Here is a 54,813-nt window from a genome sequence, read left to right as displayed (position 1 = left end):
GTTCGAGCGTGTGGGCGTCGGGGGACGCATCGAGCACGCGCAGCTGCTGCACGAGCGGGACTTCGCCCGGTTCGCGACGCTCGGCGTCGAGGCGAGCGTGCAGCCGGAGCACGCCATGGATGACCGGGACGTGGCCGAGCGCTACTGGGCGGACCGCACCGCGCGGTCCTTCGCCCTGCGCACCCTGCTCGACGCGGGCGCCAGACTGCGACTCGGATCCGATGCGCCCGTCGCCCCGCTCGACCCGTGGATCACCATCGCAGCGGCCGTAGGACGCGCGAGGGACGGGCGCGAGCCGTGGCATCCGGAGCAGGCGATCACTCCGGGGGAGGCGCTCACCGCCTCGACGGATTCCGGCATCGCCGCCGGTGCACCGGCAGACCTGGTCGTCGTCGACCGGGATCCGCTTCAGGCGGAGCCGGAGCGGCTGCGTTCCATGCCGGTTGCGGCGACCGTCGTGCAGGGACGCTTCACGCACACCTCGCTCTGAGGGGTGTGCGCCGGGTCACTTGGCGCTGACGTGCGCGAAGAGGAACCAGCGGTCCTTCTCCAGCCCGCGCGCGATCTCGATGGCCACGTCCTGACTCACCGGGTCGAGCGGCTCGAGACCGTCGACCGCGCTGCGCACCGAACGGAGGGTGGCGTCGATGGCTGCGATCACCTCTGCGATGACGTCGCCGGACTGCCGGAATCCCGGTGTCATCTGCGGCGTGCCGGCCTTCTGCGCCACCGTCTGGATGCGGGCGTCGATGGGCAGGCCGAGGGCCACAACCCGTTCCGCGGCGGTGTCGGCGTACTCGCGGGCGTGGTCCACCACGACGTCCAGCAGCTCGTGGACGGCCTGGAAGTTGCTCCCGCGGACATGCCAATGAGCCTGCTTGCCGTCGACCGAGAGCGCGGTCAAGTCGGTGACGACCTGGCCCAGGAACTGCGCGACACCCGCGGTGACGTCGGGGTCGATCGCGCTCTGTGGAACCGACTCGATGCTCGTCATTTCGTCTCTCCCTGCTCGGCTGGCTTGCGTTCAACGCTACGCCGCTGAGCATGATCCGCAAGCAAGCTGAGCCTCACCTCACCACCGGCACGAAATGGCCCTCGGACCTGGGAACCTTCCGATTCGATGCGAACGTATGCCGCCAGAAGTTAAAGTGGCCACACCGGGCGGCGACTCAGCCGCTGCAGACCCGAATGCAATGGCGAACTTGGGAACACGACTGGACCGTGCGGCGCGACGCGCCAGCCCGACGCGGAGCCGGAGAAGCGCTCCGCCGGCCGGGGCGCGAGCACCTGCCCATGCGGGTGCGCGACGTGCGTGGAGGCTCACGATCGCCGCGTGGGCGATCGGCGCGGTGGTCACGGCGCTCCTGCTCTGGAGCCCGTATGTCCTCTTCGGCCGCCGTGACCCATCGCTCCATCTGGTCCTCGACTCTGTCGACGCGTGCGTGGCGCTGCTGGTGGCGTACCTGGTGCACGGCCACTTTCTTCGTCGTCGGCTGCTGCAAGACCTGCTCCTGGCTCAGGGGCTCGTGTTGCTCGCGGTCGCGGGGCTCGGTTCGACGTACACGGTCGCGGTCCTGGGTGGCGGCTCGGCGGGCACGGTGGAGGTGTGGGCGCCGCTTGCGATCCGCCTCGCGGGTGCGGTGCTGATCCTGGGCGCGGCGATCGTCTCCGGACGGGTGGCGCGGCGATACACGACCATCTGGCTCACGCTCGCCGCACCGGCGGTCGGGGCTGCTCTGATCGTCGCAATCCTCTGGTTCATGCGGTCCGGCTTGCCGGTGGCTCTGGACCCCGGTTATGTGCCCGGTTCCGCCGAGCACGCGATCCTCACGGGACACCCGCTGCTGCTCGCCGGGCAGGCGCTCGGCGCGGTGTGCTTCGTGGTCGCCTCCGTGTCGTTCACGATCAAGGCGACCCGACGCCACGATGAGCTGCTGCGATGGCTGGGGCCGGCGTGCGCTCTCGCCGCCTTCGCGCGGCTCAACTATGTGATGTTCCCCTCCGTCTACAGCGACTGGCTGTACACCGGTGACCTGTTGCGCACCGGGTTCTATCTGGTCCTCATGGTGGGTGCGGTCCGCGAGATCGGACGGTACTGGGCCGAGCAGTCGAAGGTCGCCGTGCTGGAGGACCGCCGCCGGCTGGCGCGCGAGCTGCACGACGGCGTGATGCAGGAACTGGCGTTCATCCGCGCCGAGGCTCGCGGGCTCGGGCGCGGTGCCGCTCCGGATCGCATCGTCGCCGCATCGGATCGCGCGCTGGACGAGGCGCGGGCAGCTGTGGAAGCGCTCGGGAGGTCCGGGGACGACCCCCTCGGTCTGGTGCTGCACCGGACAGCCGGGGAGCTCGCGGAGCGGCACGGTGTGATGTTGGAGGTCGATGTCGACCACTCCGTCGACGCGGGCACTGAGCAGAAGCACGCGCTGATGCGGATCACGCGCGAAGCGGTGTCGAACGCGATCCGGCATGGCGGCGCGAGCCGCGTCCTGGTGCGACTTGGCCGTGTGGAGGATGCCCGGCGTCTCGTCGTCGAAGATGACGGCTGCGGGTTCGATGTCAGCTCGGCGAGGAGCGGGGAATCGGGGTACGGTCTGACCAGCATGGACGACCGCGCACGCGGTCTGCCGGGCTCGTTCGAGATCGACGCCACCCCCGGGAGAGGAAGCAAGGTGACGGTCACATGGTGAACGACGACCGCATCCGGGTCGTGCTCGCTGACGACCACACGCCGATCCGGGAGCGCGTGCGTTCAGCACTCGAGGCGGGCGGCTGCGACGTCTGCGGCGAAGGGGCGAGTGCCGAGGAGGCGGTGCGGCTTGCGATCGCGCACCGCCCCGATGTGGCCCTGCTCGACATCCACATGCCGGGCAGCGGCATCTCGGCTGCACAGCGCATCAGCCGCGAGCTGCCGTCCACGGCGATCGTCATGCTCACGCAGTCACGCGACGACGACGACCTGTTCGATTCGCTTCGGGCGGGCGCTTCCGGCTATCTCCTGAAGGACACCGATCCGGACACCCTTCCGTCGGCGCTGCGCGCCGTGCTTGCCGGAGAGGCTGCCATGCCCGCGAGCCTGATGATGCGGGTGCTGGACGAGTTCCGGGGACCCGGCCGGCGCAGGTTCACCCGGAAATCGTCCGCCGCCTCGAAGCTCAGCTCCCGAGAGTGGGAGGTGATGGAGATGCTCAGTTCCGGCCGGTCGACCGAGGAGGTCGCGTCACGGCTGTTCGTGTCGTCCACCACGGTGCGGGTCCACGTGTCCGCTGTGCTGCGGAAGCTGCAGGTCAAAGATCGTGAGAGCGCCTTCCGGCTGCTTCGCGGTGAGTGACCGCATCCCTTCGGCGGCGAGCGCCGCGAGCGACGTCGCCAGGGCGCCGGCCGCGTGGAGGGTGTACTCGCTGGATCCGATGAAGAGGTAGGGACCGTCTTCTACCCGGCTCGCCGGGTCGACCGACATGCGGAGGCGTGCAGACACGCCCTCCGTCAGGACGAGCGGTTCGCTCTCGTGGATCCAGTCCTCCTCTCCGGCGAATGCGCCGTGCGGCGCGGCGCACCAGCGCGGGCATGCCGGAGCGACGCGTGAGGTCGGGACTGCGTCGGTGTCGTTCACGTGAATCCCTTCCGGTGGCTGAGAGTGTTCGGGAGCGGGAAAGGCCCCGGACCGAAGGGTCCGAGGCCTTTCTCTGCGTCAGCCGTCGGTCACTTCAGTTTGAAGCTCGCGACCAGCGAGGTGCCGTCCTGAAGCGTCATGTTGACGAGGTAGCACACGCCTGCCGACTTCGGGGTCTGCCAGTTCTGGATGAACTGGCCGGCAACCGCGTCGTACCGCAGCTCCGTCTTGCCGGTCGAGACGACCTCGATCTCGTCCACCACAGCGCCCGACGAGCAGGTGAACTGCTTCTGGGTGAAGCTCTTCACCACGGCGGTGCTGGTGAACTCCGTGGCGCCGAACACCTCGAACTTCAGCGGAACGGTGCTGCCGCCCTTGACGGTGTTGACCACGCCGCCCATGTCGACGGGGGAGTAGAACCCGGTGGCCTTCCAGGGCGTCACGGTGTAGCTGACCGTCTTGGTGCTCGTGAGCCCCGCGACATCCGTCGCCGTCGCGACCGCCGTGTGGCTGCCGACGGTGGTGGCGCCGAAGCCGGTCACCACGCAGCTCGCAATGCCGGAGCCCGCGTCGGTCGCCGTGCAGGACGCGACGCCGGAGCCGCTGCCGAACATGTAGCTCGACACCCCCGAGACCACGATGCCGCCCGGTGCCGTCTTGTCGATGTGGATGTTGCTCACGGTGCCGGTCGTGGTGTTGCCCGCCACATCCGTAGCGGTACCGCTCACCGACTGACCCGCACCCTCGCCGAGGGTCTCGTCACCGGTGCAGGTGGCGATGCCGGATCCGGTGTCGGCGCAGGCGAATGAGACCTTCACGTCGCTGGTGTACCAGCCGTTCGCGCCGTCGGCCGCTGCCGGGTCCAGCTTGCCCACGATGGTCGGCTTGACGCTGTCGACGTTGATGCCGCTGACGGTGTCGGTCGCGGTGTTGCCGGCCAGGTCGGTCGCGGTGCCGGTGACCGATTGGTTCGCGCCGTCGCCGAGGGTCGTGTCGCCGGTGCAGCTGTCGATGCCGGATCCGGTGTCGGCGCAGGTGAACTTCACGTCGACGCTGGAGTTGTACCAGCCGTTCGCGCCGGTGGGTGCGCCCGGGTCGGTCGCGCCGTCGATGGTCGGCTTGAGGCTGTCGACGTTGATCCCGCTCACGGTGTCGGTCGAGGTGTTGCCCGCGAAGTCCTTCGCCGTGCCGGTCACGGACTGGTTCGCGCCGTTGCCGAGGGTCGTGTCGCCGGTGCAGCTGTCGATGCCGGATCCGGTGTCGGCGCAGGTGAACTTCACGTCGACGCTGGAGTTGTACCAGCCGTTCAAGCCGGTGGGTGCGCCCGGGTCGGTCTTGCCCTCGATGGTCGGCTTGCCGGTGTCGACGATCGTGTAGGTCACGGAGGCGGTGTCTGCCTTCAGGCCTCCCTGGTCCGTGTAGTCACACGTCGCGGTCTGCTGGCCGAGACCGTGCACGAGGCTGCCGCTCAGCACCGCCGGCGCCGTGTCGTTGCTGTCCTCCGCGTCGGTGATCTCGCAGATCGCCGGGGGGACCTCGCCGATCTCGTACTTGCTGCCGGCCGTGACGCCGGTCACCCCGACGCTCGGCTTGGTGTTGGCCGCGACGACGGTGTAGGTCACCGTCTTCCTGTCCGCCGCGAGGCCACCCTTGTCGGTGTAGTCGCAGGTGACCGTGTGCGAGCCGAGCCCGTTCGCCGGCGGGTTGCTGACCTGCATGGTCGCCGGACCGGTGCCGTCCTCGGTGTCGGTGAACGTACAGCCGGGGGTCGGCACCGCATTGCTCTTGTACTCGGTGCCTGCGGTGACGCCGGTGATCGATACGGTCGGCTTCGTGTTGGGCTTGACGATGGTGATCGGGATGCTCACCTCGTTGAGGAACTCGCCCGCCGGCTTCTGGACGACGAGTGCCGTCACGTTCCCGCTCTCAGCGGTCGCGGACGCCGTGAACTTCACCGGGTACTGGGTGTCGCACGCGGTGATGGTGAGTCGTGCGGGATCTGCGGTGACGCCCGCCGGGGGCTTGATGTCGAGGATCAGGGCGTCGACTTTGCCCGCGAGGTTGCACTGATTCACCGAGTCGCCGTCGTCCTTGGTGTTCTGATTCAGCACCTTGATCGCAGCAGTCCCGGCGGTCGTCGAGCCTGCCACGAGGGAGAGGCCGATTCCGTTGTCGGCGATGGTGTCTTGGATGTAGTCGGCATGGGCGACCCCGCCGAGCGCGAGGACGGACGCGGTGGTCAAGGCGAGGATGGAGGAGCCAATCCCCATCCGCCGGGTGGTTCGGGTCATTTCGTCGGCTTTCACGCTAGGTCTTCGGCCTCAGGGCGGGCCGCTCGGGATCGACCGTATGTGACCCCCGAATGGGGGACCAGGCCTCCTGCGTTCAATTGCCTAAACGTTCGCCACGCCGGCGTTTGAATCCCTAAACGTTTCTCTGCGACAGCACCCTGTGCTCACCATTGAGGGGCGCTGAGTTCTCTTGCAGAACTCGACGCTGTCGGGATAGGAAAAGGCCTGACGCGCGACGACGCGGGAAAGAGGTGCGGTGTGGAGTCCTGGCCGAGCGGCATCAGCGCGATCACCCTGTTCGTCGAGGACCTGGAAGCCGCCAAACGGTTCTACGGCGAGGTATTCGGCCTGACGGTCGCCTTCGAGGATGACGACTCCGCCGTCTTCGATTTCGGCAACTCGATCGTGAACTTGTTGCGCACGGAGGCTGCCGGCCAGCTGATCGCGCCGGCGCCGGTCGCCAGCGCCGCGCACGGATCCCGCGTGCAGCTCACCGTCGAGGTGGAGGACGTCGACGCCCTCTGTGCCGAGCTGGTCGGCCGGGGTGTCGAACTGCTGAACGGCCCGATGGACCGTCCGTGGGGCATCCGGACGGCGAGCTTCCGCGACCCCGCCGGGCACATCTGGGAGATCGCGAAGTAGCGGACCGCGCGTGCGTGATCGCTCGGGTGCGGGAGACTGGCCCAATGGCAATTTCCTCCGACCCACGGGTCGCCGTCTACATCGACTTCGACAACATCGTCATCTCGAGATATGACCAGGTTCATGGCCGGAACGCCTGGCGGAGCGACAACGCACGCCTCGAACGGCCGACCGACGCGGGTGCGGTCGCGGCGAAGCTGCGCGAGGCCATCGTGGATGTCGGTGCCGTGCTCGACTATGCGTCGTCGTTCGGCACAGTGGCGGTCACCCGCGCGTACGCGGACTGGTCCGTGCCGGCGAACGCGAGCTACCGGACGCAGCTGGTGGACCGCGCCGTGGATCTCACCCAGTTGTTCCCCACCACGAAGGCGTTGAAGAACGGTGCCGACATCCGGCTCTCCGTCGATGTGCTGGAGGACCTCTTCCGGCTCCCGGACCTCACCCACGTCGTGATCGTCGCCGGAGACTCTGACTACATCGCGCTGGCCCAGCGCTGCAAACGACTGGGCCGGTTCGTGGTCGGAATCGGGGTGGCCGGTGGAACCAGCCCCGCGCTGATCGCCGCCTGCGACGAGTTCGAGCTGTACGACGCCATCCCGAAGAGCGCCGAAGACGAGCCGGAGACCGCAGCGGCAGCGGATGTGTCCGCCGACCTCACGGAAGAGACCGCCGCAGGCGCGCGGTCGGAGCTGAGCGATCTGGCTGCCACCCGGCTGCTCGTCCGCGCGCTCGAGCTCGGACAGACGAAGGGCGACGACGAGTGGGTGAACGCCTCCGCCGTGAAGTCGCAGATGCGGCGGATCAACCCCTCGTTCAACGAGAAGCTGCTCGGCTTCTCGTCGTTCTCGGACTTCGTCCGCTCCCGCAACGATGTAGCGGAGGTGCAGATCGATGGGCTGCTGCGCCATATCCGGCTGCGGCCGGCGGAGCAGCCGCCGAAGGACGAGACACCCACCACCCGCCGAGGCTCCGGCAGGCGTGCCGCGCGTTCGGCATCGGGCCCCAGCGCCTGATCAGGAGGCCGGATCGCTCAGGGCACCCTCGTGCCGGTCGCGGGCGGCTCGGGGCCCGGCTCTTCCGTCCGCCCAGGAAGAACCCGACCCAGGGATAACCGGCCCAACCGGGGAACGTACCTCGGCGCGGTCGCGGCGTAGCTCGAATACTCAACCGGGAACCGGCTGCTCAGCACTCGTTCCTCGGCGAGCACCTCGCGATGCACGCGCCCGCTCGCCGCAAGCAGCGTCACCAGCACCCAGCCCGAACCAGCGGCGACGCCGAAGCCGGCGTGCAGGAGCGCCCATCCGACATACATCGGATTCCGGCTGCGCGCGTAGACGCCGGTGACCACCAGCCGGTCGGCGTCGGCGAGCTCGACGTCCTTGGCCGATGCAACGGCGGCGGCGGCCACGCCGGTTCCGATGCAGATGAGTGCCGCTCCGGCGACGCGGCGCGCGGCCGGCACTCCTGGCACCCGCAGTGGGAGGAGCCGCTGGAGCATGGCGCCGAGCGCGATGGCGAGCAGGTTCGCCTCCGGAAGGGGGATGTTCCGGACCAGAGTGCGGGTGCCTGTGCTCATTTCGAGCTCCCCGGGTGAGCGGTTCGGGAAGGAACGATGCGAAGGAGAGGGGATGACGGGAATCGAACCCGCACCATCAGTTTGGAAGACTGAGGCTCTACCATTGAGCTACATCCCCGAGCGTGCGCTCCCCGTTACTGTACCGGAGTTTCGCAGGCGCCCGGGAGCAGCGGAACCGCTCTGAGCGACTCTCACGCTGTCGGCGGGTGCGGGTAGCGTCGATCGCATGGACATCGTTCTCATTCCCGGATTCTGGCTTGACGCGTCGTCGTGGGATCCGGTCGTCCCGGTGCTCGAGGCGCGCGGCCATCGCGTCCGCGCGCTGACCCTTCCGGGCAAGGAGACGAAGGAAGCCGACCGGGCCGGCATCGGCCTGCGCGACCACATCGACGCGGTCGTCGCGGTGCTCGACGACCTGCCGGAGCGAGCGGTGCTGGTCGGGCACAGCGGGGGAGGGGCGATCGCACACGGTGCGCTCGACGCGCGTCCGGACAAGGTACGGCGCGTCGTCTACGTCGATGCTGGACCGCTCGGCGACGGCGGTGTGATCAACGACGAGCTGCCGCTCGTCGGTGACGAGATTCCGCTGCCCGACTGGGAGGTGTTCGAGGAGGAGGACCTGCGGGACCTCACCGACGAGCTGCGCGAACGGTTCCGTGCCATCGCCATCCCGGAGCCCAAGGGCGTTGCCTACGATGAGCAGCGCCTGAGCGACCCGCGACGTTACGAGGTGCCCATCACGGTCATCTGCTGCGAGTTCCCGTCGGAGATGCTGCGGGAGTTCATGGCCGCCGACCACCCGTTCACCGCGGAGTTGAAGGCCGTGAAGGAGAAGGAGTTCGTCGATCTGCCGACCGGCCACTGGCCGCAGCTCACCCGGCCGGCGGAGCTCGCGGAAGTGCTCGCGGAGGTCGTCGAGCACTGAGTGCCCGGCGCCGTGCCGAGCCGGCGCCAAGTGCGCGTGATCGCGATTCTCTCGATTGCGTGCGCAAGTGCGCGATCATCGGACGAGAGCGCGATCATCGACGTATCGACGGCCGTCGGACCTGCACAGAGTCGCCTTCGAGGAGTCGGCTAGACTTGCCGAGGCCAATTTTCGGCAGGACCCCCCGGTTCGCCGTCGATCTGGACGAAACATGACCGGGGCGTAGCTCAGCTTGGCTAGAGCGCCCGCTTTGGGAGCGGGAGGCCGCAGGTTCGAATCCTGTCGCCCCGACGGCATTCCGGAACATCGATACAGGAGATACATCAACGTGAAGACCACGGTTGAGAAGCTGAACCCGACGCGCGTCAAGCTCACCATCGCGGTGACCCCCGAGGAGCTGAAGCCCAGCATCGATCACGCGTACAAGCACATCGCCGAACAGGTCAACATCCCCGGCTTCCGCAAGGGCAAGGTGCCGCCGCCCATCATCGACCAGCGCGTCGGCCGCGCCGAGGTGCTCACGCACGCGGTGAGTGAGAGCCTCGACCGCCTGTTCCGGCAGGCCGTGGAAGAGGAGAAGGTGCGCCCGCTCGGCCGTCCGGAGGCCGACATCACCGAGTGGCCGAACGCGAAGGACTTCTCCGGCGACCTCATCGTCGCCGTCGAGGTCGACGTGCGTCCGGAGTTCCAGGTGCCCGACTACGAGGGCGTGGAGGTGCAGGTTGATGCCGCCGAGGTCTCCGACGCCGACATCGAGGAGGAGCTGAACAACCTCCGCACCCGCTTCGGCACGCTCGTCACCGTCGACCGCCCCGCGAAGACCGGTGACTTCACCCAGCTCGACCTGGTCGCGACCATCAACGGCGAAGAGGTCGACACCGCCTCCAGCATCAGCTACGAGCTCGGCTCCGGCCAGCTCATCGAGGGGATCGACGAGGCCATCGAGTCGCTCACGGCCGGCGAGTCGACCACCTTCGAGTCGAAGCTGCTCGGCGGCGACCACGAGGGCGAGACGGCGCAGATCGCGGTGACCGTCACCGCCGTCAAGGAGCGCGAGCTGCCCGAGGCGGACGACGACTTCGCGCAGATCGCCAGCCAGTTCGACACCATCGACGAGCTGAAGGCCGACCTTCGCGAGCAGCTCGCCAAGTCCAAGACCTTCGGTCAGGGATCCGAGGCGCGCGACAAGCTCGTCGACACGCTGCTCGAGAAGGTCGACATCCCGGTCCCGGCCAAGCTCGTCGAGGCCGAGGTGCACCGCCACCTCGAGAACGAGAACCGGCTCGAGGACGACACGCACCGTGCCGAGGTGACCGAGTCCAGCGAGCAGGCGTTCCGCCGGCAGCTGCTGCTGGACGCGATCGTCGAGAAGGAGCAGGTCAAGGTCGGCCAGGACGAGCTCACCCAGTACCTCGTGCAGGGCGCCTCGCAGTACGGCATGGAGCCGGGCGAGTTCATCAAGGTGCTCGACCAGAATGGGCAGATCCCCGGCATGATCGGCGAGGTCGCGCGCTCCAAGGCGCTCGCGGTCGCGCTCGGCAAGGTCAAGGTCGTCGACAGCAATGGCAACCCGGTGGACCTCAGCGAGTTCACCGCTGCGGCTGCGGCGCCGGTCGAGAACCCGGTCGAGCTCCCCGAGGAGGACCCCACGGGCGCGGCCTACGACGACCACGACCACGAGGGCCACACCCACTAGTCCGGCACAGGCGCTGATCAGGCGCCGTTCGCCTAGCCTGAACGGGTGCGACGCTCCGCGAACCCGGCCGTGCTCTTCACCGCGGCGACGGTGAGCTACGCGGCGAACTGCCTGCTCGGCGTGAGTGTCGCCACTCGCCTGATCGACACGTCACGGGTGCGCTGGGTGCACCACGGCATGTACATCGCCACCAGCGCGCTCGCGGCCGCCGCGGGAAGCTCGCTGGTGTGGAGCCGGAGCAAGGCCGGATGGGTCCTGCTCCCGGCCGCGGTGCCGCTCGCCGTGATCCCGTATGCGGGCACCCGCGGCCGACGGCATCCGGCGGTGGCGCTCTCAGCGGCGCCGTTCTTTCTGGCGAGTCTGATCACGGCCTGGAGGCGGTAGATGGAGTTCCTGGATGTGGTGCGTCGCCGCAAGACGACGAACGGCCCGTTCCTGCCCGACCCGGTGTCTGAGGAGCATCAGCGGCTGCTGATGGAGGTCGCGGGCCGGGCGCCGTCGCAGCTCAACAGCCAGCCGTGGCGCTTCACGATCGTCGAGGAGCGCGAGACGATCGAGGAGATCGCCGGCATCAGCGGAGCGAGCATGACGAAGGCGATGTCGAACGGCACCTTCTTCGAGCGCTACAAGAACTACTTCCGCTTCAGCGAGGAGGAGATGGAGCGCCTCCGCAGCGGCATGCTCTTCGACAAGCTCCCGCCGGCACTGCGGCCGTTCACGAAGCGGGTGTTCACCAAGAGCGGGCAGACCCTGATGAACGCGCTGCGTGTTCCGCAGACCCTCGGTGAGGAGAACCGGAAGCTGGTCGCCGGGTCGCCGATGCTGTTGGCCGTGGCCCTCGACCGCGGTGAATACCGGCCGGGGGAGCTGTCGTCGTTCTACTCCCTGTTCAGCATGGGCGCCGCGATGGAGAATGTCTGGCTCACCACCGTCGAGGTCGGGATGGGAATCCAATTCGTGTCGTTCCCGATGGAGGTGCCGGGGCAGTGGGAGAAGATCGTGCGGCTGCTCAAGGTGCCCGACGAGCTGGAGCTGATGGCGGTCTACCGGCTCGGCTACCTGCCGCACGACCAGCGACGTCCCGCGATCGACTGGTCGAGCCACCAGCGGAAGCTTCCGTCGCAGTACGTGTTCCGCGGCACCTTCGAGACGCCGCAGCAGGGCTGGGACGCGGCGGCCGCACGCGGCGCCGGGACTCAGCCGGACCGTTAGTCTTCGCCCGGCGGGACCGATTCGTCGTCCCCGACCGGGTGCGGCGTCGGGAAGGTGAGCTGCCGGATCCGTGACCGCATGTAGTCCTCCGCTTCGGAGTTCTCGGGCTCGGGAAGCAGGCTGTTGGTCTTGACGACGACGATCTGGGACGCAGGGCCGAGGAGGAACGCGGTCTCGACCTCGCCCTCGTCGTTGAGCGCCCGGAAGTGCAGCGGCTCAGAGGTGTTGTTCCGGGCCAGGGAGGCGGCGTACTCCAGGATCAGCATCCCGAACTCCTCGCCGACGATGACCGATTCGTCGACGTACGTCACTCGCCTCATGCCGATATTGTGCGCGGCTGCCCGTCGCCGTCGTCTACGGAGGCCGGTGATCTCTCAGCCTTGTGCGAGTGAGCCGGGGTGGGAGCGAGCGCCCCCGACATGATGCGGATCCCGCCGTTGCTGGCGGCGGCGACGGAGAGCTCCTCGAGCAGCTCCCGGTCCAGGTGGGCCTCAAGCGAGCCGCTGAAGCGGTAGTGCAGATCCGTGCTCGGGTTGATCCACACGGTGCTCCGCCCGTCGCCCGGCGTGGCGTCGTCGTGCCAGCTGAGCGTCAGCCCCTCACCTCTGCGGAGCTTGCTGGTGATGACGAGCTCCAGGTGCCGCAGCAGCACATCCTCGATCCGGATGGCGATCGGCTGAGCGCCGTAGAACAGTGTGCCCATCTCCGAACCTCCGTCTCCGGACTCTGGCGTCAGAGTACCCAATGCCGGGGCCACCCGGCAGGGCTGCGTGCAGAATCGCGGAACACCGCGACCGGTCGCGGTCCCGCGCCGCACCGCCTCTCTGCCGAGGGCGAACAGCGCGGTTCGTTCTCGGCGGCTCGGATAGATTCGAAAGCACCACAAGCGAAGAGGAGCTAGGCAATGGCAGAACCGGCACTGGTAGCCAGTGTGTTCGACCGACTTCTGAAGGACCGGATCATCTGGCTCGGTTCCGAGGTTCGCGACGACAACGCCAACGAGATCTCGGCGAAGCTCCTGCTCCTCGCGGCAGAGGATTCGAACAAGGACATCTACCTCTACATCAACTCGCCCGGCGGCTCGATCACCGCAGGCATGGCGATCTACGACACCATGCAGTTCGTGCCGAACGACATCGTCACCGTCGGTATCGGCATGGCAGCCTCCATGGGGCAGCTGCTGCTCACCGCCGGCACGAAGGGCAAGCGCTACATCACCCCGAACGCCCGGGTGCTGCTGCACCAGCCGCACGGCGGATTCGGCGGCACCAGCTCCGACATCCAGACGCAGGCGCAGTTGATCCTCGACATGAAGAAGCGGCTCGCCGAGATCACCGCGGCGCAGACCGGGAAGAGCGTCGAGCAGATCAACAAGGACGGCGACCGCGACCGCTGGTTCAACGCGCAGGAGGCGCTGGAGTACGGCTTCGTGGACCACATCCGCGAATCGGCGACCGACGTCGCCGGCGGCGGCGGAACGAACGACAAGTAGCCATCGGAACGACGACAAGGAATCGATTCATGAACATCCCAACTTTCGGTGGCACCGCGTCGAACATGCCGTCCGGCACCGCCGGCGACATGCCCAGCAGCCGGTACATCCTGCCCTCCTTCGAGGAGCGCACCGCCTACGGCTACAAGCGCCAGGACCCCTACGCGAAGCTCTTCGAGGACCGCATCATCTTCCTCGGCGTTCAGGTCGACGACGCATCCGCGGATGACGTCATGGCGCAGCTGCTGGTGCTGGAGAGCCAGGACCCCGACCGCGACATCGTGATGTACATCAACTCGCCCGGTGGCTCGTTCACCGCGATGACTGCGATCTACGACACGATGCAGTACATCCGTCCGCAGATCCAGACCGTCTGCCTCGGGCAGGCGGCGTCCGCCGCGGCGGTTCTGCTCGCGGGCGGCACGCCCGGCAAACGCCTGGCGCTGCCGAACGCGCGGATCCTGATCCACCAGCCCGCGACCGGTGATGCTGGGCGCGGCCAGGCGTCGGACATCGAGATCCAGGCCCGCGAGGTGCTGCGCATGCGCACCTGGCTCGAGGAGACCCTGGCGGGGCACTCGAACCGCACGCAGGAGCAGGTGAACGAGGACATCGAGCGCGACAAGATCCTGAGCGCGGATGAGGCGCTGGCCTACGGCCTCATCGACCAGGTGCTGACGAGCCGGAAGAACCTCCCGGCGCTCGTCAAGTAGCGCGTCGGCAACCGGTGAGGGGCACCGCGCGGACCGCGCGGTGCCCCGCAGAACGAGGAGGGGCACCGCGCGGACCGCGCGGTGCCCCTCCTCGTTCTGCGGGCCGGTCAGCGCTTGGGTGCTGATCGCCGTCGCGTGAACAGCAGCAGCGTGCCGAACAGCACGACGGCGACGGCCACCACCGTCCCGAGCACCCAGAGCAGGTCCGTGCCGCTCACCGCGCCGGCATCGCTCGGCGGATCGGTGGGCTCGGTCGGAGCGGCCGCCCCGCCCGTCGCCCCGGCCTCGCCGCAGCTGGGCGGCGCGTCCGCAGCAGGTGCGGGAACGAAGTCCGGCGCCGGTTCCCAGGCGAACGCGAACTCGCCACTGACCGTGTGCCCGTCGCCCGAGACGACTTGCCAGCCGATGGTGTACTCGCCCGCTTCGCCGAGCTGGGCGGGGGTGGAGAGCGTCGCTCCCTCGACGGTGAGGCACCCGTCCCCGTAATATCCGCCGTTCGCGTCGCGGACCTGCAGCGCGAACCCGGCCGCCTCGCCACTCACGTCGAGGAGCGGCTCGTTCGTCGTCACCGTGAACTCCTCCGGAACCTCCGTGAGAGTGGACGCCTCGTCGGGGGTGGAGTCGACGAGGTAATTGTGAGCGAAAGCCGGGGCCGGCGCCGCGAGGGTGAGCGCGAGCCCGATCGCGACCCCACTCAGAGCGGTACGCACTCCGGCAGGAGAACGACGCACGATCAGTCCGACGCCGGCCGGCGACGCGCGGTGATGCCGAACGCGATGCCGATCGCACCGGCCACGAGACCCGCGATCCCGAGCACGCGCGCCAGCACGTCGGGGGAGGAGGCGGGCGCGGTGTCGCTCGCTGCCGCAGGCGTCTCGGTGCCCGCGGTGTCGGCGTCGGTTCCGTCCGTCGCGTCCCCATGGTGGCCCGCTGGCGCCTCGGCGTTCACGTACAGCACCGGGGCCGGGTGCTCGGCGTCCTCACCCGTCTCGCTCCAGCTGACGACCGACCCGTCGCTGTAGTGCTGATCTGCCTTGAGCACGAGCGAGTCGATGTCCGGAACCGGTCCGAGCGAGACGGTGAACTCCTGGAACTCGCCGTCCCCGATCTCGAAACCGGGCTCCGCGGTCCACGAGATCGACGTGACCGCCTCCGCGATCTCGGTTCCGCCGGCTTCCACCGCCGGGTCGAACTGCTCCCGCTCGGTCTCCGTGGTCCAGCCCGGCATCGGCACGTACCGGACGCTGCCGATCGGAGTGTCGGACGGCAGCCTCAGGTCGAGCCGCACGGTTGATTCCGTCTCGGATTCGTTCGGTACGCGGACGGTGAGGGTGGTGTAGCCGCCCGGCTCGGCGCTGTCCGGCGTGATGGTGACGTGGGCCGCCGCAGCGAGCGGCGTGGCGACGGCGAGCAGCAGGCCGGCGCCGAGTGAGGCGAAGAGCGTGGTGGGTGTTCTCATGACAGTCCTTCGAAGATTCGGCCGCGGTGGCGGCGGGATGTGCGTGCGCTCGTGCGCCGCCCCGCCGGAGGCGGTCAGGCGGCGCGAAGGAGCGCCGGGGGTCCGCGGTAGCGGAGGGTTCCGAGGACGGCGGTGGAACGCAGCTCTTCGACGGAGAAGCGGATGCTGACGCGGCGGGGCCCGGGAAGCGGAAGGAGGACCGGTTCGCGGGGAAGCAGGCGCAGGGTCGACACGGCCAGTCGGGTCAGTGCCTGCAGCGCGCGTTCACTGTGGGAGAGCAGGCAGGCGCTGAGGATGCCCGCGAGAGCGTGGGCGAGCAGCATGCCGTACCCGGTGTGCCCCGAATCGGAGTGCGCGACGCCCTGTGCGACGATCGCGTGCCCGGCGTGGCCGGCGTGCCCGGCGTGCCCATCAGCGGTCAGCACGACGCTCGCGGTGTCCCCGAACACGGTGAACACGGTGTGGAAGGTCAGCTGCCCGGCGGACACCGTTGCGGCGAGCCTTGGAACGGACGGGGTGCGTCCGACGAGTGCTGTGCTCACAAGGCCCGAGAGCAGCACGGCCAGCAGCACGACCGCCGGCGCCGGGAAGCCGCCGCCCGCCGACGCATGGAGCGCGGCGCTCAGCACCCCCGCGAGGAGCGCGACGCCCCACCCGCGGGCAGTGCGTGCCCACCGTGCTGTCATGTCGGCTCCACTTCTCGGTCACAGGGCATTCGTCACGGGTGCCCTGAACCGTTTGCCACTTTACTTCGGCGATATGACGGCACGCCGCGCGCGTATTACCGCCATGACCTTGGACTCGGCCGGGAAGAGGTTAGGCTCGATACACGCGGCACTCGATGAGAGGGAGGCACCGGGGATGGCTCGAATTGGGGAGAGCGCCGACCTGCTCAAGTGTTCATTCTGCGGAAAGAGCCAGAAGCAGGTTCAGCAGCTGATTGCGGGCCCGGGGGTCTACATCTGCGACGAGTGCGTGGAGCTCTGCAACGAGATCATCGAGGAGCGGCTCGCAGAGTCGAACGAGGAGACCTCGAGCGAGTTCGACCTGCCGAAGCCCAAGGAGATCTATTCCTTCCTCGAGGAGTACGTCATCGGGCAGGAGCAGGCGAAGCGCGCGCTCTCGGTGGCGGTCTACAACCACTACAAGCGGGTGCGGGCGAGATCGACGCTCACCGCGGCGGACGCTGTCATCGACGACATCGAGATCGCCAAGAGCAACATCCTCCTCATCGGCCCCACCGGCTGCGGCAAGACCTACCTCGCACAGACCCTCGCGAAGCGGCTGAACGTGCCCTTCGCCGTCGCCGACGCCACCGCCCTGACCGAGGCGGGCTACGTCGGTGAGGATGTCGAGAACATCCTCCTCAAGCTCATCCAGGCCGCCGACTACGACGTCAAGCGGGCCGAGACCGGCATCATCTACATCGACGAGGTCGACAAGATCGCCCGCAAGGCGGAGAACCCCTCGATCACCCGCGACGTCTCGGGTGAGGGCGTGCAGCAGGCGTTGCTGAAGATCCTGGAAGGCACCGTCGCCTCCGTTCCGCCGCAGGGCGGCAGGAAGCACCCGCACCAGGAGTTCATCCAGATCGACACGACGAACGTGCTGTTCATCGTGGCGGGGGCCTTCGCCGGGCTGGAGGACATCATCTCCCAGCGCGCGGGCAAGCGCGGGATCGGTTTCGGCGCACCGCTGCACAGCAAGGGCGACGACCTGAACCTCTTCAGCGAGGTGCTGCCGGAAGATCTGCACAAGTTCGGGCTCATCCCGGAGTTCATCGGCCGTCTGCCCGTCGTCACGACCGTGACGCCGCTCGACCAGTCGGCGCTCATGGAGATCCTGACCGTGCCGCGGAACGCACTCGTGCGGCAGTACCAGCGCATGTTCGAGATCGACGGCGTCGAGCTCGAGTTCGAGCGCGGCGCGCTGGAGGCGATCGCCGACCTGGCGGTGCTGCGGCAGACCGGAGCGCGCGGCCTCCGCGCGATCCTCGAAGAGGTGCTCGGTCCGATCATGTTCGAGGTGCCCTCCAGCGACGAGGTGGCCCGGGTCATCGTCACTCGCGAGGCGGTGCTCGAGAACGCCGCGCCGACCATCGTGCCCCACAAGGCCGTCCCGCGCGAGAAGTCGGCGTAGCCGGGCTCGGTCCCTGAGTCCGCCGAAGGGGCGAGACGCCGGCTAGAACCCGCCGAAGTCGCCTCCGCCGAAGTCCCCGCCGCCGAAGCCGCCCCAGTCGCTTCCGCCGTCGCCACCGGCGACGTCGGCCGACCCTGCGTCAGTACCGGCCCCTGGGTCGCCACCCTCGGCGCCGGAGTCCGCGCCGGCGTCGGCGGACCCCTCATCCCCGTAACCGCCGAACATGGCGCCCACCAGCGCGGACGCGACCACGTAGCCGGCGACCGTGCCCAGCAGTGATGCGCCGAGCATGCTCCCGAAGCCGGGACCTCCGCGACCGCCCATGCTCCCGAATGAGTTCTCGAGCGTGCCGGGGCGACGGAGCTCCGACCGGGTCGCCGCCTGGGCGAGGGAACGGGGGTCGTCGCCGCGGGGCTGCTCGCCGGCCGGCGCGTTCGCGCTCAGCTGCTGGAAGACCATGCGGCGCTGCTCCGGTGTCAGCTTGCCGAAGGCCTCCTCGTGCACCTGCTCGATGGTCTCCGGGGGCGCGGTGCGCAGCAGGTACCGGTACCGCTCCACGGCGATCTCGTCCTCACTGCGCCGCGCCGACGGTGCGTCGCCGTATCCCTGTGCCGCGTTGTATCCCTGGCCGGGTGGGGGTGCCGGGATGCTGCGGTTCCGCGGCTGCTCCTCCTCACGCCCGAACAGTCGGTCGAAGAGTCCCATGGCGATGCACCTCTCAGCAGGTCGGATGTCAGTGGTGAGCATAGACTCCGCCGCCATGGCACTCCTCTGGGAAGACTGAGTGGCGGCTCGTGACGGCGGCACCGAAGAGAAGGCCAGCGGCGACGGATTGGCCCGCCCCGCCCACGGTCCGGCACGGGAGCCGGCCCCTAGGCTGGGCCCGGTCGAAGGGGGAGAGATGCTGCAGCTGATCGCGGCGGGGGTCGTTGCCGCCGTGACCGGGTTCGCCAGCTCGTTCGCGCTGGTCGTCGCCGGACTCGGCGCGGTCGGGGCCTCACCGGTGCAGGCCGCATCGGGGCTGCTCGCGCTGTGCGTGCTTCAGGGTGTCCTCGCGATGGTGCTGAGCCTGCGGTACCGCATCCCACTGTCGTTCGCGTGGTCCACTCCCGGCGCCGCCCTGCTCCTCGCGTCCGGAGCGACCGGCGACTTCTCCGCCGCTGTGGGGGCGTTCCTGGTCAGTGGCGTGCTGATCGTCCTCACCGGCCTGTGGCCGGCGCTCGGTCGTGCCATCACCGGCATCCCGAGGCCGCTGGCAAGCGCCATGCTCGCCGGCATCCTCTTCCCGATCTGCGTGGCACCGGTGACCGCATCGATCGAGGTGCCCTGGCTGGCGCTGCCGGTGATCGCCGTGTGGGTCCTGCTCCATCGCTTCGCCCCGCGCTGGGCTACCCCTGGCGCGATGGCGGCGACCGCGATCGCCATCGCCGCCAGTGCCGGCACCGCGTGGCTCACGGACCCGGTTCTTACGCCCACCCTGACGCTCACACCGCCGGCCTTCGACCCGGTGGTGCTCGTCAGCCTTGGCGTGCCGCTGTACATCGTCACGATGGCGGGGCAGAACGTGCCAGGGTTCGCGGTGCTCACGACGTTCGGCTACTCGGCTCCGCCGCGCCCGGTGCTCGTCGGAACGGGAGTCGCTTCCGCAATCGGCAGCTTCGCCGGCGCGTTCGTCGTCAACCTCGCGGCGATCACCGCCGCCATCATGGCGGGCCCGGATTCGCATCCGGACCCACGGCGGCGCTGGCTGGCTTCGTTCACGGGTGGCGCGACGTACGTCGTGCTCGGCCTCGGTGCCGGGCTGATGACGGCACTGGTCGCGGCGTCACCGCCGATCCTCATCACCGCGGCGGCCGGGCTGGCGCTGCTCGGTGCCCTCGTCACCGCGATCGTGTCTGCGCTCGAGGACGAGCGGCAGCGCATCGTCGCGATCGCGACGTTCCTCGTGGTGGCATCGAACGTGCAGCTGCTGGGCATCGGCTCGGCGTTCTGGGGGCTCGTCGTCGGTGGGATCCTTCTCCTCATGTTCCGCCGCCCGAGGGAGCCGGAGCCGACGGCAGCGGCGACCTGACCCGTCTCAGCCGGTCCAGCCGAGCCGGCGCCGCACCGCGTCGACACCGCGTCGCGGGAAGCCGGGCCAGCCGGGCTCCAGCAGTTCCGTCGTGAGATCGAGCAGGCCCCGCGCGCACTCCTCGACATCGAGCACCAGCAGCCGCTCGATCCGGCTCGCGAGCCCGGGGAACGCCTGCTCCACACGGCGCGTCGGGTCCAGATCGTCGAGTGCGGCGCGACGATCGAGCGGCAGGCGCCCCGCGGCGGCGCGCAGCAGGTGCCCGACGGCCTGCCCGCGGATCACGTCGCTCGCGTTCAGCCGCTCACCACGCCGCGCGCGCCCCACGCCGATGAGCACCTGGGTCAGGACGAGGGCGACGTCACGCTCCGCCGTCTCGCCGGCGGGACGCACGGCGATCGCCGCCATCGCGGCATGGACTTCGGGTGGACCGGTGAGCACGTCATAGGCGTTCGCCTTCCAGCCCGCCAGTCCCGCGACGTCCGTGATGCCGAACTCGAGCACATGCCCGTCGTCGTAGACGACCTTGACCCCGCCATGGTCCTCGACGACGGAGAGCGCGATCCGATCGGAGGCGGGGAGCCAGGAAAGATCGTGCCGGAAGACGTCCTCGAACCCCGGGCGCGTGACGAGCGCGAAGTCGTGGTCCGACCACTCGTCCACCCGCTCGCGCGCCGCCGTCGAACCCATCCCGACGACGGCGACGACCCGGTCGTCGGCGCGGGCCACGCCGACGAGCCGCTCCAGAAAACGCGAGAACCGCCGCTCGAGTCCGCTCACTCCATCTCCGTCCGAAAATTCTCTGTTGACGCCGAATTGATTCTAGGGTTTATTTAGTCCTGAACAAAGGGGTTGGCGATGGTCGGACGACCGATGGATCGAGCGGATGTGAACCGCACCGCGGTGCTCGCTCATCTAGGCGCTCACGGGCCGGCATCGCGCGCCGACCTCGCGCGCGCCCTCCGCGTGTCTCCCGCACTGATGACCCAGCTCATCAAGGACCTCCTGGCAGACGGGCTGCTCGTCGAGCTCTCGCACTCACCGTCGCAGGGCGGACGCCCTGGACGGATGCTCGGCCTCGTCTCCACCGCCGGACGCGCAGTCGGCGTCAAGGTCGCGGACGACCACCTCGCGTTCGTCGAGGTGGGGATCGACGGCAAGGTCGCCCGGGCCGGCAGCGCACCGTTCGATCCATCGGCGCCGACGATCCTCGCCGACCTCAGCTCGTCGCTGCGCGAGTTCATCGAGAACGGATCCGACGCACGTCTCCTCGGCGTCGGCGTCGGCGTGCCCGGGTCGGTCGACCGCCAGGGGAACGGGGTCGTGGACTCCACTCTCCTCGGCTGGCACCAGGTGCCGTTGGGTGAGGCGCTCCGCAGGGAACTCGGGCTCCCGGTGCTGGTCGAGAACAACGTGAACGCGCTGGCGCTCGCCGAGCGCCTGTACGGCCTGGGCAGCCGGCACGACAGCTTCCTCGTCGTCACGATCGGCACTGGTGTGGGAGCCGGGATCGTGGTCGACGGGGTCGTACTCCGGGGAGCAGGCGGCGGAGCGGGCGAGATCGGCCACCTGCCCATGGCGGAGACCGGACCCGACTGCACCTGCGGGAAGTCGGCGTGTCTCGAAGCGTTCGTGGGTGAGGCAGCCCTGCTGCGCACCGCCGTCGACCGCGGCGCAATCCGGCGCGGGGAGGGCGTTGCGCAGCTCTCCGCATCCGCAGAAGCCGGGAACGACGCGGCGACCGAGGTCTTCGCCGAGGCCGGGCGGCTGCTCGGCCGTGCGCTTGCCGGCGTCGTGCAGACGGTCGACCCCGAGATCGTGATCGTCCTCGGTGAGGGAACCGTCGCCTGGGCGCACTGGGCGGCCGGATTCGAGCCGGCGTTCCGCAGGAACCTCATCCCCGGACGGCGCGGCATCGGCGTCGCGGTCGAGGGCTGGCAGGACGAGGGGTGGGCGCAGGGCGCCGCGGCGCTGGTGCTTGCCACCCCGTTCGACTCGGATGGCGTGGCCGGCGACCAGGGCAGGCTGGTCCGCCAGCGCCTCGTGGAGCAGTCGGCGAGGAGGGCGGTCTCATGACGGTGACCGTCCCGCCCCCGCCGACGCTGCTCGAGCCCCCGGCCGAAGCCCCGGTGCGCCGTCCCGTCCGCCGGCACCGCGCGCGCTACGCGCTCACCGTGCTTGCGTTCCTGCTGCCGAGCGCCGTTCCGCTGGCGCTGTTCGTGCTCGGCCCGATGGTGGCGGCCGCGTGGATCAGCCTGCACGACTGGAATCTCATCTCCGCGATGGAGTGGGTCGGCCTCGACAACTTCGCCCGCCTCGCCGCGGATCCGGCGACGGGGGAGGTCTTCCTCCACACCGTCTACTACATCGTCGGATACCTTCCGCTGGTCTACGTCGGCGGGCTGGCACTGGCACTCGCGCTGAACACCCGCCTGAAGGGGAGGTCGTTCCTGCGGGGTGTGTACTTCCTCCCCGTCGTGACGAGCTGGATCGTCGTGGCACTCGTCTGGCGCTGGCTCCTCAACCCGAGCACCGGCGTGGTCAACGTCGCACTCTCCTGGTTCGGGATCGACGGCCCCGGCTGGTGGACCGACCCGGTCTGGGCGATGCCGTCGATCATCCTCGCCTCGGCATGGAAGGATCTCGGCTTCGTCATGGTGATCCTGCTGGCGGGCCTGCAGTCGATCAATCCGGAGCTCCACGACGCCGCGAAGGTGGATGGCGCCGGTGCCTGGCGGCGACTGGTGAGCGTCACGCTGCCCCTGCTCAGCCCCAGCACCTTCTTCGTGCTGGTCATCTCGCTCATCAACGGCTTCCAGGTGTTCGACCAGGTGTTCGCCATGACCGGCGGCGGTCCGGGCCGGTCCACGCAAGTCGTGGTGCAGCAGGTCTACGACCTGACCTTCCGGTACGGGGCGGCGGGCGAGGCGTCCGCGCTCAGCTGGATGCTCTTCGCCGTCATCCTCGCGGTCACGGCGATCCAGATCCTCGGACAGCGCCGGTGGGTGAACTATGGCTGAGCTGCGCACCCGCACCGCCCGCATCACCCTCCAGGTGGTGATGGTCGCCGGCGCCGCCCTGATGTTCTTCCCGTTCCTCTGGACGATCATCACGTCGATCACCCCCGGCGCGGGGCTGAGCGTCACCCCGGCTCTGATCCCGTCCGACCCGTCGCTCGACGCGTACGCGCGGCTCTTCGCCGAGCGGCCGTTCCTCCAGGTGGTGGGCAACAGCCTGCTGCTGGCGGCGGCCACCACCGTGGCGCAGCTCTTCACCAGCGCGACGGCCGCATACGCCTTCAGCCGGCTTCCCTTCCGCGGCTCCGGGATCGTCTTCGCCGTCTATCTGGCCACGATGATGATCCCGCTGCAGGTGCTCATCGTGCCGCTGTTCGTCGAGGTGAAGACGCTGGGCCTGCTCAACACCCACCTCGGCGCACTGCTTCCGTCCTTCGCGAGCGCGTTCGGGATCTTCCTGCTGCGGCAGGCGGTCAACCAGGTGCCGCGGGAGCTGGATGAGGCGGCCACCCTCGACGGTGCGGGTCACGTCCGCATCTTCTGGACGATCGTGCTGCCGAATATCCGGCCGGCACTCGCGACGCTCACGGTGTTCGCCTTCATGGGCAGCTGGAACAGCTTCCTCTGGCCCCTGATCGTCCTCCGCGACCCGGAGCTGCAGACCCTGCCCATCGCACTCGCCGGCCTGCAGGGGCAGTACTCCACACAGTGGGACATCGTCATGGCCGGCTCAGTCGTCAGCGTCATCCCGATGCTCGCGCTCTACCTCTTCGCTCAGAAGTACGTCATCCAGGGCGTCGCGAGCAGCGGGATCAAGTGATCCACCCCAGACCCACACCACCACTCATGTATCCAACGAAGGAGAGCAACACATGAACAGCAGAATCGCGAAGGCGGGAGCCTCCGCCGCGATCGCAGCGCTCGCCCTGACCGCCTGCGCCGCCTCCGGCGGTGGCGGTGGCGGCGGTGGTGAGCCCGGAGACGAGAACGTCACCATCACCTACACCAACTTCATCTCGAACGGCGGGAACGAGGAGAACCTCGAGACCATCGTCGCCGCGTTCGAGGAGGAGAACCCCGGCATCACGGTGGACGTCACGACGCTCCCGTACGCCGACTACGGCACCGCGCTGCAGACCGACCTCGCCGCAGGCACGGTGAGCGACGTCTTCGACCTCGAGTACGCGAACTTCGCGCAGCTCGCGGCCGACGGCGTGCTGGCCGAGCTCGAGGTGAGCGCCCCGGACGCATACCGGCCGTCGCTGCTCGAGGCGTACCAGAGCGACGGAACGCAGTACGCGCTGCCCAGCTCGTTCTCGAACGTGGTGCTCTACTACAACGCCGAGCTGTTCGACGCGGCCGGGCTCGACTACCCCACTGCTGACTGGACGTGGGAGGACGAGCGTGCCGCCGCCGAGGCGCTCACCGACGAAGGTGCCGGCGTGTGGGGCGATCACCAGCCGGTGAGCTTCTACGAGTTCTACAAGGCGCTCGCGCAGAACGGCGGAGAGTTCCTCGCCGAGGACGGCACATCGGTTGCGTTCAACTCACCGGAAGGCATCGAGGCCGCGGAATGGCTCGTCGAGAAGAGCGGCACCGTGATGCCGACGATCGAACAGGGGCAGGGCACTCCCGACTTCGACACCAACCTGTTCAAGGAGGGCAAGCTCGGAATGCTGCACACCGGCATCTGGGTGTTCGGCGCCCTCGCCGATGTGCCGTTCACCTGGGACATCGCGGTGGAGCCCGGCAACACGCAGCAGGCCAGCGCGACCTTCTCGAACGCCGTGGGCGTGTCAGCGAACGCGGAGAACGTCGAAGCGGCCACCAAGTGGGCCGAGTTCCTCACCTCCTCCGACACGATGGTCGACGTGCGGCTCGAGAGCGGGTGGGAGCTCCCGCCGATCAGCGACGAGTCGAAACTCGCCGCCTACCTCGAGCAGGAGACCCCGGCGAACCGCCAGGCGGTGTTCGACTCGCTCGAGAACATCGCGCTGCCCCCTGTGGTCGCAGAGGGTCAGACGGAGATGCAGGACATCGTGACCGAGGAGCTCGTCGAGGCGCAGGCCGGACGCAAGTCGGTCGAGGAAGCGCTCGCCAGCGCCGAGGAGCGCATCAATGCCGTGATCGGCGGCTGATCGCTCCCGCGGGTCCCGGGGAGCACTCGGCCCCGGGACCCTGCCCTGTCCGCATCCCTCCGCAGGAGTTGAAGTTCATGACCCAATCCGACCTCGCGACCGATCGCGAAGCGCTGCAGGCGATCGTCCAGCAGGGCCGAGCGCTCATCCTCGAACAGCAGCACCCGGGCGGTGCGTATCCGGCGAGCCCCACCTTCTCGGCCTACCGCGGGTTCTCCTGGTTCCGCGACGGCGCGTTCATCGCCGACGCCATGTCCGCGCTCGGTGAACGCGACTCGGCAGAGCGCTTCTTCGACTGGTGCGCCGCGACGCTGGAGCGTCAGGCCGGCCGGATCTCGGCGGTCATCGCTGAGGCCGCCGCGGGCATCGAGACACCGGCGGACCGGATGCTGCCCACCAGGTACACGCTCGACGGCGCTCCGGGCGACGTCGACTGGTGGGACTTCCAGCTGGACGGCTACGGAACCTGGCTCTGGGCGCTGGAGGAGCATGTCGCGCGGCACGGCGGTGATCCGACCCGCTGGCGGCGCGCCGTCGAGCTCACCGCCGACTATCTGCTCGTCTCCTGGCGCCGGCCGTGCTTCGACTGGTGGGAGGAGCACGACGCCGAGGTGCACGTGTCGACCCTCGGGTGCGTCGCTGCCGGACTCCGGTCCGCTTCCCGGCTCGGGGTGCTCGACGCCGGGCTCGCCAGACGGTGCGGGGACACGGCGGATGCCGCCACCGACCTCATCCTGGAGGACGGCGTCGCCGACGGCCGCCTGCGCAAGTGGCTGGGCTCGAACGCGGTCGACGGCAGCCTGCTGGCGCTGCTTGCACCGCTCGATGTGCTCGACGTCACCAGCGCGGCCGCCACGGGAACGCTCACCGCGGTCGAGACGGAGCTCACGGTGGACGGTGGCGTCCACCGTTATGCGGCCGACGTCTACTACGGCGGCGGGCAGTGGCCACTGCTCAGCTGCTTCCTCGGACTGGCCCACCTGGCGCGGGGGGATGAGGCCCGGGCGACCGAGCTGCTGCGCTGGGCCGCCGGCACGGCCACCCGATCCGGCACCATGCCGGAGCAGGTGGCGGACCATCTTCTGCATCCCGACCGCCTGCCCGAGTGGGAGACGCGCTGGGGGCGCTCGGCGGACCCGCTTCTCTGGTCATACGCCATGTACATCCGGCTCGCCGTGGAACTGAGGCTCACGGCCGGGGGGGAGACCCGATGATCCTGCATCGTCCGTTCGGCTCCGGCCACCCGTACTCGGTCGACACCGAGCAGCGCTGGCCCGTCGACCCCGAGGCGGGGCAGCCGCTCACCTTGGGCGTGCGGGCATCCCGGGAGGTCGACGCCGTCGAGGTGGAACTGGAGCGGAACGGGCAGGCGGCCGGCACGCAGCCGCTGCAGCGCTCGACCCGCACATCGCGCGGCCAGGTGCTCGACGGCGGCCACCTCGCGTCCGCGCAGGCGCGGCTGGCGCGCGCGGCCGGCGGATGGCGGTGCGAGCTCGACGGCCTCGTCGCCGGTGACCGCTGGCGCTACCGATTCACCGGTTCCGGGCAGCGCACACGCTGGTTCGACTTCACCGTCTCGGCCTGGAACCCGGCGCCGGACGCCGTTCACCAGTCGGGGACACCTCGGGCGCTTCGCGACACCGCCGAGGCGCTCACCGACGGCTCGTCGACGTCCCGAGTCCGGTTCGCCCTGCCGCTGGCACCTGGCGAGCGGGTCGTCGGATTCGGTGAGCGGTTCGACGCGCTCGACCAGCGCGGGCAGACCCTCGACTCCGTCGTGTTCGAGCAGTACAAGAGCCAGGGCCGCGAACGGAAGACCTACCTGCCGATGCCGTTCGCCCACGTGGTGGGCGGCGCGGGCTGGGGCTTCCACGTCAGGACATCGCGCAGGGTCTGGTTCGACGTCGGCAGCCGCGACCCTGACCGGCTGTGGATCGAGGCGGAGACGGGCGAGGACGGCCGACTGGAGATCGCGTTCTACGACGGCAGCCCGGGGGAGGTGCTCGACGCGTTCCTCGCCGAGACGGGCCGCCCGGAGGAGCTTCCCGGCTGGGTGTTCCGCCTCTGGGCGAGCGGGAACGAGTGGAACACTCAAGTCGAGGTGCTGCGCCAGGCGGACCTGCATCGCGCCCACGACATCCCGGTCGGGGCCGTCGTCATCGAGGCGTGGAGCGACGAGCAGACCTTCACGGTGTGGCGAGACGCGCAGTACCAGCCGCGCGGTGACGGAGGGCCGCTGCGGCTGTCCGACTTCACCTTTCCAGCGGACGGCGCATGGCCCGACCCCAAGGGCATGATCGACGAGCTCCACGCCCGGGACGTCCGGCTGCTGCTGTGGCAGATCCCGCTGATCAAGATGCGACCGCACCCGGTCGGGCAGGTGCGCCATGACGCGGAGGCGGCGATCCGCGAGAACCTGCTGATCCGCGAGCCCTCGCCCACCGGCGGCTCACGTCCGTACCGGAACCGGGGATGGTGGTTCCCGCTCGGCCTCATGCCGGACCTCACCGACGACCGGGCAGCCCGATGGTGGACCGAGAAGCGGCGCTACCTCGTCGAGGACCTCGGGGTCGACGGCTTCAAGACCGACGGGGGTGAGCATGCCTGGGGCCGGGAGCTCCAGTACCTCGATGGGAGGCGGGGGAGTGAGGCGAACAACACCTTCCCGGTCGCGTACGCCAAGGCCTACGGGGACCTGCTGCGGTCGGCGGGCAGAGCGCCGGTCACCTTCAGCCGGGCCGGCTACACCGGCAGCCAGGCCCATGGAACGTTCTGGGCCGGCGACGAGAACTCCACCTGGGAGGCGTTCCGCTGGTCGATGTTCGCCGGGCTGACGGCCTCAGCAAGCGGGCTGCTCTACTGGGGATGGGACCTGGGCGGCTTCTCCGGCGACGTTCCCGATGCTGAGCTGTACCTGCGATCCGCCGCGGCCGCGGCGTTCGTGCCGATCATGCAGTACCACTCGGAGTTCAACCACCACCGCACACCCTCCCGCGACCGCACACCGTGGAACATCGCCGAGCGGACCGGGGATCTCCGGGTCGTCGACGTGTTCCGCCGGTTCGTGAAGCTCCGCGAGCGGCTCGTCCCGTACCTCGCGGATCAGGCTGGCCAGTCCATCGCGCAGGGGCTGCCGCTCATGCGTCCGCTGTTCTTCGTCACCGACGACGAGCGGGTCTGGCAGCATCCGCTGCAGTGGATGCTCGGCGATCACCTGCTGATCTCGCCGGTGGTGGAACCCGGCGTGAAGCAGTGGTCGGTGTTCCTGCCCGACGGCGAGTGGGTCGACGCATGGACCGGTGAGCCGGCGAACGGCGGCGTGGTGGTCGAGCGGAAGGTGCCGATCGACGAGCTCCCGGTATACGTCCGCGCCGAGGCGTGGGCGCGGCTGTCGACGGTCTTCGCAGAAGGTTAAGCCGCCGGGACGGGGGCTCGAGGTCGGTCGCGGGCGGTGAGGATCACGCCGCCGAGCACGAGCAGACCGCCGAGCACCTGCATCCCGCCGATCGGCGTGCCGAGCAGAAGGCCCGCGGCGACGATGAACACGGTCATGAGATTGAGGAACACGCCTCCGGTCGACGCCTGCACCGTGCGGAGCGCGAGGTTCCACAGGAGGTAGGCACCCACGGAGGGGAAGATCCCGATGAAGAGCAGGGCCCAGACCGACGGCGCCTCCGTCGGGAGGCTGATGCCGTTCACGGCGGCGACCGGTGTCAGCCCTGCCACCGTCATCCCCGCCTGAATCGCGGTCGCCGTGATCGGCGGAACGCCGTGCAGCCGGCGGCCGAGGATCGTGTACGCGGTCCACACGGCGATGGACACCAGCATCAGCAGATCGCCCAGGTTGACCTCCACCGCGGTGAGCGTCGAACCGGAGCCCGCCAGGATCACGATCACGACACCGACGAGGCTGAGCGCGATGCCGCTCCACCCGCGCCAGCCGAGGAGCTCCCGCAGCACCAGCACCGCCACCAGCGTGATCAGTGCCGGGTTCACTGCGCTGATCAGGGATGCGTTCACCGCGGTCGTGTGCCGAAGCGCCTCATACAGCGCCAACGGGAATGCCGCCATGCCGAGCAGCGCCAGCACGAGCAGAAGCGGCCATCGGCGCAGCGCCGCCCGCCAGTCGGGGTGCTCGATGAAGTGCGCGAGCAGAACGAGGGGCACGACCGCGATCGCCCAGCGCAGCAGCGTGAGGCTCAGCGGGTCGATGACGTCGACGACGGCCTCGCCGATCACGTAATTGCCGGCCCAGAACGCGGTCGCACCGACGAGGCAGAGCACCGCGGCGCCGCGCGAGACCGGCTTCACGATTGGGGCCGCGACGGAACGTGCACACTCCATCCTCGCGGATCGGCCGACGCGGAATCTGGAACGACGACGGAATGGCCGGCCGGCGGATGCGGTTGGCTTGAGGGATGACCGCGCCGCTCTCCGTGCTCGACCTCGCATCCGTCCGCTCCGGCTCCAGCCACGCCGAGGCGCTGACCGAGACGCTGACGACGGCTCGCGAGGCGGACCGGCTGGGCTACCGCCGGTTCTGGGTGGCGGAGCACCACAGCATGCCCGCGGTGGCGAGCTCGGCGCCCGCGGTGCTCATCGCCGCGATCGCGGCGGCGACGGAGCGCATCCGTGTCGGCTCCGGGGGTGTGATGCTGCCGAACCACTCCTCGCTCGTCATCGCCGAGCAGTTCGGAACCCTGGTGGCGCTGCACGGGGATCGCGTCGATCTCGGCCTCGGCCGCGCCCCGGGCAGTGACCCGGTCACCTCCGCCGCCATCCGCCGCAACGTCGGCGCGGAGACGGTGGACGACTTCCCGCAGCAGGTGGTCGAGCTGCTGGCCTACTTCGGCACCATCCCGGCTCTCGAGAGCGGCGAGGGATCGCAGGTGATCGCGGTGCCCGGCCTCGGCGATGCGCCAGAGCTGTGGCTGCTGGGATCGAGCGACTTCAGTGCACGGCTGGCGGGGGCCATGGGCCTGCCGTTCGCGTTCGCGCACCATTTCGCCGGCGGGCGGAACACCCCCGTGGTCTTCGATCTCTATCGCAAGGCCTTCTCGCCCTCCGTGGTGCTGCGGGAACCGCATTCCATGGTGGCTGTGGCGACGGCGGTCGGCGAGAGCCGCGAGGACGCCCGCCGCCAGCTGCTCCCCAGCACGCTGCAGCAGCTGCGGATGCGCCGCGGCATCCGGCCCGGGCGCGTCCCCACCATGGAGGATGCGCTCGCGCACGACTGGACGGAGTCCGACCGCGCCTTCCTGGACGAGCGCATCGCGCAGCAGGCGGTCGGGGACCGGGCGACCGTGCTCGACCGCCTCGCCACCCTGACCCGGATCACCGGCGCGGACGAGCTGATCCTGGTGCCGCAGGCCCCGACCCTCGAACACCGCCTCGCCACCCTCCGCGCCCTCGCCCCCTGAACCCTTCGCGGAAGGGGGTGGGTCAGTTGAGGCCGCGGCGGTCGAGCAGGGGCTGGATGTCGGCTTCGCGGCCGCGGAAGTCGCGGTACGCCTCCAGCGGGTTCTTCTTTCCTCCGACGCCGAGCAGGCGCTCGCGGAACCGGTCCCCGTTCTCGCGGGTGAGCCCGCCATTGTCCTTGAACCATTCGACGGTGTCGGCGTCGAGCACCTCGCTCCAGATATAGGAGTAGTACCCGGCCGAGTAGCCGCCGGAGAAGATGTGCGCGAAGTAGGTGCTCGAGTACCGGGTCGGCACCGCGGGGTTGTCGAGCCCCACCGAGCGGAGCGCCCCGTCCTCGAATGCCTCCACATCGTGCACCTCGGCGTCCGCGTCGATCGCGTGCCACGCCTGGTCCAGGAGCGCGGCCGCGAGGTACTCGCTGGTTGCGAAGCCCTCGCCGTACTGCTTCGCGGCGTCGAGCCGCTCGACCATGTCCTTGGGCAGGGGCTCACCGGTCTCGTGGTGGACGGCGTAGTTCTCCAGGATCTCCGGCCACAGCATCCACATCTCGTTCACCTGGCTCGGGAACTCCACGAAGTCGCGGAACACGTTGGTGCCGGAGAACTTCGGATACACCACCTGGGCGAAGAGGCCGTGCAGCGCGTGGCCGAACTCGTGGAACAGGGTGTTCACCTCGTCGTAGGTGAGCAGCGTCGGCTCGCCCGGAGCCGGCTTCGGCACGTTGAGATTGTTCACCACAACCGTCGGATGCCCGAGCAGCTCGTTCTGCGAGATGAGCGGGTTCATCCAGGCGCCGCCGCGCTTCGAGTCGCGGGTGTACAGGTCGTAGACGTACAGCCCGAGCGGCGATCCGTCCTCGTTCCGCACCTCGAAGACGCGGGCGTCCGGGTGGTAGGCCACCAGGTCGTCGCGCTCGGTGAAGGTGATGCCATACAGCTTCGTCGCGGCGTGGAACACCCCATCCTGCAGCACCCGCTCCGCCTCGAAATACGGCCGCATCGCCGCGGTGTCCACGTCATAGGTGGCCGCGCGAACCTTCTCGCGATAGAACGCCCAGTCGTGCGCCTCAAGCTCGAACCCGTCGCCGATCAGCCGCTGCAGACCCTCCTGCTCGACGAGGGCGTTCCGGGCCGCCGGTGGCGCCAAACGACCGAGCATGTCGGCGACGGCCTCCGGCGTGCGGGCGGTCTCGTCCGCGGTGACGAACGCGGCGTGCGACTCGAAGCCGAGCAGCCGTGCCCGCTTCGCCCGGAGCCTGGTGATCTCGAGCACCAGCTGCCGGTTGTCGTGTTCATTGCCGCGCCTGCCGCGCTGGCGCGAGGCCTCCATGATGCGGCGCCGCGACTCGCGATTCGTCAGCGAGGCGAGGAATGGATGCCCGGTCGGAAGCACCAGGGTGACCAGGTACTTCCCCTCGAGGCCCCGCTCCTTCGCCGCCTGCTCCGCCGCCGACAGCTCGCCGAGGGTGAGCCCGTCGAGTTCCGACGCGTCGTCGAAGACGACAGCCAGGTCGTTCGTGTCGGCGAGCAGGTTCTTCTCGAACCGGGTGGTCAGGGTCGACAGGCTGGCGTTGTACTCGCGCAGCACCTCCTTGTCGGCATCGCTGAGGCTGGCCCCGGCGAGCGTCATCTCGGTGTGCCAGCGCTCGATCAGGTACTGCTGCTCAGCGCCGAGGTCGAGCGAGTCGGCCGCCTCGTGCAGGGTGCGGACGCGGGCGTACAGGTCCGCGTTCAGCTTGATGGCGTCCTCGTGCGCGGCGAGCTTCGGCGCCATTCGCTCCTCGAGGTCGTTGGTGAAGTCGTCGGAGTCCGACGAGCTCTCGTTGAAGAAGACATGGGCGACACGGGCGAGCGTCTGACCGCTCCGCTCGAGCGGCACGAGCGTGTTCTCGAATGTCGGCTCGTCCTGGTTCCCCGTGATCTGCTCCAGCTCCTCGAGCTGCTCCTCCATGCCCCGCTCGAACGCCGGCTCGTAGTGCTCGTCGCGGATCTCGGCGAAGGGCGGCAGGCCGTAGGGCAGGGAGCTGGGCTCGAGAAAGGGGTTCGTCATAATGCGATGCTAGTTCGCGCCATCTGCCTAGAGTTCTCGGCATGACTCGCGAAAGCTACACGCACGGTCACCACCCCAGCGTGGTCCGGTCCCACTCCTGGCGCACGGTCGAGAACTCCGCCTCGTACCTCGCCGACGCCCTCGTGCCGGGAGCCAGCGTGCTCGACGTCGGCTGCGGACCGGGGACCATCACCGTGGACATCGCGGAGCGGGTGGCGCCCGGTCGGGTGGTCGGCATGGACTCGTCGATCGAGATCGTGGAGCAGGCGGCGGGCCTCGCAAAGGAGCGGGGGCTCACCAACGTCGAGTTTCTCGTCGGGAACGCCTACGCGCTGGACTTCCCCAACGAGACGTTCGATGTCGTGCACGCCCACCAGGTGCTGCAGCATGTCGCACGACCAGTGGATGTCCTCCGCGAGATGCGGCGCGTCCGAACCGCCGGGGGAGTGGTCGGGGCGAGGGATGTCGTCTACGGCGGCACCATCTGGTATCCCGAGAACCGTGGCCTCGACGACTGGCTGCGCATCCTGCTCCAGGTGCACTACGGCAACGGCGGCGACCCGAACGCTGGGCGGTCCCTCAAGGCCTGGGCCCTCGAGGCCGGCTACACCGACGTCGCCGCCGACGCATCGATCTGGTGCTTCGCTTCGGACGAGGACCGCGAATGGTGGGGCGGCAACTGGTCGCAGCGGGCGCTGTACTCACAGTTCGCTAAGGACGCGGTGGCGGGCGGCTTCGCCACCGCGCGGGAGCTCCAGCACATCAGCGAGGCGTGGCTGGAGTATGTGACGCAGCCGAACGCCTGGTACGCGATGCCTCACGGGGAGATCCTCGCGCGCGGCTGACTCCGCCTGCCGCATCGACGACACAAAGAAAACGTTGCAAAGAAAAACTTGCAAAGCGGTGTTTGCAAGAGTATCTTTGCACTCATGACACCCAGCCCGCGGCCCGCCGACCGGCGGATCGACATGGAGTCGCTGAAGGCGCTCGCGCACCCACTGCGTGTGCAGATCCTCGACGTCCTCAGCACCTATGGCGCGCACACCGCGAGCGGACTGGCGGATCGGCTGGGGGAGTCCAGCGGCGCCACCAGCTACCACCTCCGCCAGCTGGAGCGGCACGCCTTCGTCCGCGAGGTGGAGGGCCGGGGGACGGCTCGTGAGCGCTGGTGGGAGCGGGTGCCGGGCGGGATCAACCTCGACCACTCGAGCCTCCCGCCGACCGCGGCCGCCCGCGCCGCGCACGACCTTGTGCTGCGTCAATGGCAGCGCACCAGGGAGACGCTCCTCGAGGACTTCCTCGCCAACGGCGACGACGTGCTGCCGAAGCGCTGGCTCGAGGCGAGCATGGTCAGCACTGCGAACGCCCGCCTGACCTCGGATCAGCTGAAGGCGCTCACGGAGGAGTTGCAGGGAGTCGTGGATCGCCACGTCGACATGTACCAGCACCAGAAGAACTCGCCGGTTCCGGGCGCCCGGCCGGTTCAGATCCAGCTGAACGGCTTCCCGGTGCTCGACGCCGAAGAGACGCCCGAACTTCCGTCCAACGACACGAAGAACCTCGAGGGGAGGGAATCATGACCACCGCAACCGTCTCCACCGCGCCGAACGGCACCCGCGGCATCGACCGCCTGGCCTTGCGCATCGGAACGGCATTGGTGCTGTGGGCAGGCCGCCGCGCAGAGCGCAACGCGCTGACCCCGGAGCGGCGCAGCCACCGCATCGCACTGGAGCAGCTTCAGCTCGACCGCGCGACCTCGGCCCAGGGCGCCATGCTCGGCCGCTGACGCAGCGGCCTCCCCTCCGCGAATCGCGGACTTCTCACGCGACTCGACGGCGTGTCGCATCAGATCTCCGCGACTCGGGGAAGGAGTCAGTCCTCGTCGCGGGTGACCGTCACCGTTCCGTCGGAACCGAGCCGGATCGTCGTGCCGTCATTCAGCTCGACCACAGGGCGGTTCTCGAGCCACGTCAGGGTCCAGCGCCAGCGGTCCGTATCGAGGTGCGCGACGTCGGCCTCCGTGCGGGCGATGGCGTCCTTGACGGAGTCGGGGAGCCGTGCGGGCGGCTCGGCGCCGACCTTCCACCGCGTGCCGATCTGCATCAGACGTCCGCCAGATGGATGCGGGTGACCTCGACCGCGTCGCCGTGGGCGAACTCGAGCGTCTCGATGCGTCCGACACCCCGCAGGTCGTCCGCCGCCGCCTCGAGCAGTGCAGGTCCGGTGATGGTGGCGGAGGTCACCGGCGTCTTCTGCGACGCCTTCGCGTCGGTCTTCGCACGCCGGATGCCGATCAGCGCCTCCGAGACGAGCGAGAAGAGCCCCGTCGGTGCATCGTCGAGGGGAGCCGTCGGCCATGGGGCGGTGTGCACGGAGCTCTCATGGGTCCAGCTCCACACCTCCTCGGTGGCGAACGGGAGGAACGGGGCGAACAGACGCAGCAGCACGTCGATCGCGGTGCGCAGCGCCACGACGGCACTTGCCTGAGCCGCCGGGTCGGAGTCGCTGTATGCCCGTTCCTTCACGAGCTCGAGGTAGTCGTCGCAGAACGTCCAGAAGAACTGCTCCGCCGTCTCCAGGGCGCGCGCGTGGTCGTACTCGTCGAAGGCGCGCGTCGCCGTGTCGACCACGCGGCTGAGTTCCGCCAGCATGTCGCGATCGAGCGGGAGCGTCACGGCGGCGAGCTCGGTCCCTGAGCCCGTCGAAGGGTCGGCCAGCGAAGGGGCGGACGGGAACGAGTACACGAACTTCGCCGCGTTCAGCACCTTGATGGCGAGCCGGCGTCCGATCTTGATCTGCTTCGGGTTCTGCGGGTCGAAGGCCGCATCCGTGCCCAGCCGGCTGGACGCGGCCCAGTAGCGCACCGCATCGGAACCGTGCTCCTCGAGCATCGACGCGGGCGTCACCACATTGCCCTTCGACTTCGACATCTTCTTGCGGTCCGGGTCCACGATGAAGCCGGAGATGCCGGCGTTCTGCCACGGCACGGTGCCGTGCTCGAGGTGCGAGCGCAGCACGGTGGAGAACAGCCATGTCCGGATGATGTCCTGACCCTGGCTGCGCAGCGAGTACGGGAACACCAGTCCGAACAGCTCCGGGTCGGTCTCCCAGCCGCCCGCGATCTGCGGAGTCAGCGAGGAGGTGGCCCAGGTGTCCATGATGTCCAGCTCGCCGACGAAGCCGCCGGGCAGGCCGCGCTGCGACTCCTCGTAGCCGGGCGCCGGCATCGACGACGGATCGACCGGCAGCTGCGCCTCGTCCGGAACGATCGGGGAGTCCTGCACCGGATTGCCGTCCGTGTCCAGCGGATACCAGACGGGGATGGGCACACCGAAGAACCGCTGACGGGAGATCAGCCAGTCTCCGTTGAGCCCGCCGACCCAGTTCTCGTACCGCACCCGCATGAACTCGGGCACGAATCCGATCTCCCGGCCGCGTTCGAGCAGCGCGTCGCGAAGGTCCTCGTCGCGGGCGCCGTTCCGGATGTACCACTGGCGGGTCGAGACGATCTCGAGCGGCCGGTCACCCTTCTCGTAGAACTTCACCGGGTGGGTGATCTTGCGGGGCTCGCCCACCATGTCACCCGACTCCTGCAGCATCTCGACCATCCGCTGCTTCGCGCTGAACACCGTCTTGCCTGCCAGCTCTGCGTACGCATTCCGGGCAGGCCCGGTCTCGATCGCGGCGGGCGGCTCGGAGACGATGCGACCGTCGAACCCGAGAATCGCCCGGTTCGGGAGGTCCAGCTCGCGCCACCAGATCACGTCGGTGACGTCACCGAAGGTGCAGATCATGGCGATGCCGGTGCCCTTGTCCTGCTGCGCCAGATGGTGGGCGACCACGGGCACCTCGACGCCGAACAGCGGCGTGCGCACCGTGCTGCCGAACAGCGGCTTATACCGCTCGTCGTCCGGATGCGCGACGAGCGCCACGCACGCGGGGATCAGCTCCGGCCGGCTGGTCTCGATCTCGATCGAGGTGCCCAGCCCGTCGGCGCCGTCGCGGGCGAACAGGATGCGGTGCAGCGCACCGGGCTGCTCCTTGTCCTCGAGCTCCGCCTGCGCCACCGCGGTGCGGAACGTCACATCCCAGAGCGTCGGGGCATCCGACTGGTACGCCTCGCCGCGGGCGAGGTTCCGCAGGAACGCTCGCTGCGCTGCGCGCTGCGACTCCTCGCCGATGGTGCGGTAGGTCTGTGTCCAGTCGACGGAGAGGCCGAGCTTGCGCCACAGCTCCTCGAACTGCTTCTCGTCCTCGACGGTGAGGCGCTCGCAGAGCTCGATGAAGTTGCGCCGGCTCACGGGCTGCTGGTCCGCGGCCTTTGAGCTCTTGTTGTCGCCCCCTTCGAAGGGCGGCGTGAAGTCCGGTTCGTACGGCAGGCTCGGATCACAGCGGACCCCGTAGTAGTTCTGCACCCGCCGCTCCGTGGGCAGACCGTTGTCGTCCCAGCCCATCGGGTAGAAGATGCTCCGGCCCCGCATCCGGTGGTACCGCGCCGCCAGGTCCATGTGGGTGTAGCTGAAGACGTGGCCGATGTGCAGGCTGCCCGACGCGGTCGGCGGCGGCGTGTCGATCGAGTAGATGGTCTCGCGGGTCGCGGAGTCGCGGTCGAACCGGTAGACGCCCTGGGCCTCCCAGGCCTCACCCCATTTGGCTTCGAGTCCCTCGAGCGCGGGCTTTTCGGGGATGGCAGCGGTCATGGCGGGACTCCGGTTCGATATGTGCGGCACCGTGTCAGTGAGGAGGTGCCTGAGTGTGGGGATGAGCTCCCGATTCTACCAATGCGCTGGATTGGGGACTGCTGCCGCTCTCCGGGAGCGGCAGCAGTCCGCGAGTGAGCGTGGCGTCAGCTGGTCGCGACCGGAAGGCGGACCGGGTCGGGGGCGGGCGCCTCATCGCGGTCGACGCGGATCCGGATGGCGTAGAGCGCCGAGACCAATGTGATGAGGGACATGGCGGCCAGCACGACGCCTGGGTGCCACCACGCCTGGCCGGTGGCCACACCGAACGCCGCGGTGAGCGACGGGACGAAACCGGCGATCACGGCGGCCAACGCGTAGGCGAACCCGAGTGCCGTGTAGCGGTAGCGCTCATCGAACAGCTCGTTGTAGATGCCGCCGAGCGCAGCCCAGCTCATCGTCGGCAGGATCCCGCCGACGATCATCATTCCCACGAGGAACGGGAAGCTGGCCGACTGCAGGAAGAAGTAGAGCGGGAACGCGACCAGCAGCGTGCCGAGCGCACCCCAGGCGACGACCTTGCCGGACCCCACGCGGGTGGCCCAGAGGCCGAAGAGCGGGATGGTGACCAGCTGGAGCAGGCCGCCGATCGTCGTGGCGGTCAGCAGCTGGGTGTAGTCGTAGCCGAGGATCGCGGCACCGTAGTTGAGGGTGTAGGTGTTCATCAGCGAGTAGGAGCCGATGCCGAGGATGGCGACGCCGATGGCGACGAGGATCGTGACCGGCTGTGCGCGGAACACCGCGGCCAGCGGCACCTTCGGACGCTGGTGCTGCTCGGCGACGGCCTTGAAGACCGGCGTCTCGGTCACCGCGACGCGCAGGTAGAGGGAGATCGCGAGCAGCGGGATCGCGGTGAGGAACGGCAGGCGCCAGGCCCACGAGGCGATCTCCTCGACCGGGAGTGCGAGCGTCAGCCAGATGAATGCCACCGCCGAGAGGATGGAGCCGATCGGTGAGCCGAGCTGCGGCATCGCGGCCGCGAACGCACGCCGAGCGCGGCTCTCGTGCTCCGTCGCGATCAGGACCGCGCCGCCCCACTCGCCGCCGAGGGAGATTCCCTGCACGACCCGCAGCATCACCAGCAGGATGGCGCCGACCCAGCCGGCCTGCTCGAACGTCGGCAGCACGCCGATCAGGGCCGTGGCGAGCCCCATCAGGGTCACGGTCACGATGAGCGTGGTGCGGCGGCCGAGCCGGTCACCGAGGTGACCGAACAGGATCGCACCGATCGGCCGGATCACGAACGCCACGCCGATGGTGGCGAGCGCGGCGAGGTTCGCGCCGACGGTACCCAGCGGCTCGAAGAAGAGCGGGCCGGCGAAGAACGCGGAGAAGTACGCGAACAGGTAGAAGTCGTACGACTCGAGCGACGTGCCCACCATGGATGCCCACCGGGCGCGGCGCGCGATCGCGGGATCCGAGGGTGCTGCGGTGGGGGGTGCAGTGGCGGTCGAGCTCACGGTCTGCCTTCCAGTCTGGAATGATGGTGGGATTATTGGACTCAGTCCAAGAAGGAACACTAGTGGAGGCCGGATGATTCCCGCACGCGGAGGCGCAACAGGGCGTCCTCGGGTCTCATCCAGGCGCACGATCGAGGAGGCGGCCGCCGAGCTGTTCCTCGAGCGGGGGTACGACGGCACGACCGTCGATGACATCGCGCGCCGCGCGGGCGTGGGCCGGGCGACCTTCTTCAACTACTTCCCGTCGAAGCCCGACCTGCTCTGGGTGGATGTCGACGAGGCGCTGAGCCGGCTGCAGGAGGCGCTCGAAGCCGTCGGCTCGGACGGCGGCCTCGACGCCGTGATCGGCGCTCTCGAGGCGGTCGGCGGAGAGCTCGGACCCGACCGGATCCCACTCGCCGTGCTGCAGTCCGATGTGATGGGCGGAGCTGCGGAGACCGCGGCAGCCGGCTTCGCGCGCGCCGCGCGGCTGACCGGGATGCTCCAGCGTGCCGTCACGGCGGCGGTGCCGGGGGCGGACCCGGTCGGGCGCGCCTCGGCGGCGTCCGCGCTCGCCGGTGCGGCGGTCTCGGCCTGGTACGGCTGGGCGGCGGCCGGGGTCCGCCGTGGGCCGATCGCGCCGTACCTCTCCCGCGCACTCGCCGTCGTGCGCGGTGGTGTGGACGCTGCCTTCGGGAGACTGCCGGGCGGCTGATGCGCGACGGCCGCGCCGGCCGCCCGGCCCCGAGGGGCTGAGCGGACGACGCGGCCGTCATCGATTCTGAGGGTCAGCGCGGGAGGTGCACCTCCGGCACCGGCACCGACGACCAGTCGATGTCCGAGCCGAGGTAGAAGCCCGTGTACGACGGCTGGTTGTACGCCGTCTGCTGGCGCGCGACCTCCGCCCGGTACTGCGGGTCGTGCATCAGTGTGTACAGCTTCCGGTCCGTCACCTCGGTGCTGAAGAAGATCCGGATCGCGGAGCTGTCCGCCGTCCGTACCAGCAGCTCCTCCCGCCAGTCGCCGAACACATCCGCCACGAGCGACGGGTTGCCCTTCGTGCCGTTGTTCGAGCGGGTGTCGGTCGCCGTCAGCAGCCGGCCGCGCGTGAAGTCGTCGATGGTGACGGTGCTGTTGCCGCTGCCGTTGACGATCTGCGTCGTCATGTCGGTCGCCCAGCGGATGCTCTGGTTCGTGCCGGGGAGCCGACCAGCGATGGGGTCGCCGTCGGCGGTCCGGATGCGCGTCGCCCAGGTCTCGAGACCCGGTTCCCCGGTCACGATGTCGCCGACCATTCCGCGACCGGTGTCGCGACCCGTGTACTCGCCGTAGATCACCTCACCGGTGGCGGCGTCGCGCAGGGCGTAGCCGTAGGGGGCGAACCTGCCGCCCTCATGAACGGTGAAGATCTCCTTGCCTGCCCGCTGCGGGTCGATGTCGGTGACGTGCATGGCGTCGCCGTGGCCAAGACGTGCCTCGGCACCGGGGTCGGCGCTGCCCGCAGGCAGCACGTCGGCCGAGCTGTAGAGCAGCGAGCCGTCGTCATCGATCGTCGCGGAGCCGTAGACGATCTCGTGCCGGCCGTCGCCATCCACATCGCTCGCGCTGAGCGAGTGGAAGCCCTGCGTGGTGATCGAGCCGTATTCCGGATCGGTGCCGTTGCGGCCGTGCGGCGAGTCGTTGAACGGGTTCGTCATCGGCGTCCAGCCGCTGTCGACGTACCAGCGCTCGCTGAGCCGCTTGCCATCCCAGTCGTACGCCACGAGCGTCGACCGCGTGTAGTAGCCGCGCGCGAACACGGCCGACGGGGTGGTGCCGTTCAGATAGGCCACGCCTGCCAGGAAGCGGTCGACCCGGTTGCCCGGCTCGATCCGCGCCATCGCGTAGTCGCCCCACATGAGCCCGTCGTCGCCGCGTCCGGGCTTGTAGTGCACCGTCTCGAGCTCTTTGCCCTTGCCGAGGTCGAAGACGGACAGATACTCGGGTCCGGTGAGGATGAAGCCCTCGAACTTCGTCAGGTCGTTGCGGGCGCTGCGGCTCGGAGCGTAGACCTTGATGAAGTGATCGGCGAGCGCCACGGCGTCCTCCCGGGACAGCGGGTAGTCGTACTGCGGCTCGATGCCGAAGGCCTCCTCGAGCGTCGCCGGCCAGTTGCCAGCCTCGACCTCCGGGTGCTCGTGCCAGCCCTGGAAGATCCCGATCAGGTGCTCGCGGTAGTCCTCGGCGCTCATCCGGTAGTCGTCCTCGTTCGTGACGCCGGCCTTGCGGTCCTCCTTGGGCAGTGTGATGTCCTTCGACGAGGTCTGCGTGCCCTCCGGGTCGAAGCGGGTGATGTTCGTGCCGGGCGCTGTCTTCAGCATGAGCTCCGAGCGGCCGTCGCCGTCGAAGTCGTACACGAGGAACTGCGTGTAGTGCGCGCCCGCCCGGATGTTGACACCGAGGTCGATCCGGTTGAGCAGCGTTCCGTCGGCCTCGTAGGTGTCCACGTAGACGTTGCCGGTGTAGCCGACCTGCGAGACGTCCTTGGAGTTGGACGGGTCCCACTTCACCACGTACTCGTAGTCGCCGTCGCCGTCCACATCGCCGACGCTCATGTCGTTGGCGGAATAGGTGTACGCCTCACCTGCCGGGGTGACGCCATCCGCAGGCTTCGTCAGCTTCAGGTCGACGTAGGCCTGTGCCTGCGGCGCGACGGCGTCGCGCTTGTGCTCGCCTGTCGCCTTCTCGCCGGCGATCGCGACGCGGTAGCGAGACTCCGCCGTGCCTTCCTCATCGAGGTGGTTGGTGCTGTCGCTCACCGTCTCGATCAGCTCACCGTCGCGGTAGACCTCGAAGTCGGCGCTCGTGAGTCCGCTGTCGGTGTGTCCGGTGACCTCGTGCGCGAGCAGCCGCCAGCTGAGGAACACACCGTCGCCGGTGACCGCGGCGATCAGTCCGCGGTCGAGGTCCTCCAGTTGCACCCCGCCCCCTCCGGGCGGGGCGGCGCCCGCCGCAGAAGCGCCGGTCAGAGCCAGTGCCGCGCTGAGAATCGCCGCGGCCGCCGCGCGAGGCGCGGCATTCTTTCCTGAATTCATCCTCGAATCCCCCTCCATCGGATAACGCTTTCCCGCGTCGGCTCCACCGTAAGTCGCCCCCGGGAGGGGGGCAAGTGTGAGTCTGCTGGGAGTGCGGATTCGGCTGGTCCGCGGGGGGATTCGCGCGAAGGGAAAAAAGACGCCTTCTTCTATTGTTATAGCTCTATGCAAACAATAGGATGGCAGCGTGCTCCTCCGTATCGACCCCGCCTCGCCGGTTCCGCTCTTCGAGCAGCTGGCGGCAGCGGTGCGCTCCGACATCGGGCGGGGAGAGCTCACCGCGGGAGACCGGCTGCCGTCTGCCCGTGAGCTCGCCGATTCGCTCGACATCAACCTGCACACCGTGCTGCGGGCATACCAGCAGCTTCGTGACGAGGGCCTCGTCGACCTGCGGCGGGGACGCGGTGCCGTCGTCACCGGCCGCGCCGCCGACTACGCCGGGATCTCCCTCGCGATCCCGCAGCTGGTCCTCGAGGCGAAGCGCCTCGGCCTCTCCGCCTCCGCCCTCACCGCCCTCATCCGAGAGGAATACAACTCATGAGCGCTCGCCGCCTGCCATTGCTCACCGGCCGAATGCTGCTTGTGGCCGCCGTGGTTCCCGTCCTCGTCACCCTCTCAGGCGTCGCGATCATGCTCGCCTGGCTTCCCGACGTGCCGGCGTCCGTCGCGGTGCACTGGGGCTCGGATGCGACCCCCGACGGGTTCGTGCCGGCGTGGGCAGCGCCGGTGCTGCTCGCCGTCGTAGGAATCGCGGTGCCGCTGACCCTCGCCGGCGCTCTGACCCTGAGCCCGGCCGCGGGCAGGGTCACCGCACGGCACAAGTTCGTGGCGGTCACCTCGCTCTGGGCCGCCGTCTTCCTGACGATCGTGCTGACCTGGATTTTCGGCGCGCAGCGGGGAATGGCGGACGCAGCGCAGGCTCCCGGCCCCCTCTGGCCGCTGCTCGCGGGCTTCGCCATCGCCTTCGTCATTGCTGCGGCAGCCTGGTCCATCCTGCCGCCCGCCGCTGAGGCGCCGAGTGAGGCCGCCCGCACACCGAACGCCCTGCCGCTTGCGGCCGGGGAGCGCGCCATCTGGACCCGCCGGGGAACTGCGAGCGGCTATCTGGTCCTCAGCGCGGCTGTGGTGCTGCTGCTGGTCGGCATGGCCATCACGGTCGGTGCCGTGACCGACGGCCGCCTGTGGGGGCTGGCGCTGCTTCCGCTCGTGCTGTTCGCACTGTTCGCAACCACGGCAGCCTGGCACGTGCGCATCGACTCGCGGGGCGTCGTGGCTCGGGGCATCCTGGGGTTGCCTCGTTTCCACATCCCGCTGAGCGACATCCGGACCGCGACCGTCGTCTCGGTCGAACCCCTCGCCGACTTCGGCGGCTGGGGATTCCGGTGGGGCTCCGGCCGGCGCTTCGGCATCGTGCTCCGAGCGGGCGAGGCGCTTGAGCTGGAGCGGCTGGACGGCCGGAGCTTCGTGATCACCACGGACGATGCGGAGCGCGCCGCTGCGCTCGTGAACGGCATGCGCGCCCGCGCTACACTTGGCTCCTAACGACTGCGATCCGGCCATCACCGGGGAGTCCTCGGAAGAACGGTTCCGTCCTTCGGCACGCTCAAAGCCGGAACCCAGTAGAACCGAGCGGGGAAGGCCCGTCACAGCCGAGCACAAGAGCGGTCAGTTCATTCCCCGAACCGGGGGATGAGCAGGCAAGCGAGGTGGTACCGCGGCGTTCGCCGTCCTCGTCGGAACCTGAACGACGAGGAGTCCCATGGTCTACCCCCGCACTTCCCGCCCGGACGCCGGTGTGCCGTCGTCCCCGGACTTCCCGGAGATCGAACGGGGAATCCTGGCCTTCTGGAAGCAGGACGGCACGTTCCGTGCGTCCGTCGAGCAGCGCGAAAACTGCCCGGAGTGGGTGTTCTATGACGGCCCGCCGTTCGCGAACGGCCTGCCGCACTACGGGCACCTGCTGACCGGCTACGCCAAGGACGTGTTCCCGCGCTTCCAGACCATGCGAGGCAAGCAGGTGCATCGGCGCTTCGGCTGGGACACCCACGGGCTCCCCGCCGAGCTGGAGGCGATGCGCCAGCTCGGCATCACCGAGAAGAGGCAGATCGAAGACATGGGGATCGCCGCCTTCAACCAGAAGGCACGCGAGTCGGTGCTGCGCTACACGGACGAGTGGCAGGAGTACGTCACCCGCCAGGCGCGATGGGTGGACTTCGAGAACGACTACAAGACCCTCGACATCTCGTTCATGGAGAGCGTGCTGTGGGCGTTCCAGCAGCTGCACGACAAGGGTCTCGCCTACGAGGGCTACCGGGTGCTGCCGTACTGCTGGAACGACGAGACGCCGCTGTCGAACCATGAGCTGCGGATGGACGACGACGTCTACAAGTCACGGCAGGACCCCTCTGTCACGGTCACCTTCCCACTGGTCGGAGCAAAGGCCGAGGCGCTCGGGCTGACCGCGGTCCGCGCGCTGGCGTGGACGACGACGCCGTGGACTCTGCCGACCAACCTTGCCCTCGCCGTGGGGCCCGACATCCAGTACGCCGTGATTTCGAGCGGACCGCTCAGCGCCGGCGACGGATCCGAGGAGGGTCTCGCCGCCTATCTCCTCGCCGCCGACACGGTCGGCGCCTATGCGAAGGACCTCGGCTACGCATCCGCCGAGGACGCCATCGCCGCCGTCACCCGCACGCTGCCAGGCCGGGAGCTGGATGGCGTGCTCTACGACCGGCTCTGGGACTTCTACGCCGACGCGGACGAATGGGGCACCGGCAACGCGTGGCAGATCCTGGTCGCGGACTACGTGGCGACCGGCGAGGGCACCGGCATCGTGCACCAGGCGCCCGCCTACGGCGAGGAGGACCAGATCATCTCGGCCAAAGCCGGCATCCCGGTGATCCTGTCGCTCGACGAGGGCGGCCGCTTCCTGCCCGCCGTGCCGCAGGTCGCCGGCATGCGCTGGTTCGACGCGAACAAGACCCTCATCCAGCTGCTGCGGGCGGAGAACCGGCTGCTGCGGATGGCAAGCTACGAGCACCCGTATCCGCACTGCTGGCGATGCCGGAATCCGCTCATCTACAAGGCCGTGTCGAGCTGGTTCGTGCGGGTGCCCGAGTTCCGGGACCGGATGGGCGAGCTGAACGAAGAGATCCACTGGGTGCCGGAGAACGTGAAGCACGGCCAGTTCGGCAAGTGGGTCAGCAATGCCCGCGACTGGTCGATCTCCCGCAACAGGTTCTGGGGGAGTCCGATCCCGGTCTGGAAGAGCGACGACCCGTCGCACCCGCGTGTCGACGTCTACGGCTCCCTCGAGGAGCTGGAGCGCGACTTCGGCCGCCTGCCCCGAAACGAGAGCGGCGAGCCGGACCTGCACCGGCCGTACATCGACGAGCTCACCCGTCCGAACCCCGACGACCCGACGGGCAGGTCCACGATGCGACGCATCCCGGATGTGCTCGACGTGTGGTTCGACTCCGGATCCATGCCGTTCGCGCAGGTGCACTACCCGTTCGAGAACGCCGAGTGGTTCAAGACGCATAACCCCGCCGACTTCATCGTCGAGTACATCGGCCAGACCCGCGGCTGGTTCTACACGATGCATGTTCTCTCCAGCGCCCTGTTCGACCGCCCGGCGTTCAAGAACGTCATCAGCCACGGCATCGTGCTGGGCAGCGACGGGCAGAAGATGTCGAAGAGCCTGCGCAACTACCCGGATGTGAGCGAGGTGTTCGACCGGGACGGCGCGGATGCGATGCGCTGGTTCCTGATGTCGAGTTCGGTTCTCCGGGGCGGCAATCTCATCGTCACCGAGGAGGGCATCCGCGAGGGCGTCCGGCAGCTGCTGCTGCCGCTGTGGAGCACCTACTACTTCTTCACCCTGTACGCCAACGCAGCGACCCGCACCGCGGAGTGGCGCACCGACTCGACCGACGTGCTGGACCGGTACCTGCTCGCGAAGACCGGGGACATGCTCGACGAGGTCACCGCACACCTCGAGCAGCTCGACAGCCCCCTCGCCGCCCAGGCGCTGCGCGACTTCGGCGATGTGCTCACCAACTGGTACGTGCGCCGCAGCCGCGACCGGTTCTGGGCGGGCGACGACACCGCCGCGTTCGACACCCTGTTCACGGTGCTCGAGACCCTCACCCGTGCTGCGGCCCCGCTGCTGCCCCTCGTCACGGAGGAGATCTGGCGGGGCCTCACCGGCGGGCGGAGTGTGCACCTGACCGACTGGCCGGACGCCTCGCGGTTCCCGCGCGACCCGGAGCTCGTCTCGGCGATGGACCGGGTGCGGGAGATCGCCTCAGCCGGCCTCGCGCTGCGGAAGTCCAAGAACCTGCGGGTGCGCCTGCCCCTCGCGGAGCTGACCGTCGTGAGCGACGACGCGGATGCCGTGTCGCCGTTCGCGGACATCCTGCGCGACGAGCTCAACGTGAAGGCGGTCACCACGCAGCGCCTCGGCCAGCATGCTCTGGAGCAGCACGGCATCACGCGGCGGCTGACGGTCAACGCCCGCGCACTCGGGCCGCGCCTCGGCAAAGACGTCCAGGCCGTGATCAAGGCGTCCAAATCCGGCGACTGGTCTCTCGACGGCGAGCTGGTGACCGCCGGCGGCTTCGCGCTGAAGCCGGGGGAGTACGAGCTGCAGCTCGACATCGCCGACCCGTCCAGCGCTGTCGCCTTCCTCCCCGGCGGCGGCTTCGTGCTGCTCGCCACCGACGTGACCCCGGAGCTCGAGTCGGAGGGGGCAGCCCGCGACGTCATCCGGGTGATCCAGCAGGCGCGCAAGGATGCCGGCCTCGACGTCAGCGACCGCATCGTGCTCCGCCTTTCAGCCGACAGTGGCACCCTGGAGGACGTGGACTCGTTCGAAAGCCTCATCGCCCGCGAGACGCTCGCCGTGCGCGTCGAACGGAAGCCGCTCGGCGAGGGGGACGGCTCCCGCAACGCCAAGCCGGTCGGGGCGAACGGCTCCGTTCTGGTCGCGGTGGAGCGGGCATGAGCGCAGCCCAGGACTCGGACGAGCAGTTCAAGGAGGCGGCGGACGCGGTGTACGCCGACCTGCTGGCGCGGGTCGGCGAGGCGAGCCCGCAGCCGCGGCTCTCCGCCACACGGCGCGCCGTTGAACTGCTCGGCGACCCGCACCGCTCTTATCCGTCCGTGCACGTGACCGGCACCAATGGCAAGACCAGCACCAGCCGGATCATCGAGAGCCTGCTGCGCGCGCACGACCTGCGCACCGGGCTGCTCACCAGCCCGCACCTCGCGAGGATCAACGAGCGGATCATGATCGACGGCCAGCCGATCTCCGACGAGAAGCTGGTGGAGAACTGGGCCGACGTGCAGCCGTACCTGCTGATGGTCGACGCCGAGCTGACCGCAGCCGGGGAGCAGCCGCTCAGCTACTTCGAGGCGCTGACCGTGCTCGCCCTGGCGAGCTTCGCCGATGCGCCGGTCGACGTCGCGGTGATCGAGGTCGGGATGGGCGGCGAGTGGGATTCGACCAACGTCGTGGACGGGCAAGTGGCCGTATTCACGCCGGTCGCGCTGGATCACGTCGCCCGGCTGGGCTCCACCGTGGAGGAGATCGCGCGCACCAAGTCGGGCATCATCAAGCCGTCCGCGCGTATCGTGAGCGCGCGGCAGTCGGACGAGGTCGCGGCGGTCCTGCGCGAAGCGGCGGAGCTCAGTGAGTCCGAGCTGGCAGTCGAAGGAAGCGAGTTCGGGGTGCTCGAGAGCTCGGTCGCGGTGGGCGGGCAGCTGCTGTCGATCCGGGGGATCGCCGGTCGTTACGACAGCGCGTTCCTGCCGCTCTTCGGCGACCATCAGGCGCAGAACACCGCGGTCGCGATCGCGGCCGTCGAGTCGTTCCTCGGTGACGGACGCCACGCCATCCCTGGCGATGTGCTGGCCGAAGGCCTTGCCACCGTCACGTCGCCGGGACGGCTCCAGCTCGTCGGCATCGAGCCGTCGGTGATCGTCGACGCGGCCCACAACCCGCACGGCGCCGAAGCGCTGTCCTCCGCGATCACCGAGTACTTCGACTTCAACGAGGTCACCGTCGTGCTGGGAGTGCTGACCGACAAGGACGCGCCCGGCATCATCCGCGCGCTCTCGCCCATCGCCACCCGGTTCGCCGTCACCCAGTCCAGCTCCGATCGGGCCATCGGGTTCGACGAGCTCGCCGACGAGGTGGAGAGCGTCGCCCCGCACGCGGAGCTCGGACGCTTCGAATCCGTGGACGACGCGCTCGCTGATGCGCGCGCCTGGGCGTCGCAGGCGCCGAAGCGAGCGGTGCTCGTCACCGGCTCGATCACGGTCGTCGCCGACGCCATGGTGCTGGCCGAACGCGAGCGCTGGAAGCCGTGACCGCCGCAACGCCGGGCCGCGCGCGCCGGGAGCGCACCGCCTCCGAGTCGCTCCTGTCGATCGTGCTCGTGCTCGAGGCGATCGTGGTGTTCTTCGTCGCCCTCACCGTCTACGGCCTCGAGCAGCTCCCCGCCGGCGTCGCCCTCGGCGGCGGAGCGGCACTCATCCTCGTCCTCGCGATCGACGCGAGGCTCGTCCGGTCGCCGGTCGGAGTGTGGCTGGGCTGGCTGCTGCAGGTCGTGCTGATCCTGCTCGGCCTCGTCACGCCCGTGATGTGGTTCGTCGGCGCCGGCTTCGCCGGGCTGTGGGTGTTCTGCTTCGGAAAGGGCCGGCAGCTGGACCGCGCGAAGGCCGCCTATCTGGCAGCGCATCCGGTTGAAGAGCGCGCCTCCGACACGGCCCCCGCCGATGCGCCCGCCCCCGGCACGTCCTCAGCATCCGACCCAGCCATCCCACCGCAGAAGTCCAAGGAGACCGAATGACCAGCGTTCAGGAGACCCTCGTCCTGGTGAAGCCCGACGGCGTCGCCCGAAACCTCACCGGCGAGATCCTGCGCCGGATCGAGGCGAAGGGCTACCAGCTCGTCGACATCCGGCTGGTCGAGGCCGACCGCGACCTGCTCGGGAATCACTACGAAGAGCACGTCGGCAAGCCGTTCTACGAGCCGCTCGTCGAATTCATGGAGAGCGGTCCGGTGGTCGCCATGCGGGTCGCCGGCAACCGGGTCATCGAGGGCTTCCGCACGCTTGCCGGGACCACGGATCCCACGACGGCGGCGCCGGGCACGATCCGCGGGGATCTCGGCCGCGACTGGGGACTCGCGGTGCAGCAGAACCTCGTGCACGGCTCCGACTCGCCGGAATCCGCCGAGCGCGAGCTCGCCCTCTGGTTCCCCGCCTCCTAGTCGCTGCGGCTACAGAAGCGACTGGAGGACGTTCAGGCGCAGCTGGGCGAGGATGGCGACGACCAGGTACGAGGCGACCGTGATCGCGGGGACCCATCCGTACAGCGCCGATGCGATGCGGCGTCCCCGATCGCCGATCGGGATCACCCCGCTCTTGAGGGTGTAGAGGGTCACGGCCCAGAACATCGGGATGGTGATCGACCAGACGGCCATGCACCACGGGCACAGTGTTCCGAGCTTGAAGATGCTCTGCGCGATCAGCCAGATCACAAAGGCGAGCGCTCCGGCGACGCCCACGTTGAACGCGATCCAGAACCACCGCGAGAAGCGTGCTCCCGCCAGCACGCCGACACCCACCGCGATGGGTGCGACGAATCCGCCGAGACCCCACAGCGGGTTCGGCACGTCGAAGAACACCGCACCCTCAGGCGAATTCAGGTTCGCACCGCACTGCACGAGCGGGCTGATGTTGCAGTTGAGCACCGCGTTCGGGTCTTCCAGCAGAGCGAACTTGTCGAGCGTCAAGGCGAACGCGGAGATCCAGCCCACGACCCCGAAGATGATCAGGAAGACGGCGAGGGTGCTGGACGGACGGAAGGACGCTTGCGACACCCTCGGATTATTCCATGGGGGTGATTCGGGGTTCGCTGACGCCGCGTGCGATAATGAATCAAGTCGTCCGGGCCGCGCTCGGACGACCACACGAAAAGCTTTTCCGGGCACAAGGGAACCCTTGGGTCGAGGAGGCGCGCAGCGCCCTCTCGAAACCGGGCGACGCGAGCAGTGGATGCTCCGTCACGGATAGTCAGTTCCGTTGGTGCGGTGACAGTGCACCGCCGACCAGAGCCGCCAGAGCCGGTCGGGACCACGTGAGGATTTCGCGACCGGGAGGTTGCGCAGAGAGTACCCGGACCGCCGCGCGGCCGAGGATCCGGGCCAAGGAGTGCACCAGCGATGGTGGAGAACAACGACACGAACGAGACCACGGAACCCGGCAGCGGCCCTGAGGCGCAGAGCGACCCGGTGACGGGGGCCGGCCAGACGCCTGAGGCCGACTCCGCCGCAGGCGAGGTCGCGGCTCCGTTCGAGAATACGGAGTCCGCCGCGACGCTCGGCGACGCGCAGGCAGCGGACGAGTCCCAGGAGGCGCAGCCCGAGTCGGCCGGCGTCATCGAGGCGGATCCGGCATCCGAGGCGCCCGCCCGCGCGGTCCGGCCCACGACCTCCCTCATCTTCCAGGCGCCGGACCTGCCGACGCCCTCCCCTCAGCACTTCGCTCCCGTCGACGAAGAAGACGACGACCAGACGGAGCGCAGCTCGGTCCGCCGCCGCACCCGCCGCCGCGCCGGCGAGGAGGGCCGCGAGACGCGCGAGCCGCAGGCTCAGGAGGAGACCCCACGCCACGTCGTGAAGGTGCGCCAGCCGCGCAAGCAGCCGGAGCCGATCACGGAACCGCAGCGCGTCAAGGGCTCGACACGACTCGAGGCGAAGAAGCAGCGCCGCCGGGACGGGCGTGACGCCGGCCGGCGCCGTCCGGTCATCACCGAGGCGGAGTTCCTCGCCCGGCGCGAGAGCGTCGACCGCGTCATGGTCGTCCGCTCGAAGGCCGGTCGCATCCAGATCGGCGTGCTGGAGGACGGGGTGCTCGTCGAGCACTACGTCGCCCGGAACCAGGAAGCGTCGATGATCGGCAACGTCTACCTGGGACGGGTGCAGAACGTGCTCCCCAGCATGGAGGCCGCGTTCGTCGACATCGGACGAGGCCGGAACGCCGTGCTCTACTCCGGCGAGGTCGACTGGGACGCCGCCAGCGAGGGCGAGAACAAGAACCAGCCCCGCCGGATCGAGCTGGCGCTGAAGCCCGGCGACAAGGTGCTGGTGCAGGTCACCAAGGACCCGGTCGGCCACAAGGGCGCCCGCCTCACCAGCCAGGTCAGCCTTCCCGGCCGGTACCTCGTGTACGTGCCGAACGGCTCCATGAACGGCATCAGCAGGAAGCTCCCCGACACCGAGCGGGCGCGCCTGAAGAAGATCCTCAAAGAGGTGCTTCCGGACAACGTCGGCGTGATCGTGCGCACCGCGGCAGAGGGCGCCACGGAGGAGCAGCTCACCCGCGATGTCACCCGCCTCACCAACCAGTGGGCGGAGATCAGCCGCCAGGTGGAGACCGTCTCCGCGCCCGCCATGCTGCACAGCGAGCCGGATCTGCTGGTGAAGATCATCCGCGACGTGTTCAACGAGGACTTCCAGAAGCTCGTCATCGCCGGCGACGACGCCCGCGAGACGATCGAGGGCTACCTCCGCGCCGTGGCGCCTGACCTCCTCGACCGGGTCGAGCGGTACGAGGGGGAACGCGACGCGTTCGACGAGCACCGCATCTCCGAGCAGATCGAGAAGGCGCTCGACCGCAAGGTGTGGCTGCCCTCCGGAGGCTCACTCGTCATCGACCGCACCGAGGCGATGACCGTCGTCGACGTCAACACGGGCAAGTTCGTGGGCTCCGGCGGCAACCTCGAAGAGACCGTCACCAAGAACAACCTGGAGGCGGCCGAGGAGATCGTGCGGCAGCTCCGGCTGCGCGACATCGGCGGCATCATCGTCGTCGACTTCATCGACATGGTGCTGGAGTCGAACCGCGACCTGGTGCTCCGCCGCCTCGTCGAGTGCCTCAGCCGCGACCGGACCAAGCACCAGGTCGCCGAGGTGACCTCGCTCGGCCTGGTGCAGATGACCCGCAAGAAGCTCGGACTCGGGCTGCTGGAGTCGTTCAGCGCACCGTGCGAGGTCTGCGCCGGCCGCGGCATCATCGTGCAGCACGAGCCGACGAGCAAGCACCGCGGAAGCGCCCAGGAGCCCACCCGCGGCAACGGCGGACGGCGCGGCAAGGGCCAGCAGTCGGCCCCCGTGAAGTCCGGCAACGGAGGCGGCAGCGGCACGCACGCGATCACCGACGATGTGCGGAACGCCCTGGCGAAGATCGCGAAGAGCACCGTCACCCACGCGCAGGAGACGCCCGCCGAAGTCCAGCCGGCGACGGCTGCCGCTGAGAGCACCCAGACGTCCGGGAACGACCCGGCACCCGCTCCAGCAGCGGAAGTGCCTGCTGAAGCGATCGCGTCCGCCGTCGAAGCGACGCCGGCGGAGAGGACGACGGCCGAGGAGCCCGCCACACCTGTCGCGATCCTCGACATCCCGGTCGGCCGTGCACCTCGGTCCAGCCGCAAGCTCAGCACCGAGGATGCCGAGTCCATCCTCGGCTCGGTGCTCGAGGCGCTCCCAGAGCCGAAGAAGCCCGGTCAGGGTCGCGGTCGCGGCTCACGTCGGGCGTCATCGGCCGGCGGCAGCCCGGCGAAGGTGTCGACGAAGCCCGAGTGAGGCAACCCGGTCGCTCAGCGACCGAAGCGCCTTTGGCGCTGCGATACCCGCAGCCCGCTCGCCTGCAGCCGGCGCACCAGCTCCTTGCCGGAGACCGGCGTGGCGCCGCGCGCGATGAGCTCGGCGCGCCGCTCCTGCGGCACGTCGTAATGGTCGGAGTCGAAGCTGCGGGGTGGCACGCCGGCATCGCGCGCGAACGCGTGGAGCTCTTCCAGTGTCGAGTCACTCACCAGGTGCGCCCAGAGTGTCCCGTGCGCGGGCCAGATGGCCTCGTCGATCAGGATCACGTGAACGGCTCCGTCCGGTGGAGCGCCGCGCTCCGCCTCATTCCGAGGCTACCGCCGGGCCCACTGCTACGTTCTGACCGTGGACGTCGTCAATCCGATTCTTCCCTTCCCGCACCTGTTCTTCACGGTGCTGGCCCCGCTCCTGTATCTCGGTGTCGTCGCGCTGCTGTTCCTCGGCCTGTACCTCGTTGTCCGGGCTGCGGTCCGTCGAGCGCTCCAGGAGCACCAGCTGTGGCTGGACACGCGGGGCAACGGCGGCGTGCCCCCGCAGCAGCCGCAGTGAGCGCGCGGCGGCTCCGCGGCCATCCGGCTCGGGCCGCCGCGGTCGCCGGTGCAGTGGCCCTCTTCCTGATGCTCAAGCTGATCGGCGGCCCGTGGCCGGCCGCCGACTTCTTCTTTATGGGCTTCGCCGACGGAGCGGTCGTGATCACGACGCCGTCGTGGACGGTGCTGAGCAGCCCGATAGCACAGGCGCTCGCGGCGTTCGCGGGTGCATTCCTCTCGCTCTGGCTGGTGCTGCCAGTGACGGCAGAGCTTCGGGTCGGCGCGGTTCTGCTGCGGAGCCTCGTCGCCGGCGCGATGGCCATGACCGGCGTCCTCATCCTCGGTGCGCTGGCCTGGGGATTCGGCCCATTCGGGTGGCTCGCCGAGTTCGCGCTCGAGATCGTCGCCACGCGGGAGCAGTTCGAGGGCTCCCCGCTGAACCCCTGGAACCGACTGCGGGAGGCGGTCGACAGGCTTCTCGATCTGCTGCCGACAGCGCTGCTGGGCGGCGTTCTGCTCTGGCTGTGGGAGCGCAACAGCTCCCGCACCGCCGTGGTTTGACCGGGCACTGGGCGTCGAGTATTCTTGACCGTTGGCGTGCGTGCGCTGAAGACTGACGGATCAGCTGCTGATTCCAGTCGGCTGCGTCGGGGAAGCTAAGCTTTCCTGGTCGAGTTCGCGCGGAGCGCCAAGACTTTCCTCTCAAAGCAAAGGGTTCATCGTGGTTTACGCAGTTGTGCGCGCAGGCGGCCGTCAAGAAAAGGTCGAGGTCGGAACGGTGGTCGTCCTCGACCGCATCGCGGCCGACGAGAACGGCAACATCGAGCTCGCGCCCGTGCTGCTCGTCGACGGAGACACGATCACCTCCGACGCCCAGTCGCTCGCAAAGGTCAAGGTGACGGCCGAGGTCGTTCGCGACCTGCGCGGCCCGAAGATCGTCATCCAGAAGTTCAAGAACAAGACCGGGTACAAGAAGCGCCAGGGCCACCGCTCGGAGCTCACCCGCGTCAAGATCACCAGCATCAAGTAATCAAGGGGCTGACACACTCATGGCACACAAAAAGGGCGCATCCTCCACCCGCAACGGCCGCGACTCCAACGCTCAGCGCCTCGGCGTGAAGCGCTACGGCGGGCAGGTCGTCAAGGCCGGCGAGATCCTCGTCCGCCAGCGCGGAACCCACTTCCACCCCGGTGCCGGCGTCGGCCGCGGCGGGGACGACACGCTCTTCGCCCTCGAGGCCGGAGCGGTCGAGTTCGGCACGAAGGGCGGCCGCAAGGTCGTCAACATCGTCGCCGGCTAGGCGAGATTTTCTTCACGAGGGCGAGCTTCGGCTCGCCTTCGTCATTTGCAGAGGGCTCCGCTGGAGCAGGTAGTAGGTAGTCGCCATGGCCACATTCGTCGATCAGGTGACGTTGCACCTGCGCGCCGGCTCCGGCGGCCACGGCTGCGTGTCGGTGCGTCGTGAGAAGTTCAAGCCCCTCGCCGGCCCAGACGGCGGCAACGGCGGCAACGGCGGCGACATCGTCCTCGTCGCCGACTCCCAGGTCACCACGCTGCTCGGCTACCACCGCGCCCCGCACCGCTCCAGCGAGAACGGCGGCCCCGGCATGGGCGACCACCGCAGCGGCCACAAGGGCGCCGACCTCGAGCTGCCCGTGCCGGTCGGCACTGTGGTGAAGGATGAGGACGGCACCGAACTCGTCGACCTCACCGAGCCGGGCATGCGCTTCGTCGCCGCCCCGGCCGGTCAGGGCGGGCTCGGCAACGCCGCGCTCGCGAGCACGAAGCGGAAAGCGCCCGGCTTCGCGCTGCTCGGCACGCCCGGCTGGGAGGGCGACATCCGGCTCGAGCTGAAGACCGTCGCGGATGTCGCGCTCGTCGGCTTCCCCAGCGCCGGCAAGTCCAGC

At 69.2% G+C, this 54,813-nt stretch carries 55 protein-coding genes and 2 tRNA genes (2 of these 57 cut by a window edge); 37 read left to right on the top strand and 20 right to left on the bottom strand.

What is annotated here, in order from left to right; genetic code table 11:
* Window positions 1-490: the end of an amidohydrolase gene (locus ACFFGH_RS11155; protein WP_386668215.1), read on the top strand. It extends 950 nt beyond the left edge of the window; 490 of the gene's 1,440 nt are visible here — the last part of the coding sequence; its start codon lies beyond the left edge, outside the window; its stop codon occupies window positions 488-490.
* Between the two features lie 15 nt (window positions 491-505).
* On the opposite strand, the gene ACFFGH_RS11150 is transcribed toward ACFFGH_RS11155, so the two are convergent.
* Window positions 506-994: a Dps family protein gene (locus tag ACFFGH_RS11150; protein ID WP_386668213.1), complete on the bottom strand. Its 489-nt coding sequence runs from the start codon at window positions 992-994 to the stop codon at window positions 506-508.
* 355 nt (window positions 995-1,349) lie between these two features.
* Between ACFFGH_RS11150 and ACFFGH_RS11145 the strand changes: the two genes are divergently transcribed.
* Together ACFFGH_RS11145 and ACFFGH_RS11140 are read left to right on the top strand one after the other, a co-directional pair.
* Complete coding sequence (locus ACFFGH_RS11145; RefSeq protein WP_386668211.1) at window positions 1,350-2,687, top strand: sensor histidine kinase; 1,338 nt, start codon at window positions 1,350-1,352, stop codon at window positions 2,685-2,687.
* Complete coding sequence (locus ACFFGH_RS11140; protein ID WP_386668209.1) at window positions 2,681-3,328, top strand: response regulator; 648 nt, start codon at window positions 2,681-2,683, stop codon at window positions 3,326-3,328. Before ACFFGH_RS11145 ends, ACFFGH_RS11140 begins: the two co-directional genes overlap by 7 nt.
* Here ACFFGH_RS11140 and ACFFGH_RS11135 read toward each other — a convergent pair.
* On the bottom strand, window positions 3,218-3,610 hold the full coding sequence (locus tag ACFFGH_RS11135; RefSeq protein ID WP_386668207.1) for a DUF6907 domain-containing protein: 393 nt from the start codon (window positions 3,608-3,610) through the stop codon (window positions 3,218-3,220). The two genes, ACFFGH_RS11140 and ACFFGH_RS11135, sit on opposite strands and share 111 nt — an antisense overlap.
* Before the next feature lie 89 nt (window positions 3,611-3,699).
* A complete protein-coding gene (locus ACFFGH_RS11130; protein ID WP_386668205.1) occupies window positions 3,700-5,901 on the bottom strand; it encodes a PxKF domain-containing protein in 2,202 nt (733 codons plus the stop codon).
* 258 nt (window positions 5,902-6,159) lie between these two features.
* On the opposite strand from ACFFGH_RS11130, the gene ACFFGH_RS11125 reads away from it, so the two are divergent.
* Window positions 6,160-6,543: a VOC family protein gene (locus ACFFGH_RS11125; protein ID WP_386668203.1), complete on the top strand. Its 384-nt coding sequence runs from the start codon at window positions 6,160-6,162 to the stop codon at window positions 6,541-6,543.
* Between the two features lie 44 nt (window positions 6,544-6,587).
* On the top strand, window positions 6,588-7,556 hold the full coding sequence (locus tag ACFFGH_RS11120) for an NYN domain-containing protein (RefSeq protein ID WP_386668201.1): 969 nt from the start codon (window positions 6,588-6,590) through the stop codon (window positions 7,554-7,556).
* Window positions 7,557-7,573: 17 nt separating this feature from the next.
* Here ACFFGH_RS11120 and ACFFGH_RS11115 read toward each other — a convergent pair whose 3' ends face one another.
* Together ACFFGH_RS11115 and ACFFGH_RS11110 are read right to left on the bottom strand one after the other, a co-directional pair.
* Complete coding sequence (locus tag ACFFGH_RS11115) at window positions 7,574-8,119, bottom strand: methyltransferase family protein (protein ID WP_386668199.1); 546 nt, start codon at window positions 8,117-8,119, stop codon at window positions 7,574-7,576.
* A gap of 47 nt (window positions 8,120-8,166) precedes the next feature.
* A tRNA-Gly gene (locus tag ACFFGH_RS11110) sits at window positions 8,167-8,237 on the bottom strand.
* 108 nt (window positions 8,238-8,345) lie between these two features.
* On the opposite strand from ACFFGH_RS11110, the gene ACFFGH_RS11105 reads away from it, so the two are divergent.
* The 5 genes from ACFFGH_RS11105 to ACFFGH_RS11085 all read left to right on the top strand — a co-directional run bounded on the left by ACFFGH_RS11105 (window position 8,346) and on the right by ACFFGH_RS11085 (window position 11,952).
* Window positions 8,346-9,044 (top strand): alpha/beta fold hydrolase, encoded by a 699-nt coding sequence (locus ACFFGH_RS11105; RefSeq protein WP_386668197.1) that lies wholly within the window; start codon window positions 8,346-8,348, stop codon window positions 9,042-9,044.
* A 216-nt stretch (window positions 9,045-9,260) separates the two neighbouring features.
* Window positions 9,261-9,335 (top strand) — tRNA-Pro (locus ACFFGH_RS11100).
* Window positions 9,336-9,372: 37 nt separating this feature from the next.
* Window positions 9,373-10,740 (top strand): trigger factor, encoded by a 1,368-nt coding sequence (gene tig / locus ACFFGH_RS11095; protein ID WP_386668195.1) that lies wholly within the window; start codon window positions 9,373-9,375, stop codon window positions 10,738-10,740.
* Between the two features lie 45 nt (window positions 10,741-10,785).
* Entirely contained in the window at window positions 10,786-11,124 is a 339-nt protein-coding gene (locus ACFFGH_RS11090; protein WP_386668193.1) for a hypothetical protein, read from the top strand.
* Window positions 11,125-11,952 carry a nitroreductase family protein gene (locus tag ACFFGH_RS11085; protein WP_386668191.1) on the top strand — a complete coding sequence of 276 codons (828 nt, stop codon included), beginning with the start codon at window positions 11,125-11,127 and terminating at the stop codon, window positions 11,950-11,952.
* Here ACFFGH_RS11085 and ACFFGH_RS11080 read toward each other — a convergent pair.
* Together ACFFGH_RS11080 and ACFFGH_RS11075 are read right to left on the bottom strand one after the other, a co-directional pair.
* On the bottom strand, window positions 11,949-12,272 hold the full coding sequence (locus tag ACFFGH_RS11080) for a hypothetical protein (RefSeq protein WP_386668189.1): 324 nt from the start codon (window positions 12,270-12,272) through the stop codon (window positions 11,949-11,951). The two genes, ACFFGH_RS11085 and ACFFGH_RS11080, sit on opposite strands and share 4 nt — an antisense overlap.
* Window positions 12,269-12,655 (bottom strand): DUF7882 family protein, encoded by a 387-nt coding sequence (locus tag ACFFGH_RS11075; RefSeq protein ID WP_386668187.1) that lies wholly within the window; start codon window positions 12,653-12,655, stop codon window positions 12,269-12,271. The genes ACFFGH_RS11080 and ACFFGH_RS11075 overlap by 4 nt, the downstream gene beginning before the upstream one ends.
* Window positions 12,656-12,856: 201 nt before the next feature.
* On the opposite strand from ACFFGH_RS11075, the gene ACFFGH_RS11070 reads away from it, so the two are divergent.
* Entirely contained in the window at window positions 12,857-13,444 is a 588-nt protein-coding gene (locus ACFFGH_RS11070) for an ATP-dependent Clp protease proteolytic subunit (protein ID WP_386668185.1), read from the top strand.
* 89 nt (window positions 13,445-13,533) lie between these two features.
* On the top strand, window positions 13,534-14,157 hold the full coding sequence (locus ACFFGH_RS11065; RefSeq protein WP_446686152.1) for an ATP-dependent Clp protease proteolytic subunit: 624 nt from the start codon (window positions 13,534-13,536) through the stop codon (window positions 14,155-14,157).
* A gap of 107 nt (window positions 14,158-14,264) precedes the next feature.
* On the opposite strand, the gene ACFFGH_RS11060 is transcribed toward ACFFGH_RS11065, so the two are convergent.
* From ACFFGH_RS11060 to ACFFGH_RS11050, 3 genes are all read right to left on the bottom strand, one after another.
* A complete protein-coding gene (locus tag ACFFGH_RS11060; RefSeq protein WP_386668183.1) occupies window positions 14,265-14,867 on the bottom strand; it encodes a copper resistance CopC family protein in 603 nt (200 codons plus the stop codon).
* 23 nt (window positions 14,868-14,890) lie between these two features.
* Window positions 14,891-15,616 (bottom strand): YcnI family copper-binding membrane protein, encoded by a 726-nt coding sequence (locus ACFFGH_RS11055; RefSeq protein WP_386668181.1) that lies wholly within the window; start codon window positions 15,614-15,616, stop codon window positions 14,891-14,893.
* Between the two features lie 74 nt (window positions 15,617-15,690).
* Window positions 15,691-16,302 carry a hypothetical protein gene (locus ACFFGH_RS11050; protein WP_386668179.1) on the bottom strand — a complete coding sequence of 204 codons (612 nt, stop codon included), beginning with the start codon at window positions 16,300-16,302 and terminating at the stop codon, window positions 15,691-15,693.
* A 175-nt stretch (window positions 16,303-16,477) separates the two neighbouring features.
* On the opposite strand from ACFFGH_RS11050, the gene clpX reads away from it, so the two are divergent.
* Window positions 16,478-17,755, top strand: coding sequence for an ATP-dependent Clp protease ATP-binding subunit ClpX (gene clpX, locus ACFFGH_RS11045; protein ID WP_386668177.1), 1,278 nt, complete (start codon window positions 16,478-16,480; stop codon window positions 17,753-17,755).
* A 42-nt stretch (window positions 17,756-17,797) separates the two neighbouring features.
* On the opposite strand, the gene ACFFGH_RS11040 is transcribed toward clpX, so the two are convergent.
* Complete coding sequence (locus ACFFGH_RS11040) at window positions 17,798-18,460, bottom strand: hypothetical protein (RefSeq protein ID WP_386668175.1); 663 nt, start codon at window positions 18,458-18,460, stop codon at window positions 17,798-17,800.
* Window positions 18,461-18,656: 196 nt separating this feature from the next.
* On the opposite strand from ACFFGH_RS11040, the gene ACFFGH_RS11035 reads away from it, so the two are divergent.
* Window positions 18,657-19,826, top strand: a complete 1,170-nt coding sequence (locus ACFFGH_RS11035; RefSeq protein ID WP_386668173.1) for a benzoate/H(+) symporter BenE family transporter — start codon at window positions 18,657-18,659, stop codon at window positions 19,824-19,826.
* A gap of 6 nt (window positions 19,827-19,832) precedes the next feature.
* Here ACFFGH_RS11035 and ACFFGH_RS11030 read toward each other — a convergent pair whose 3' ends face one another.
* Window positions 19,833-20,606 (bottom strand): hypothetical protein, encoded by a 774-nt coding sequence (locus ACFFGH_RS11030; protein WP_386668171.1) that lies wholly within the window; start codon window positions 20,604-20,606, stop codon window positions 19,833-19,835.
* A gap of 93 nt (window positions 20,607-20,699) precedes the next feature.
* On the opposite strand from ACFFGH_RS11030, the gene ACFFGH_RS11025 reads away from it, so the two are divergent.
* From ACFFGH_RS11025 to ACFFGH_RS11000, 6 genes are all read left to right on the top strand, one after another.
* Window positions 20,700-21,902 (top strand): ROK family protein, encoded by a 1,203-nt coding sequence (locus tag ACFFGH_RS11025; protein WP_386668169.1) that lies wholly within the window; start codon window positions 20,700-20,702, stop codon window positions 21,900-21,902.
* Entirely contained in the window at window positions 21,899-22,846 is a 948-nt protein-coding gene (locus ACFFGH_RS11020) for a carbohydrate ABC transporter permease (protein WP_386668167.1), read from the top strand. The genes ACFFGH_RS11025 and ACFFGH_RS11020 overlap by 4 nt, the downstream gene beginning before the upstream one ends.
* On the top strand, window positions 22,839-23,663 hold the full coding sequence (locus ACFFGH_RS11015) for a carbohydrate ABC transporter permease (protein WP_386668165.1): 825 nt from the start codon (window positions 22,839-22,841) through the stop codon (window positions 23,661-23,663). Before ACFFGH_RS11020 ends, ACFFGH_RS11015 begins: the two co-directional genes overlap by 8 nt.
* Before the next feature lie 52 nt (window positions 23,664-23,715).
* Window positions 23,716-24,981 (top strand): ABC transporter substrate-binding protein, encoded by a 1,266-nt coding sequence (locus tag ACFFGH_RS11010; protein WP_386668163.1) that lies wholly within the window; start codon window positions 23,716-23,718, stop codon window positions 24,979-24,981.
* Window positions 24,982-25,058: 77 nt separating this feature from the next.
* A complete protein-coding gene (locus tag ACFFGH_RS11005; RefSeq protein WP_386668161.1) occupies window positions 25,059-26,195 on the top strand; it encodes a glycoside hydrolase family 15 protein in 1,137 nt (378 codons plus the stop codon).
* Window positions 26,192-28,396, top strand: a complete 2,205-nt coding sequence (locus tag ACFFGH_RS11000; protein WP_386668159.1) for a glycoside hydrolase family 31 protein — start codon at window positions 26,192-26,194, stop codon at window positions 28,394-28,396. Before ACFFGH_RS11005 ends, ACFFGH_RS11000 begins: the two co-directional genes overlap by 4 nt.
* Here the strand turns inward: ACFFGH_RS11000 and ACFFGH_RS10995 are convergent.
* Window positions 28,393-29,292: a DMT family transporter gene (locus ACFFGH_RS10995; protein ID WP_386668157.1), complete on the bottom strand. Its 900-nt coding sequence runs from the start codon at window positions 29,290-29,292 to the stop codon at window positions 28,393-28,395. The two genes, ACFFGH_RS11000 and ACFFGH_RS10995, sit on opposite strands and share 4 nt — an antisense overlap.
* A gap of 107 nt (window positions 29,293-29,399) precedes the next feature.
* On the opposite strand from ACFFGH_RS10995, the gene ACFFGH_RS10990 reads away from it, so the two are divergent.
* The gene (locus tag ACFFGH_RS10990) at window positions 29,400-30,401 is read left to right on the top strand and encodes an LLM class flavin-dependent oxidoreductase (RefSeq protein WP_386668155.1); all 1,002 of its coding nucleotides are present in this window, start codon (window positions 29,400-29,402) and stop codon (window positions 30,399-30,401) included.
* 22 nt (window positions 30,402-30,423) lie between these two features.
* Here the strand turns inward: ACFFGH_RS10990 and ACFFGH_RS10985 are convergent, their stop codons facing one another.
* Window positions 30,424-32,451, bottom strand: coding sequence for a M3 family metallopeptidase (locus ACFFGH_RS10985; protein ID WP_386668153.1), 2,028 nt, complete (start codon window positions 32,449-32,451; stop codon window positions 30,424-30,426).
* A gap of 41 nt (window positions 32,452-32,492) precedes the next feature.
* On the opposite strand from ACFFGH_RS10985, the gene ACFFGH_RS10980 reads away from it, so the two are divergent.
* The 3 genes from ACFFGH_RS10980 (at window position 32,493) to ACFFGH_RS10970 (ending at window position 34,237) form a co-directional block, all read left to right on the top strand.
* Entirely contained in the window at window positions 32,493-33,296 is an 804-nt protein-coding gene (locus ACFFGH_RS10980; RefSeq protein ID WP_386668151.1) for a methyltransferase domain-containing protein, read from the top strand.
* A gap of 84 nt (window positions 33,297-33,380) precedes the next feature.
* On the top strand, window positions 33,381-34,031 hold the full coding sequence (locus tag ACFFGH_RS10975) for a helix-turn-helix domain-containing protein (protein WP_386668149.1): 651 nt from the start codon (window positions 33,381-33,383) through the stop codon (window positions 34,029-34,031).
* Window positions 34,028-34,237, top strand: coding sequence for a hypothetical protein (locus tag ACFFGH_RS10970; RefSeq protein WP_386668147.1), 210 nt, complete (start codon window positions 34,028-34,030; stop codon window positions 34,235-34,237). The genes ACFFGH_RS10975 and ACFFGH_RS10970 overlap by 4 nt, the downstream gene beginning before the upstream one ends.
* 86 nt (window positions 34,238-34,323) lie before the next feature.
* On the opposite strand, the gene ACFFGH_RS10965 is transcribed toward ACFFGH_RS10970, so the two are convergent.
* The 3 genes from ACFFGH_RS10965 to ACFFGH_RS10955 form a co-directional block, all read right to left on the bottom strand.
* Window positions 34,324-34,554, bottom strand: coding sequence for a hypothetical protein (locus tag ACFFGH_RS10965; RefSeq protein WP_386668145.1), 231 nt, complete (start codon window positions 34,552-34,554; stop codon window positions 34,324-34,326).
* On the bottom strand, window positions 34,554-37,151 hold the full coding sequence (gene valS / locus ACFFGH_RS10960; RefSeq protein ID WP_386668144.1) for a valine--tRNA ligase: 2,598 nt from the start codon (window positions 37,149-37,151) through the stop codon (window positions 34,554-34,556). Before valS ends, ACFFGH_RS10965 begins: the two co-directional genes overlap by 1 nt.
* A gap of 146 nt (window positions 37,152-37,297) precedes the next feature.
* The gene (locus ACFFGH_RS10955; RefSeq protein WP_386668142.1) at window positions 37,298-38,650 is read right to left on the bottom strand and encodes an MFS transporter; all 1,353 of its coding nucleotides are present in this window, start codon (window positions 38,648-38,650) and stop codon (window positions 37,298-37,300) included.
* A gap of 73 nt (window positions 38,651-38,723) precedes the next feature.
* On the opposite strand from ACFFGH_RS10955, the gene ACFFGH_RS10950 reads away from it, so the two are divergent.
* On the top strand, window positions 38,724-39,344 hold the full coding sequence (locus ACFFGH_RS10950) for a TetR family transcriptional regulator (RefSeq protein WP_386668140.1): 621 nt from the start codon (window positions 38,724-38,726) through the stop codon (window positions 39,342-39,344).
* 73 nt (window positions 39,345-39,417) lie between these two features.
* Here ACFFGH_RS10950 and ACFFGH_RS10945 read toward each other — a convergent pair whose 3' ends face one another.
* Entirely contained in the window at window positions 39,418-41,703 is a 2,286-nt protein-coding gene (locus tag ACFFGH_RS10945; protein ID WP_386668138.1) for a rhamnogalacturonan lyase, read from the bottom strand.
* 187 nt (window positions 41,704-41,890) lie between these two features.
* Here ACFFGH_RS10945 and ACFFGH_RS10940 point away from each other — a divergent pair, with 187 nt between their 5' ends.
* The 6 genes from ACFFGH_RS10940 to ndk all read left to right on the top strand — a co-directional run bounded on the left by ACFFGH_RS10940 (window position 41,891) and on the right by ndk (window position 48,979).
* Complete coding sequence (locus tag ACFFGH_RS10940) at window positions 41,891-42,244, top strand: GntR family transcriptional regulator (protein ID WP_386668136.1); 354 nt, start codon at window positions 41,891-41,893, stop codon at window positions 42,242-42,244.
* Window positions 42,241-43,245: a hypothetical protein gene (locus ACFFGH_RS10935; RefSeq protein ID WP_386668134.1), complete on the top strand. Its 1,005-nt coding sequence runs from the start codon at window positions 42,241-42,243 to the stop codon at window positions 43,243-43,245. Before ACFFGH_RS10940 ends, ACFFGH_RS10935 begins: the two co-directional genes overlap by 4 nt.
* Before the next feature lie 217 nt (window positions 43,246-43,462).
* The gene (gene ileS / locus ACFFGH_RS10930; protein WP_386668132.1) at window positions 43,463-46,708 is read left to right on the top strand and encodes an isoleucine--tRNA ligase; all 3,246 of its coding nucleotides are present in this window, start codon (window positions 43,463-43,465) and stop codon (window positions 46,706-46,708) included.
* Window positions 46,705-48,075: a bifunctional folylpolyglutamate synthase/dihydrofolate synthase gene (locus ACFFGH_RS10925; RefSeq protein WP_386668130.1), complete on the top strand. Its 1,371-nt coding sequence runs from the start codon at window positions 46,705-46,707 to the stop codon at window positions 48,073-48,075. The genes ileS and ACFFGH_RS10925 overlap by 4 nt, the downstream gene beginning before the upstream one ends.
* Window positions 48,072-48,557, top strand: coding sequence for a DUF4233 domain-containing protein (locus ACFFGH_RS10920; RefSeq protein ID WP_386668128.1), 486 nt, complete (start codon window positions 48,072-48,074; stop codon window positions 48,555-48,557). The genes ACFFGH_RS10925 and ACFFGH_RS10920 overlap by 4 nt, the downstream gene beginning before the upstream one ends.
* A complete protein-coding gene (gene ndk / locus ACFFGH_RS10915) occupies window positions 48,554-48,979 on the top strand; it encodes a nucleoside-diphosphate kinase (RefSeq protein ID WP_386668126.1) in 426 nt (141 codons plus the stop codon). The genes ACFFGH_RS10920 and ndk overlap by 4 nt, the downstream gene beginning before the upstream one ends.
* 9 nt (window positions 48,980-48,988) lie before the next feature.
* Here the strand turns inward: ndk and ACFFGH_RS10910 are convergent, their stop codons facing one another.
* Entirely contained in the window at window positions 48,989-49,591 is a 603-nt protein-coding gene (locus ACFFGH_RS10910) for a vitamin K epoxide reductase family protein (protein WP_386668124.1), read from the bottom strand.
* Between the two features lie 342 nt (window positions 49,592-49,933).
* Between ACFFGH_RS10910 and ACFFGH_RS10905 the strand changes: the two genes are divergently transcribed.
* On the top strand, window positions 49,934-52,354 hold the full coding sequence (locus tag ACFFGH_RS10905; RefSeq protein ID WP_386668122.1) for an Rne/Rng family ribonuclease: 2,421 nt from the start codon (window positions 49,934-49,936) through the stop codon (window positions 52,352-52,354).
* Between the two features lie 14 nt (window positions 52,355-52,368).
* On the opposite strand, the gene ACFFGH_RS10900 is transcribed toward ACFFGH_RS10905, so the two are convergent.
* Window positions 52,369-52,641 (bottom strand): DUF4031 domain-containing protein, encoded by a 273-nt coding sequence (locus ACFFGH_RS10900; protein WP_386668120.1) that lies wholly within the window; start codon window positions 52,639-52,641, stop codon window positions 52,369-52,371.
* 79 nt (window positions 52,642-52,720) lie between these two features.
* Between ACFFGH_RS10900 and ACFFGH_RS10895 the strand changes: the two genes are divergently transcribed.
* The 5 genes from ACFFGH_RS10895 to obgE form a co-directional block, all read left to right on the top strand.
* Window positions 52,721-52,924, top strand: a complete 204-nt coding sequence (locus ACFFGH_RS10895; protein WP_386668118.1) for a hypothetical protein — start codon at window positions 52,721-52,723, stop codon at window positions 52,922-52,924.
* Window positions 52,921-53,466: a hypothetical protein gene (locus tag ACFFGH_RS10890; RefSeq protein WP_386668116.1), complete on the top strand. Its 546-nt coding sequence runs from the start codon at window positions 52,921-52,923 to the stop codon at window positions 53,464-53,466. The genes ACFFGH_RS10895 and ACFFGH_RS10890 overlap by 4 nt, the downstream gene beginning before the upstream one ends.
* Window positions 53,467-53,626: 160 nt before the next feature.
* The gene (gene rplU / locus ACFFGH_RS10885; RefSeq protein WP_386668114.1) at window positions 53,627-53,935 is read left to right on the top strand and encodes a 50S ribosomal protein L21; all 309 of its coding nucleotides are present in this window, start codon (window positions 53,627-53,629) and stop codon (window positions 53,933-53,935) included.
* A 19-nt stretch (window positions 53,936-53,954) separates the two neighbouring features.
* Entirely contained in the window at window positions 53,955-54,206 is a 252-nt protein-coding gene (gene rpmA, locus ACFFGH_RS10880) for a 50S ribosomal protein L27 (protein WP_386668112.1), read from the top strand.
* An 85-nt stretch (window positions 54,207-54,291) separates the two neighbouring features.
* On the top strand, window positions 54,292-54,813 hold the beginning of the coding sequence (gene obgE / locus ACFFGH_RS10875; protein ID WP_386668110.1) for a GTPase ObgE. 987 nt of this gene lie beyond the right edge of the window; the window shows 522 of its 1,509 coding nt (coding positions 1-522); the start codon lies at window positions 54,292-54,294; its stop codon lies beyond the right edge, outside the window.

This window comes from Lysobacter korlensis (genome assembly GCF_042434515.1).
This window is presented reverse-complemented; position numbering and strand designations above follow the sequence as displayed.

What these genes read in the sequence shown, in the direction of transcription:
- ACFFGH_RS11150 (WP_386668213.1), bottom strand. Translation starts at nt 994, where the DNA reads ATGACGAGCATCGAGTCGGTTCCACAGAGCGCGATCGACCCCGACGTC.
- ACFFGH_RS11140 (WP_386668209.1), top strand. Translation starts at nt 2,681, where the DNA reads ATGGTGAACGACGACCGCATCCGGGTCGTGCTCGCTGACGACCACACG.
- ACFFGH_RS11130 (WP_386668205.1), bottom strand. Translation starts at nt 5,901, where the DNA reads ATGACCCGAACCACCCGGCGGATGGGGATTGGCTCCTCCATCCTCGCC.
- ACFFGH_RS11120 (WP_386668201.1), top strand. Translation starts at nt 6,588, where the DNA reads ATGGCAATTTCCTCCGACCCACGGGTCGCCGTCTACATCGACTTCGAC.
- ACFFGH_RS11115 (WP_386668199.1), bottom strand. Translation starts at nt 8,119, where the DNA reads ATGAGCACAGGCACCCGCACTCTGGTCCGGAACATCCCCCTTCCGGAG.
- ACFFGH_RS11105 (WP_386668197.1), top strand. Translation starts at nt 8,346, where the DNA reads ATGGACATCGTTCTCATTCCCGGATTCTGGCTTGACGCGTCGTCGTGG.
- ACFFGH_RS11085 (WP_386668191.1), top strand. Translation starts at nt 11,125, where the DNA reads ATGGAGTTCCTGGATGTGGTGCGTCGCCGCAAGACGACGAACGGCCCG.
- ACFFGH_RS11080 (WP_386668189.1), bottom strand. Translation starts at nt 12,272, where the DNA reads ATGAGGCGAGTGACGTACGTCGACGAATCGGTCATCGTCGGCGAGGAG.
- ACFFGH_RS11075 (WP_386668187.1), bottom strand. Translation starts at nt 12,655, where the DNA reads ATGGGCACACTGTTCTACGGCGCTCAGCCGATCGCCATCCGGATCGAG.
- ACFFGH_RS11070 (WP_386668185.1), top strand. Translation starts at nt 12,857, where the DNA reads ATGGCAGAACCGGCACTGGTAGCCAGTGTGTTCGACCGACTTCTGAAG.
- ACFFGH_RS11065 (WP_446686152.1), top strand. Translation starts at nt 13,534, where the DNA reads ATGCCCAGCAGCCGGTACATCCTGCCCTCCTTCGAGGAGCGCACCGCC.
- ACFFGH_RS11055 (WP_386668181.1), bottom strand. Translation starts at nt 15,616, where the DNA reads ATGAGAACACCCACCACGCTCTTCGCCTCACTCGGCGCCGGCCTGCTG.
- ACFFGH_RS11050 (WP_386668179.1), bottom strand. Translation starts at nt 16,302, where the DNA reads ATGACAGCACGGTGGGCACGCACTGCCCGCGGGTGGGGCGTCGCGCTC.
- clpX (WP_386668177.1), top strand. Translation starts at nt 16,478, where the DNA reads ATGGCTCGAATTGGGGAGAGCGCCGACCTGCTCAAGTGTTCATTCTGC.
- ACFFGH_RS11040 (WP_386668175.1), bottom strand. Translation starts at nt 18,460, where the DNA reads ATGGGACTCTTCGACCGACTGTTCGGGCGTGAGGAGGAGCAGCCGCGG.
- ACFFGH_RS11035 (WP_386668173.1), top strand. Translation starts at nt 18,657, where the DNA reads ATGCTGCAGCTGATCGCGGCGGGGGTCGTTGCCGCCGTGACCGGGTTC.
- ACFFGH_RS11025 (WP_386668169.1), top strand. Translation starts at nt 20,700, where the DNA reads ATGGATCGAGCGGATGTGAACCGCACCGCGGTGCTCGCTCATCTAGGC.
- ACFFGH_RS11020 (WP_386668167.1), top strand. Translation starts at nt 21,899, where the DNA reads ATGACGGTGACCGTCCCGCCCCCGCCGACGCTGCTCGAGCCCCCGGCC.
- ACFFGH_RS11015 (WP_386668165.1), top strand. Translation starts at nt 22,839, where the DNA reads ATGGCTGAGCTGCGCACCCGCACCGCCCGCATCACCCTCCAGGTGGTG.
- ACFFGH_RS11010 (WP_386668163.1), top strand. Translation starts at nt 23,716, where the DNA reads ATGAACAGCAGAATCGCGAAGGCGGGAGCCTCCGCCGCGATCGCAGCG.
- ACFFGH_RS11005 (WP_386668161.1), top strand. Translation starts at nt 25,059, where the DNA reads ATGACCCAATCCGACCTCGCGACCGATCGCGAAGCGCTGCAGGCGATC.
- ACFFGH_RS11000 (WP_386668159.1), top strand. Translation starts at nt 26,192, where the DNA reads ATGATCCTGCATCGTCCGTTCGGCTCCGGCCACCCGTACTCGGTCGAC.
- ACFFGH_RS10990 (WP_386668155.1), top strand. Translation starts at nt 29,400, where the DNA reads ATGACCGCGCCGCTCTCCGTGCTCGACCTCGCATCCGTCCGCTCCGGC.
- ACFFGH_RS10985 (WP_386668153.1), bottom strand. Translation starts at nt 32,451, where the DNA reads ATGACGAACCCCTTTCTCGAGCCCAGCTCCCTGCCCTACGGCCTGCCG.
- ACFFGH_RS10980 (WP_386668151.1), top strand. Translation starts at nt 32,493, where the DNA reads ATGACTCGCGAAAGCTACACGCACGGTCACCACCCCAGCGTGGTCCGG.
- ACFFGH_RS10975 (WP_386668149.1), top strand. Translation starts at nt 33,381, where the DNA reads ATGACACCCAGCCCGCGGCCCGCCGACCGGCGGATCGACATGGAGTCG.
- ACFFGH_RS10970 (WP_386668147.1), top strand. Translation starts at nt 34,028, where the DNA reads ATGACCACCGCAACCGTCTCCACCGCGCCGAACGGCACCCGCGGCATC.
- ACFFGH_RS10965 (WP_386668145.1), bottom strand. Translation starts at nt 34,554, where the DNA reads ATGCAGATCGGCACGCGGTGGAAGGTCGGCGCCGAGCCGCCCGCACGG.
- valS (WP_386668144.1), bottom strand. Translation starts at nt 37,151, where the DNA reads ATGACCGCTGCCATCCCCGAAAAGCCCGCGCTCGAGGGACTCGAAGCC.
- ACFFGH_RS10950 (WP_386668140.1), top strand. Translation starts at nt 38,724, where the DNA reads ATGATTCCCGCACGCGGAGGCGCAACAGGGCGTCCTCGGGTCTCATCC.
- ACFFGH_RS10945 (WP_386668138.1), bottom strand. Translation starts at nt 41,703, where the DNA reads ATGAATTCAGGAAAGAATGCCGCGCCTCGCGCGGCGGCCGCGGCGATT.
- ACFFGH_RS10935 (WP_386668134.1), top strand. Translation starts at nt 42,241, where the DNA reads ATGAGCGCTCGCCGCCTGCCATTGCTCACCGGCCGAATGCTGCTTGTG.
- ileS (WP_386668132.1), top strand. Translation starts at nt 43,463, where the DNA reads ATGGTCTACCCCCGCACTTCCCGCCCGGACGCCGGTGTGCCGTCGTCC.
- ACFFGH_RS10925 (WP_386668130.1), top strand. Translation starts at nt 46,705, where the DNA reads ATGAGCGCAGCCCAGGACTCGGACGAGCAGTTCAAGGAGGCGGCGGAC.
- ndk (WP_386668126.1), top strand. Translation starts at nt 48,554, where the DNA reads ATGACCAGCGTTCAGGAGACCCTCGTCCTGGTGAAGCCCGACGGCGTC.
- ACFFGH_RS10905 (WP_386668122.1), top strand. Translation starts at nt 49,934, where the DNA reads ATGGTGGAGAACAACGACACGAACGAGACCACGGAACCCGGCAGCGGC.
- rpmA (WP_386668112.1), top strand. Translation starts at nt 53,955, where the DNA reads ATGGCACACAAAAAGGGCGCATCCTCCACCCGCAACGGCCGCGACTCC.